The sequence below is a fragment of the Streptomyces sp. MUSC 14 genome (genome assembly GCF_001866675.1).
Classification (GTDB): Bacteria; Actinomycetota; Actinomycetes; order Streptomycetales; family Streptomycetaceae; genus Streptomyces.
This window is the reverse complement of the sequence record NZ_MLYN01000090.1, coordinates 1-56,302: the sequence shown is the minus strand read 5'-3', so window position 1 is coordinate 56,302 and position 56,302 is coordinate 1. Positions and strand designations below refer to the sequence as shown.

The following is a 56,302-nucleotide window of genomic DNA, read 5'->3' as shown; positions in this document are numbered from 1 at the left end:
TCCGAGAACGTGGGCGACACCCGCCTCGTCATCGTCGTGAGGCAGGGGCACCCCCTCACCCGCGTCAGGACCGTCACCGCAAAGCGGTACGCCGCCGCTGAGCACGTCACCGTCTCGCGACGCGGGAGCCTCAGCAATGCCCTCGACGACGCCCTCGCGCGACTCGGCCTCACCCGCCGCGTGGTGGCGACCGCGCCCATGGAAGCGGCCGCGCTGGAGTTCGCGCGCGGCTCCGATCTCCTGATCAGCGTCCCCGAAGCCACCACGCGCTCAGCGGTCGCCGACCTCGGCCTGGTCGTGCTCCCCCTCCCACTCGAAATGCCGTCGGCACCGATATACCTGTCATGGCATCAGCGCTACGACACCGACCACGCCCACGCCTGGCTGCGCGGGCTGGCGCGAACCGCGCTGGCCATGGGAGCAGCGACGTCGTAGTCGGCGCCGTCCGCCCGCTTCACCCATACGCGCAGGCGACCACCTCGGTGCCGCGCGGCTGGCCGCTGTGCGGAACCGCATCGGATCACCAACCCCCGGCGGTAGGCGTACACGACCAACCTGAACGGGGTCGCGAAGCCCGAGCTTGCCGAGAAGGCAGGACACGAACGTCTTGACGGTCCCCTGGCTTGCCGGTCTTGCGGTCCATTCGGCGACGCTTCAGCTGGACGGCCTCGCCGGCGCCGGGAAAGAACAGGCTGTTCACCGTGCACACCTTGATGCGGCGGGCCTCGCCGCGGCCGTGGCCGGTGTCGCGGGTGCGGTCCTGCAGCGGGATCTGCTTCCAGGGAAGGGATTTGAGCTGCTTGTGGAGCCTGTTCTGGTTCCCTTTCGCGATCACGAAGTAGTGCGCGCCTCGGCCGAGCAGGTAGCAGGCGTGCTCGCGCTGGGTGAGCATCGCGTCGCTGGTCACGACCACGCCCGCCAGGTCGGCGAGGATCTCCAGCAGAAGCCGGCAGCAGATGATCTCGCTGGTCTTCTCGCCAACGTCGAGTTGGGCCAGGACCAGGCCGGAGAGGTGGTCGCAGGCGGCGAGTAGATGAATCTTCCGGCCCGTGGCCCTGGCCGCCTTGCGCAGGGTCTTGCCGTCGACCGCCACCGCATGCAACTGACCGTCGGCCCCAGCGCGCCGGTCGGCCGGCCAGCGGCCCACCGCCCGGTCCAACGCGCCGCCGTCGACACGGCCCAGCAGCCGCCGCACCGTCGCCTCCGCCGGCACGCACCGCTTTCGGGACAGCGGATCGGGCCGTACGCCAAGGCGCTCCAGGACGGACGGTGGGGCCTCGGTGATCCACTCACCCACCGCCAGCGGGGCGGTCGCTCCGGCCAGAACCGCACACGCGGTCAGCGCAGGCACCGCGACCAGAGCGTGCCGTACGCCGCGCGGATCGCGAGGGTCGGGCACCTCGGCCAGTCGCTCCAGCAGGCCCGGGATCTCCTCAGGTACAGCCCCGGGATGCTCGCGGAGTTGGCCAAAGGCAAGCGGGATCGGCGATGATCGCGGAGAAGGCGGGGCCGGCCGCGTACGACGCGAATCCCACTCGCCGGGCCGATCAGCGCCGAGTTGGGCGCCCCGGTGCCGGCCGGCTTCCAGTACGACGGCGACCGAATGGAGTTGGAGGCCTGGCGGGACGGAGTGCGCGCCCACCGCTACGGCTCCTGGCCGGGCCGGGAAGTTGAGAGCGCCGACGACGCGCCCCTGGGCGCTGCCCCCCCCGCTGCGTTCCTGGACTTCGCCGTCGGGCCCCTGGACAGTCACCGCTTGGCCTCCGTGCTCGCGGACCCGATCGACGCGCAGGACATGGAGTCGACAGTGAGCCAGGCTACGTCTGGGCCCAGGCCCTGCACTGGGACGTGCTGCGCGCGCTCAGCCCCCGGACCAGGTGATCCGCCGCGCCCAGTGGGACTACTTCCACGTGCGCGAAGCGCCGCAGGCGCTCGCGGAGCTGCTGGACGGCACCGAACTCGTCGTCCTGGGCACGGCCGACCGCCCGTTCTGAAGCCCCGCCAACCCGTACACGGCAAGAGTTCATCCTCACCCAGCCGTGATCGGGGACAACAAAGACTCAGGGGACCAGACGCCGATCTTGCGGATCGAAGCAGACCAGGCCGGAGGACGGGGCCAGATCGGCAGCGAACACGGCGGCCTCCTGACACTTGCTGAAGACCATGCCGAAATAGAAGTCGGACCACTCGCGTTGTTGATCAAGGGCCGTCCGACCAAGGACTCGCGTGCTCGTCCTCATCGTCGTCACCCAGGTCCAGGCCACCGGTTCACCAGCCCTTCGACGTACTGCCTGATACGTGCGGTCGGCGACTGACCCGCGCCTCTCATGAATCTGCCGTGCAGGTCCTCGAAGACCTCAAGCGCCGCAGCATCGTCAGCGAGGATCGGACCCCGTCCCAACCAGCCAAGTCATAGCTCATGGCGGCGCGAACTTCAGCAGGGTGTTCGTTGCTTTGCGAGCCTTGCGATCGGCATGCTTGGCTCCGCTCTTGCTGCGAACGGCACGCCGAACGGTCCGTTCACGCGCGTGGTGCGCCCACGGCCTCCGAGGAGAGCGCAAGGCCTGCATCCACCGCCGATCGCAGCACTCCTCGGCCGCCGCCAGCAAGCCTTGGTGCGCGGCGCCTCATCCCCGATCCCGCTGTGCGTCTGGGCCGTCGCGCCGGCCGTCGGCTCATCACCCAGAGGAATTCGTCTGATAGTTCGTTCTCTGGGCGGCAGTGCCGTACTCTCTGCTGGTCCTATCGCCTGCGTGGCGGAGAGTCACGCCAAGTGGGGGGAATTCAGTCCAAAAGTGAGTAGAACTGCTGGGCACCGCGCGAGTCGACGCGGTGCCCTTCTCGTGGCCGCCGTCGGCGCGGTCACCACGCTGGCCGGAACTCTCGTCGTCTCGGTCGATACCGCAGGCGCCACGAACGCCCCTCCGGCGTACACGTCCGCGATACCGGACACTGCCCCGCGTCTCCCAGCCGCCGCGCCGCACTGGACAGCCCTTGCGGCCAAGCGGTTCTGGACCGCGCAGCGCATGGCAGAAGCGAAGCCGCTTCCGGACGCCAAACCGCGGACCGCCGGCAAGGCCGCCCACACCACGCTTCAGGGGCTCGTCAAGCCGTCGGTGACCGGTCGTCTGAACGCCCAGGACCTGCGCGAGGTCCCGATGGACGCAACGCCGACCGACACCGTCGGCCCGACGGACTCACCCACCGACACCTCGACTCCGGATCCCTCCGCCACGGCTACGGACACCCCGACCGCCGCGCCGACGGACACCTCGTCCGCCTCCCCGAGTACTTCCCCCAGCGCGTCGGACTCGGCGAGCCCCACCGCCTCGCCCGGCCCGTCCTCCACGAGCACGGGCGGGACAGGTCCTGGCAGCTCCTACTTCGGCGGCCTGCCGATGGTCGGCCGGCTGTACATGCAGACCAGCAGCGGCTCCTACTTCTGCACCGCGAGCGTCATCAACAGCCCGCACCACAACATCGTGCTCACCGCCGGGCACTGCCTGGACGGGCGGGCAGGCAGCGGCTCGCTCGCGTTCGTCCCCCAGTGGACCGCGGCCAGTCCCCAGCCGTACGGCATCTTCCCCGTCGCCACCGACTCCGAAGGCCGCAGCCGGGTCTGGATCGATCCCCGCTACTACGACCGCGGACACGTCCAGGGCGCCCCGTGGGACGTGGCGTTCGCCCAGGTCGGCGTGCGTAGCGACGGCAAGCAGGTGCAGGACGTGGTGGGCGGCAACAACCTGGCCACCGGCCGCGGCTACGCCTTCCCCAGCATTCGCCTGGTTGGCTATCCTGGCACCGCCACACAGCCCCTGACCTGCGACAACAACACCACGCAGTACACCCCGACCGACGGCACCCCCGGATCGTACCTCCGGATCGCCTGCAACGGCTTCGCATCCGGTACCAGCGGCAGCCCGTTCCTGGAGAACTTCGACCTGACCACCGGCACCGGAGACGTGGTCGGCAGCATCGGAGGCTGGGACACCGGCGGACTGACCGACGATGTCTCCTACAGCTCCTCCTACGGCTCTGACGTCCAGAACCTGTACAAGGCGGCGGTCGCCGGCACCGCTCCCGCCCGTCCCAATGTGCTGCCCGGCGCCTCCACACTCACCCATGCCGCTCTTTTCACCTCCGGCTCCTTCACGCCCTCGCCTTCGCCCGATCCGGACAAGAGCGACCTGATCGTGCGCTGGTCGGACGGCGAGCTGACGCTGTACCGGGGCGGTGGCAACGGACGGTTCGACAAGGAAATACGGCTCGTCGCGGCCAACACCACCTGGACGAAGGCTGTCTCCATCACGGCCGGCGACTTCACGGGCGCCAACACCTACGACCTGCTGGTGCGCTGGAGCGACGGCAGTCTCACCCTCTTCCCCGACGTCGACGCGCGCGGCCTGCACAGCCAGATCACACTCGTCAAGCCGGGGACGCTGTGGCAGCACGAGCTTGCCATGACCGCCGGCCGCTACACCACCGACGACCACTGGCCCGACGACCTGATCGTGCGCTGGTCCGACGGCGAGACCACTCTCTACAAGAACCTCAACTCCACCGGCATCCACAGCGAGGTCCGGCTCAACCCGCCAAACTCCACCTGGACCCACGCCACATCCCTCACGTCTGCCGACTTCACCGGGGCCACCGAGTCAGACCTCGTGGTCCGTTGGTCCGACGGCGAACTGACCCTGTACCCGGACATCAACCAGTACGGATTCCACGGAGAGGTGCGACTGCGGGCCCCTAGCACGCTGTGGACCCACGCCATACTCACCACGGCGGGCGACTTCACCAGCACCGACAGCCGGATCAACGACTACCTCGTGCGCTGGTCCGACGGCCAACTGTCCATGTATCAGGACAGCGGCAACAGCCTCGGCACGGAAGTCGTACTCGCGGCAGCGTCCGGCTCGTCGCTGCCGTACTACCGGCGCTGACCACGAAGTCCTCCGGGCCTCGTCCCAGAGGACTCCTGGCGGCTACGCCGTGACGGTGGACGTCAGCCAGGCAACGATCCACGGCGGTTGTCCTGGGCCGGTCGGAGCAGGGACGGATCGGCGGTCGAGGCACAGCGGCTCGCATGCAGCGACTACATCGCCACCCTCGCCGCGGTCGGGGAGGAGACGGTTGCGGCCGTCAGCACCGCCGTGAGGGGGTGGTCGATGAGTGCGCTCCCGACCGCTCCTTCGAAGGGGGCGTGGTGGCCCAGGTCGGGGCGGTGTCTCGGCTGGTGGATGAGCCTAGAGCAGATGGCTCGTGATCTGTTTGTATGACCTTGGAAGACGGTTCAGGAGGTGGCAGACGCATGGTGTCCACGGAGAGCATTCTCGCGTTCGCGGCGATGGCACTACTGGTGATCGTGATTCCAGGGCCGAGCGTACTGTTTGTGATCGGCAGAGCCCTCGCGCACGGCCGCCGCACGGCGCTCGCGACCGTTCTGGGCAACCTGATCGGTTCGTACCTCCTGGTGACCGCTGTGGCGTGGGGTCTCGGCACGCTTGTGGAAACTTCCGCGGCGGTTTTCACGGGTGTGAAGCTGGCCGGCGCGGCGTATCTCGTTTATCTCGGAGTGCAGGCATTCCGGCATCGCAAGGAGATGCGTGCGGCGGACATGGAGGCCCCGGCGGGTAAGCGGCGCGGTGATCTGCGCACGGTCCTGGACGGTATTTTCGTGGGCTTCACCAACCCGAAAGGCCTCATCTTCTTCGCTGCGGTGCTGCCGCAGTTCGTGAACCACGAGGCGGGCCGTATCCCGCTCCAAATGATGGTGTTGGGGCTGGTCCCGGTCGCCATCGGCATGGTCACGGACACCTTGTGGGGACTGGGCGCGTCGGCGGCCCGTTCCTGGTTCGCCCGCTCGGATCGCCGCCTGTCGATGGTCGGCGGGGCGGGCGGCTTCGCGATGATCGGGCTTGGCGTAACCGTGGCAGCGACGGGCCGAGCCGACTAACTGGCAGGCCCGGACACATGTGAGGCGCTGTACCGCTGCAGGCCCGGAACGTGCGCCAGGCAGTACGTTGCGCCGGGGCGCCGCAGGGGTGCTTCCTGATCGGTTCGTCGAAATTCTGGCCTGTGAACGCCGGGTGCGATGCACGATAGGTGGGCGCCGTGAAGACGCCGAGGCCCCCACCGAGTACTGGCTGTCCAACCTGCCGGCCGACACCCCGATCGTCGACCTGGTGCAGCTGGCCAAGGTCCGCTGGCGCATCGAGCACGATTACCGCGAGCTCAAGCACGGTCTCGGCCTGGATCACTTCGAAGGCCGTTCCTGGCCCGGCTGGCACCACCATGTCACGCTCGTGACCGCCGCCCACGCGTTCCTCACCGAACAGCGCCTGGTCCCAAAAGTCCCCGCACCGGTCTCAGCCTCTACCAAGTGCTCGACACCCTCCAAGACGTCCTGAGGTGCTGGACCGGTATCTGCACCACTTGCCAACAACCACTGCCCAGCAGAACCCTCGGGACCTCGAGATCAAGACAGACCTAACGGAGTCCTACTAGTGTCCTGCGCCAGAGATTCGCTGGCAGAAGCGGGCGAGGGAGTCGAGGATTTCCTCGGCCGTCTTGGTCCAGATGAAGGGTGTGGGGTTGCTGTTCCATTCCTTGACCCAGGTGCGGATGTCGGCTTCGAGGGTTTGCACGTTGTGGTGTGTGCCGCGGCGGATCTTCTGATCGGTGAGGAAGCGGAACCACCGCTCCACCTGGTTGATCCAGGACGAGTAGGTCGGGGTGAAGTGCAGGTGGAACCTGGGGTGTTTGGCCAGCCACGCTCTGACTGCGGGAGTCTTGTGAGTGCCGTAGTTGTCGACGATGAGATGGACAGCCAGAGGGGCGGGGACCTGCTTGTCGATCCGGATCAGGAACTTCTTGAACTCAACGGCCCGGTGACGGCGGTGCAGGGCGGTGATGACTTCGCCGGTCGCGATGTCGAACGCGGCGAACAAGGTGGTCAGCCCGTTGCGCACATAGTCGTGAGTGCGGCGCTCGGGCATGCCCGGCATCATCGGCAGCACGGGCTGGGACCGGCCCAGGGCCTGGATCTGGGACTTCTCGTCCACACAGAGGACCACCGCGCCCTCGGGCGGGTTGAAGTAAAGGCCGACGACATCATGGACCTTCTCCACGAACAGCGGATCCGTCGACAGTTTGCATGTGTCCGCCAGGTGGGGCTTGAGATGGAACTTCCGCCAGATCCGGCCGACCGTCGACTTCGACAGCCCACTGCGCTCAGCCATGGAGGAACGCGACCAGTGGGTCGCGTTCCTCGGAATCTCCTCCAGCGTGGCGATCACGACAGCTTCCACCTCGTCGATGCCGATGGTGGGAGGACGGCCGGGCCGGGGCTCGTCCACCAGCCCGTCCAGCCGCTCCGCCAGGAACCGGCGTCGCCACTTGCGGACCGTGTCCGCGGCCACCCCTAAGTTCCGGGCCACCTCCACGATCGGCGGCACATGCGGGCCGGCGCACGCCAAGACGATCCGCGCCCGCAGAGCGAGCGCCTGGGCCGTCTTCGCCCGGCGTGTCCACCGCACCAGCACCACACGCTCGTCCTCGGCCAAAAGCAACGGCTCCAGCTTCGGACCCCGACGAGGGACTGACGCACCAGCAGCAGAAGTCACACAACATCTAACGAACCACTACTGGCGCAGGACACTAGAGGGTCTTCCTCGTCTGTTCCACGACCTCGGTGAGGAGGTCGGTGACGATGTCCGGAGCGGTCACGAGCGGCGTGTGGTCCACGTCGTGGACCCGCACCGTGGAGCCCATGCGCTCAGCCATGAAGCGCTGGTTCTCGGCGGGGATCATGCGGTCCTGTTGGGCGAGCAGGTACCAGCTCGGGAGGACCTTCCACAGCGGACGACCCACCGGGGTGCTGATCGCGGCTGCCGCGATCGGCCGCTGGACCGCGCGCAGCAGGGCCTGCTCCTCGGCGGTGGCCAGGTGCGCGAACGCGTTGGGGAATGCCTCGTCGGGCAGCCAGACGAGGCCGTGCTCGTTCGGCGTCACGGCCGGCGCGTCGGGGTGCGGGGTGCCGCGCATGAAGACCTCGCCGACGGTCTCGCCCTCGTCCGGCGCGAGCGCCGCGACGTAGACCAGCGCACGGACACTGTCCGCCGTGGTCGATCCGATCACCCCGCCGGCATAGGCGTGTCCGGCGAGGACGACCGGCCCGCCCACGTGCTGAAGGGTGTCCTCCAGGGCCGCCACATCATCCTGAAGGGACGTCAGGGGCAGCGGCGCAGCGACGGCGCGGATGCCCTGAGCGTGGAGCCGGGCGATGACCTTGCTCCAGCTGGAACCGTCCACCCATGCGCCGTGGGCGAGTACGACCGTGATGTCCGCTGACATGCTGAGACTCCTTGGTTACGAGAGCTGGTGGTGCACGCGTTCCCGCGCGGTGACTGGACTGTGGAGAGCTGCCGGACCCGGGAGATCGTGCGAGACGCACCCTTCAGGGGTCCTGTGGCGGTGCGGTGCTAGGCCTCGACCTTCGCGAGGAAGGTGCGGATCGCCTCGGCGATCTCAGCGGCGTGGGTCTCCAGCGCGAAGTGGCCGGCGTCGAGGAGTCGGACCTCGGCGTTGGGGTTGTCGCGCGTGAACGCCTCGGCACCTTCGGGGAGGAAGAAGGGGTCGTTGCGGCCCCAGACCGCCAGCAGTGGGGGCGTGTGGGTACGGAAGTACGCCTGGAAGTCCGGGTACAGCTCGACGTTCGACTTGTAGTCGCCGAACAGGTCGAGCTGGATTTCGTCCGCGCCGGGCCGGGCCAGGTAGTAGTTGTCCAGGGTGTAGCCGTCGGGGGACACCGACGCTTCGTCGGCCGTGCCGTGGGTGTACTGCCAGACGGTGGTCTGCGGGGACAGGAAGGTCCGCAGGGCCTCGCGGTTGGCGTCGGAGCGGTCCTCCCAGTAGGCCCGGATCGGCGCCCAGCCGTCACTGAGTCCTTCCTCGTAGGCGTTTCCGTTCTGGGAGATGATCGCGGCGATCCGCTCGGGGTGGGCCGCTGCGAGCCGGAACCCGGTCGGGGCGCCGTAGTCGAAGACGTAGACGGCGAACCGGCGCAGCTCTACGGCTTCGGTGAAGCGGTCGATCACCCGGGCGATGTTGTCGAAGGTGTAGTCGAACTCGTCGCGGCTGGGCATGTCGGACTGGCCGAAGCCGGTCAGGTCCGGGGCGATGACCCGGTAGCGGTCCGCCAGCAGCGGGATCAGGTCGCGGAACATGTGGCCGGCGCTCGGGAACCCGTGCAGCAGCAGCACCGCGGGGGCGTCGACGGGCCCGGCCTCCCGGTAGAAGACCTTCAGCCCGTCGACCTCGACCGATCGGTAGGTAACAGCGTTGCCCATGTGACTCGCCTCTTTGCTTCGCACCGTTCGTGGACAAGGCCGAGCCAAGCACCACCGACCTAACCTGTCAAGTGCACTTTAATGGTTAGTCTGACCTGAAGGTGGCGGGTCGAGGAGTGGGGGTGCTTGGCGGCGCGAAGCCCCAGCTCGGACAAGCCCCTGACCTGGCGGCTTGCGTAGCCACATCGCCATGTGCTAACCATCAATTTTGGCTTTCGTGGTTAGTCTCGACGTGAAATGCAACCTGGCTGGTGGGTCACCGTGGTGAGGAGGGGCGATGAGCGACCGCGAGCGGCAGGACGACCTGCTGGAGCTGCTGAACACGACGCCGCTGGACAGCAGCGGCCGCCCGACGGACCTGCTGGCCGAACCTCACGCGGCCAAGGAGTGGCAGTGTGCCCACGGCGGCACCGGTGCGGCGTCGGAAAGGCGGCACTTGCTGGAGGCTCGGGACGCGCTTCAGGCCGTGGTACGGGGCACTGCACCCGCGACCGCCCTGTCGCCGCTGCTGGAGGGCGTCGCATCCCGCCCGAAGGTCTCCCCGGAGGGGATCGCCTGGGAGATGGACGTGCCCCGGGGGCGTGAGCTGGCCGTGCGCGCGCTGGTCACCTGGAGTTGCGTGCAGGAGACGATGCCGGGGAGGCTGCGGCCGTGCGCCAACCCGGAGTGCCGGCTGTTCCTCCTGGACCGCAGCAAGCCCAACAAGGCCCGCTGGTGCTCGATGGCCGTGTGCGGCAACCGGATGAAGGTGCGCCGCCACTACGAGCGGTCACGCGAGGGGGAAGCCGTATAGCGGTCGGCGCGGGTGAAGGGGCTGGCAGGGCCGGTTGGACGGGCTGCGCCATCGGTCACATCTGCCGGGCGGTGTTCACCCGGGGCAGGCCCCGGCGCTCGAGGTCGGCGACGAATCGGTGCACGAGCGCGTCGGACGGGGTCAAGGTGATGGCCAAGATGTCGCGGTGCACCCTGGGTTCCATCCGGCGCACCGCGGCTGAGAAGCGCCCGGCCGGCGCGGAGACGGGAACGATGGTCACGCCCATTCCCGCCCCGGGAGTTGAGCGGCGGTCCGTGGGCTGCGGGTCCTCAGCACCACGTCAAGGCGGGTGCCGAAGCCGGCGACGAAGTCGTCGGCCCAGAGGCCCATGCCGTTGTTCGTGTCGTAGTGTACGAAGGGTTCACCCGCGAGGTCGGGCACCTTGACCGCGTCCCGATCGGCGAAGGCGTGGTTCGGCGAGCTAACGATGACCACCTCCTCCTGGCCCAGGACCTCGACATGAGCGGTTGTCGAGGTCGGCTCGGGTCCGACCACCAGGTCGGTGCCGTCGGCCATCAGGTGCGCAACCATGTGGTCGGCGCTGCTGAACTCCTTGAGATCGAGCGACACCTCGGGTCACCGTGCGCGCCACTGGCGCAGCGCCGGGACCAGTAGCCAAGCCGTCATCGTCTCGGCGCACGCGATGCGCAGTCGTCCTCCGAGCCCTTCCCCGACCCGGCGTCCGACCTGGACCGCCCGCGCCGCGGAGTCGAGCGCCACCACCGCCTCCGCAGCGGCCGCCCGCCCCGCGGCCGTGACCCGGATCCTCCGGGTCATCCGCTCGACCACCGGCGTCTCCCGGCTCCCGCTCCAGCGCGGCGATCTGGTGGGACAGGGCCGGCTGCGACATGTGCAACGCTGCCCCCGCTTTGGTCACCGAGCCCTCGTTGACCAAAGCCACCAAGCACTCCAGCGCCCTCAAAGTCGCCATCCACGCATCCACTTGGTCGTCACCGACGCACAGCACCATGGTGCCGGGCCCCGTGCTTGCGGCCTCGGCCTGAAGCTCATGTTGCCCCGGATGCCGGACAGCCCAGCCCACGACAGAGGGGATCCGGCTGTGCGCAGGTCCTCGGCCACGGGCGGGACCCGCGTCCCCGTGGAGCGCGGCCGGGCAGCGCCACGGCGGCCCTCCCAACGGGACGGCACTGAGTTCCTGGCCCGGATTCCCGGCGCGGGGCATGCGAATTCCGGAGGACGATTCAAGGTATAGCGAATACCACGAGCACGGCAGCATTGACCCTGCCGGCTGGATTCACGGCCCTCTCTGTAAACGATCGGCTCTGAAGTACAGTCGCAAACGTCTGAACCGAGTCATCGAAGTGCGCTGTTCAAACCGGGAGTTGACCGTGGGAGCCGCCTCGCGACTTCTGGCGTCGGGAGCGTCGGCAAAGACTTCAGTCCCGACGGCCTACTCCAGATGTAAGGGACGCGTATCCCGCCCTGCGCGAATGGGGCGCGCCGCATTCGACTGATCTGCGACGAGTTGGGGGGTGGCTGCATATCGTCAGATGCGGGACCTCGCAGCGGTGAGCAGCGAACGCGCCTCGGCCTTCGCCGCGTTCGTGCAGGCCGCCCGGCGAGCCTTGCCGTTGCCTGGCTTTCCTCCAGTGGTCGTCACTCCCTTGGAGGCATCACCATGCATGGCCGTGCTCGGCGTCTCGGCTCACCCCTCGTCACCGTCCTGGCCACCACGACGGCGCTCGTCGCCGCCTCCCTGGCCGCACCGGCGGCCACCGCGGCGACCCGGGTCGCGGGATTCCATGCCGTCTTCGTCCAGGACAACAGTACGTCGGGCAACCACACCGTCGCCTACCACCGCGACGATTCCGGGCAGCTCATGCAGACCGGGAGCTTCGCGACCGGAGGCAACGGAGGCCAGCTGGCCGGCTCGGTCGCGGACCACCTGGCCTCCCAGGGGTCACTGACCTACGACACCGACCACGGCCTGCTCGACGCCGTCAACGCCGGGTCCGACACCATCTCGGTCTTCTCCGTCCGCGACGACCAGCTGAAGCTGCGCCAGGTCATCAGCTCCGGCGGTGACTTCCCCGTCAGCGTCACCGTCCACGACGACGTGGTCTACGTCCTCAACGCGCTGGACGGCGGATGCATCCAGGGGTACACGGTCGAGGGCGACCACCTGCGCAAGCACGACGACTGGCACCGCTGCCTGGGCCTGGACCCGACCGCCACCCCGCAGTTCACCCACACCCCCGGACAGGTCGGCTTCACCGGCGACGGCTCCCACCTGATCGTCTCCACCAAGGCAGGCGGCAACAGCCTCGACGTCTTCGGCATCGACCCCTCCGGCGCCCCGTCCGACACCCCCGAGGCCACCAGCCTTCCCGGCACGGTCCCCTTCGGCTTCGTCCCCAGCGGGGGGCATGGCATCTTCCTCACCGAGGCCGGCACCAACGCGCTGACCACCGTCGACATCCGCCGCGACGGATCCGCCTCGCAGGTTGCCTTCGCGGCCACCGGCCAGCAGGCCACCTGCTGGGTCGTCGCCGTCGGCGACCTGCTCTACACCTCGAACGCGGGCAGCAACTCGGTCAGCGGATTTCGTGCGACCGACGACGGACCACAGCTCACGGCCCTGGGCTACGCGAGCACCGACCCGGGCGCGATCGACGCCGCCGCCTCCGAGGGCGGGCGCTTCCTCTACGTCCTCACCGGAGTCAACGGCATCGTGGACGAGTTCGCCGTCGACCACGACGGAACCCTGACCCAGATCGGCGCCGCCACGATCCCGGACGGTCCGGGCAGCGAGGGCATCGTCGCCTTCTGAGCCTTCACGGTTGCCACCGACCAGGGCGCCGATGCCCGGTCAGTCGCAGCTCACGGCCGGTCGGACGAGGGCGCGGCCGCCCTGGTGTGGGCCTGGACGTGGTCGATCATGGCGTCGAGGGTGACCCGCAGGGGGCGGACGTCGCGGTGGATCTGGGTGAGGAGCAGGCCGCCCTGGAGGGCGGCCAGGACGGTGAGCGCCAGGTCGTCGGGGTCGGCGGTCAGCTCGCCGCGTTCGTGCATGGCGCGCAGGCCGTCGAGGATGCCGGACTCCCAGCGCAGGAAGGAGCCCGAGACGGCGGCGCGGGCGGCGGGGTCGACCTCGGCGAGTTCGCTGCCGAGCGAGCCGATCGGGCAGCCGCCGCGGCATTCGAGGTCGAGTTGGTGCTGGACGATGAAGTCGCACCAGGCGCGCAGCCCGTCGACGGTGTCCAGGCCGGCGAGCATCGGCTCCTGGTCGCCGACGACGCGCGCGTCCTGGTAGGCGATCACGTCCATGATCAGGGCCTGCTTGTCGGCGAAGTAGTGGTAGAGCTGCGAGCTGCTGGCACCGGAGGCGGCTTTGACGTCCTCCATCGTGGTCCCGGCGACACCGCGGTCGAGCATCAGCTGCGCCGCGGCGGCGACGATCCGCAGGCGGGTCTGCTCGCCCTTGGGGGTCAGCTTCCTGGGCTTGGTGGCGGTGCGCGTCGTCATGGCTGCAGTCTACCCAAGTTTTTGGATTGGACATTCCATTTTTTCGGGCGAATAGTGGATCGCACAGGCCAATCCGGGGTTCCGACCGGAGTCCCGCAGGTACATCTCGTGGAGGTTCGTCATGGAGTTCTCCGGCAAGGTCGCCCTGGTGACCGGCTCGACCAGCGGCATCGGCCGGGCCATCGCCCAGACCCTCGCCGCCCGCGGCGCCCACGTGCTGGTCTCCGGACGCAACGAGGAACGCGGCGCGCAGACCGTGGCCGCGATCCGCGGGGAGGGCGGCAAGGCCGACTTCCTGGCCGCCGACCTGCGCGACGCCGACTCCGCCCGGGAGCTGGCCCGCCGCGCCACCGAGGCCGCCGGCCACGTGGACATCCTGGTCAACAACGCCGGCCTGAGCGGGTTCGGGCCCACCGCGGCCACCACCGAGGCCGACTTCGACGCCATGTACGCCGTCAACGTCAAGGCCCCCTACTTCCTGACCGCAGCCCTGGCCCCGGCCATGGCCGAGCGCGGCGGCGGCGCGGTGGTGAGCGTGTCCACCATGGTCGCGGGCTTCGGCATGCCCGGCATGGCGCTCTACGGCTCGACCAAAGCGGCGGTGAGCCTGCTGACGAAGTCGTGGGCGGCCGAGTTCGGCCCGCAGGGCGTGCGCGTGAACGCTGTCGCCCCCGGCCCGGTCCGCACCGAAGGCACCGCGCCCATGGGCGAGGGCCTGGACCAGCTCGCCTCCCAGGCCCCGGCCGGACGCCCCGCCGACCCGTCCGAGGTCGCCCACGCCGTCGCTTACCTCGCCAGCGACGAAGCCTCCTTCGTCCAGGGCGTCGTTCTTCCGGTCGACGGCGGCCGGGCCGCCGTCTGAACCCGCCCGTACCAGCCGCACTCCTGCGGGCGGGGCGACCACGCACCACAACGACCCACCCGGACGCCCCGCCGCAGCGGACCGATTTCCCGCAGGAGATGAGGACGGATGAGCACCCCACAGCACGACGAACCGAACGGCACCTACGACGTGATCGTGCTGGGGGCAGGGACCGGTCGGACATTATGTGGAATCGAATTCGTCAAGGTCTCGGCCCCAGGACAATCACGAGATTGCGCCGTCGGCTGAGCGAGCCGGCGTGGCACTCGTGGGTGGGGGAGGCACCAGTCCCTCACATCGAGGGCCGCCGCCGTCACCGACCACGGCGGCGGCCACCCTCAACTCTCTTCCCGAATTACGAGGACTCCGTCCCTCCGCAGGCGTCGATCAGGCCATTGCAAGCAACGCCAGCGCGGCCAATACGATGATCACCGCTACGGGGATTATGACGAGCCTCGCCCCCTCGATCCACGCTTGCACGCCCTTGGACCTGCGGGCGGAGCGCTCGTCGTGGTCCTCGGGCGGTGTGCGGGCGGGAAAGGCTGCGTTGGTGGAGACGGAGGCGAGGAGGGTGCGGGACCAATTGCAGTCACTCTTGTCGCTCGGCATCGCGGACGGCGCGAGCGGCGTTGATGAGCCCGATGTGGCTGAAGGCTTGGGGGAAGTTGCCGAGGGCCTCTGCTGTGGTGGAGTCGGTCTCCTCGGCCAGCAGGCCGAGGTCGTTGGCGTGTGCGAGGGCGGTTTGGAAGGCGTGTCGTGCACGGGCGGTGTGGCCGGTGAGGGCAAGGGCTTGGGCAAGCCAGAAGGTGCACAGCAGGAAGGTGCCTTCTTCTTCCTGTAGTTCGTCGGTGAGGTAGCGGCGGACCAGGCCGTTGTGGTCGGTCAGCTGGGTGGCGATGGCCAGAACGGTGGACTGGATGCGGGGGTCGTGTGGTGGCAGGAAGCCGACGATGGGCAGCATCAGGGCGGAGGCGTCGAGGTCGGTGGTGTCGAATGCCTGGGTGAAGGCGCCCAGGCCGGCGTTCCAACCGTGTTGTTCGATGGCTTGGCGGATCTGGCCGCGCTCGTGCCGCCAGTGGGGCAGGTGTTCGTCGGCCTGGAGGGCAGGGGCCATGCTGATGGCGCGGTCCAGGGCGACCCAGCACATCAGTTTCGAGTGGAGGAAGTGTCTGCTGGGTCCGCGTCTTTCCCAGATTCCTTGATCCGGTTGGGTCCACCGCTGGGCGGCTGTCTCGGCTGCCTGGAGCAGGAAGGTGCGGGTGGCTGGGTCGAGAGGCTCATCGGGCGGAAGGGTCTGGGCGGCGGCGTCGAGGAGTTCGCCGTAGACGTCGAGCTGGCGTTGGTGCCAGGCGTCGTTGCCGATCCGAACGGGGCTGCTGTTGCGCCAGCCGGTCAGGTGAGGCAGGGGCCGCTCGCTCAGATCACGTTCTCCGCCAATGCCGTACATGATCTGCAGGTCGGCGCCGCGGTCGAGTTGGGTTGCCGCGGCCCGGGCGAGGAAGTCGAAGAAGCGGTTCTTCTCCTTCTCGCACGCGGCAGTGGCCAGTGCCTGAATGGTAAAGCTGGCGTCACGGACCCATGTGTAGCGGTAGTCCCAGTTGCGCGTTCCGCCCGTCTTCTCGGGCAGAGAGGTGGTGGCCGCGGCGACGATGGCCCCGGTGGGAGCGAAGGTCAGGGCCCGTAGCACGCGTCCGCTGTGGCTCACTTCGCCCTGCCAGGGGCCGACGTAGCCACGGTGGAGCTTCGACCAGGAGCGCCAGCCTTCGACGGTGTCGGACATGCGACGCCGGATCCGTCCCGTCCGCCAGGCCGCCGGCTCCCTTTCCCACGCCGTCCCGACGTGCAGGGCGAATCCGAGGCGTTGCCCCGCCGAGAGCGGGATTCTGCCGTGAGCCGTGGAGCCGCTCACCTGCAGGTCGACGGGGCTCGACAGCAGCAGAACATGGGCGCCCCCGTACGCCGCAAGCCCACCTGCCACGGCTGAGAGAAGTGGGTGGACGAGTCCGAACTCCGGGCGCGGCGCGTAGGCGACCTCGATGTCCACCCGTCCTTCGGTGCAGGTGATCTGCCGCAGCAGCATTCCGGGGGACGCGGTGCCGAGCGCGTGCCCGCGTTCGCGCCGTCCCAGGGCAAGGGCATCCCGCAGGACCGCGGTGCCCCCGGTCGTGCGGAAGACCGTCTCCAGAACGAGGGTGTCCTCGACGTAACGGCGGGTGATGTCGACCGGGTCGGTGACAGGGCGGATGGACCAGTGGCCGGCGTCCTCGTCGAGGAGCCGGGCGAAGATCGCCGGGCTGTCGAACCGGGGCACGCACAGCCAGTCCACCGAGCCGTCGGAGGTCACCAGCGCCGCCGAGCGGCAGTCGGACAGCAGCGCGTGGTCACCGATCGGTCGTGCACTCATGCGTCGCAGCCCGTCCACCCTGGGCCGAGCGCCGCCCGGCCGGGACGACGTGAGCAGTCGCCCGCGCCGCAGGTCTCTCCAGGTGCCTGACGGGTGACATGGATCCCAGCCTCCCTGGACAGCGGATTCCCCTCCAGCCAATCAGCAGGATCGGTGAATCGCACGTGCCGGTTGCCAACGGTTGCTCCGACCGAGTGGCACGAGCTGGTGCCGCGCTCGGCGTACGGTCGGTGTACGTCGTGTCTCTCCGCCGCCGCGCTGCGCGCTGCCGCTGATGGCCCTGTCAGTGTTCGAGGTTTTCGTGGTCGCGTCGGCAACCGGCGTCCCGGGCGGTGCACTGGTTCCCGTGGCCGGGGATGCCACCAGGATCCTCAGCACCCGGGCCACATGCAGCAGGTTCCAGGTCATGAAGGTGGTGTTGCGGTTGGTGAAGTCGTTCTCCGGGCCTCCCGAGCCGGGGTCGAGGTAGGAGGGGCCGGGGCCGGCCTCGCCGATCCAGCCGGCGTCCGCCTGGGGAGGGATGGTGTGGCCCAGGTGCTGGAGGCTGTAGAGGACGTTCATGGCGCAGTGCTTGACGCCGTCCTCGTTGCCGGTGATCAGGCAGCCGTCGACGCGGCCGTAACAGGAGTACTGGCCATGCTCGTTGAGCAGGCTGGAGCAGGCGTAGCGGCGTTCGATCACGCGCTTCATCACGGAGCTGTTGTCGCCCAGCCAGATCGGGCCGGCCGGGACGAGGATGTCGGCCTCCATGACCTGCTGGTACAGGTCCGGCCAGGCGTCCGTCTCCCAGCCGTGTTCCGCCATGTCGGGCCACACCCCGGTGGCGATGTCGTGGTCCACGGCCCGGACGACATCAACATGCACGCCCTGCGCGTCCAGGATCGCCGTGCTCCGATCGATCAGCCCCTGAGTGTTGCTGGTCTCCGGCGAGCGCTTGAGGGTGCAGTTGATCACCAGGGCACACAGGTCGTCCCACCGGGCCGGCGGTGCTTCGGTGGCGGGCGACGAAGCAGTCACACGGTCCTCCAGAACCCTCTGCGCAGCTCGATGCTCGGCGGCGCACGTCCATATCCGGCTCCAGCGTGCGGGGCGCCCGTGGCAACCACCACCCCGACGCCGCCGAACGGCCCCGGGGTGCGTGCTCCATGGCCACCACCCACAGTTGCACACTCAGTGTCGAGGCCCCACCAGCTCCCACGGCGGTTCTCGCCTCTTCCCGCACCTGCCCGATGAGCCCCCGAACGGCCACTACACGGTGCGAGAGTTGAGGGCGGCAGGGCTCGTGGCCCGGCGGACACGGCCCGTCCAGGCGATGCCGGCGACGCACTCGGCGCCAGCGCACATAACGTGTGCGCGGAATTACTCAGAGCCGACCGACAAGGCGGACGCGGATCACGTCCGGATGCAGCAGTCCGGCCAGTGACTGCCAGTGGGCGACTTCGACGGCTCCACGTAGGCGGGCGGTCACGGTGCTCGGACTGGCGGGCATCGGGACCTTTCCGTGACGCGTGGCCGGCGACACCCCGAACGTGTTCACGGTCTGCCTGGTCTTGCTCCCTCCTGGACGGCGCCGGAGCCACGGTTCTCGGTCACCCACGACGGAATCGAGGCGAGCCGACGCAGGGGCGGCCCCTGCCTCCCCGTGAGGGAGATTCCGGCGAGGCGTTGCGCACCCGGCAGGTTGGAGAGCCGTAGGGCGGTCCGGCGGATCCGCAGGTGTCGTGGTGATTCGGGTACGAACCAGCGGGCGACTCGCCGGGCAGCGCGCTGCTTGTGCGTGATGACGGGCCGCCAGAGCCGTTCGTAGCCGTGCAGTGCGTCCTCGATGCGGGAGGTGCGGGCGAGTTGGTCGGCCAGGACGTATGCGGCGCCCATCGCCAGGGAGGCGCCTTGTGCGGCGAGGAGGGAGACTGCCTGGCAGGCGTCACCGACCAGGACGACCCGGCCGCGGCTCCAGGCCGGGAGGATCGTCTGTGCGACATGGTCGTAGTAAATCCCCGAAGACGGCGGGCAGTTCGCCAGGACGCGAGGTACGAGCCAGCCGAGCGTGCCGTACTCATGGCGCAACGCCGCCCGCACGTCCCTGGGGCGAGGGGCGTCGGTGGCGCGGTGTACGGCGAACACGGCGACCGTGCCGTCGCGCAGCGCGTACAGCCCCATCTGCCGGCCGACGGTGTCGGTGAGGCAGAACCGGTCGCCGACTTCCGCGTGCGTCTCGGGGTCGTCGCACGTGAACGCGGCGGTGTGGTAGCCGAGATGGTGGACGTACCGCGCCTCCTCGCCGAAGACCAGGGCGCGCACGGTGGAGTGGATGCCGTCGGCGCCGACGAGCAGGTCGGCGTCGATGCTGTCGCCGTCGGTGAGGGTGACGCGCACTCCGTCCGGCCGGACATCGACGCGGGCCGGCCCCACGCCGAAGCGCAGGCGCACCGCGAGGGACAGCCGCTCCCGCAGGGCGAGTTCGAGGTCGGGCCGCATGATGCTCAGCAGGCGCCCGTTCAGGAAGCGGGCGAAGCGGTCGTAGCGGAGCCCGACCCGGCACTCGCCGTGCTCGTCCACGAGGGCCGCCTCGGAAACCTGATAGCTCAGCTCCTCCAGGTAGGGCAGCATGCCCATGGCCTCGGCCGCGTCGAATCCGGTCCCGAAGAAGTCGATCATGTAACCGTCAGTGCGGGGCCGCTGCTCCTTCTCCAGGACGACGACGTCCCAGCCGAGCACGTTGTGCAGCCGGCCGGCCAGCGCGAGTCCCGCGATTCCGGCCCCACAGATGACGACCCTCATCGGCGTGCACCGCCTCTCCTCCGTCACCCAATTTTTGCACCATGCAAAGCTTGTGCGTCAAGAAGGCCCGCGGGCAATGAATACGCACCGGAGTGGACCGGTGACCAGGTGAAGGTCAGCTGCCGTCGCCACGGATGCGAGGGCCGGGCAGGCGGCATGCCGCACGCAGTGCCGACCGACCGAACTGAGGAAATGCAGGCGGAAGCAATGCTGGCGCGGACGGGAGCGGTCACCGAAGGTCGTTCAGGCCCAAGGGGCGGACAGGTGGTGCACACCCTTGACATCTTTTGCATAATGCAAAAGTAAGGAAGGGGAATCGATGAGCGGCATACGGGCAGCAACGGGCAGGGAGCGAGGGGCCGACACGACGGCAAAGAGCCTTGCACCGGCTCCGGCGATCGCGAGCCTGCGGAACGCCCCTTGGGGTGTGATGGCGCTGGCCGTGGTGGTCGGCGCCGGAGCGGGCGTCGGTTCGGTCGTCTTCCGCTGGTGCATCAAGACCTTCACCGGTCTGCTGTCCGGTCACTCCGACTACTCCGCTTCCCCCGGCGCGAGCAATCCGCACGTGCCGTGGCTGGGCCCGTGCTTCGTGCTGCTCACCCCCATGATCGGCGGCCTGCTCTACGGCCCGCTCGTGAACCGGTTCGCCAAGGAGGCCCGTGGGCACGGTGTGCCCGAGGTGATGCTGGCCGTGGCCCAGCGCGGTGGGCGGATCAGCCCGAAGGTCGCTGTCGTCAAGACGCTGGCCTCCGCGCTGACCATCGGTTCCGGCGGCTCGGTGGGCCGCGAGGGGCCGATCGTGCAGATCGGCTCGGCGCTCGGCTCCACCCTCGGCCGTGTGACGAGGGCGGCGGAGGGCCGCACGAAGCTCCTGGTCGCCTGCGGTGCGGCGGGCGGCATCGCGGCCACCTTCAACGCTCCCCTGGCCGGTGTCTTCTTCGCCATGGAGCTGGTCCTCGGCGCTTTCAGCGCGGAAGCCTTCGGCGCGACCGTGCTGGCCAGCGTCACCGCGAGCATCATCGGACGCGCGTCCTTCGGCGACGTCGCCTTCCTGAACCTGCCCGCGTTCCACGTCGACCACCTTGCCCAGTACGGCCTGTTCGCCCTCCTCGGCGTGGTCGCCGCTGTGGTCGGGATGGGCTTCGCGCGATTCCTGTACCTGGTCGAGGACGCCTGTGACTGGCTGTGGCGCGGCCCGGAGTGGCTGCGCCCCGCGGTCGGCGGACTGGCGCTCGGCCTGGTGCTGTGGGCCCTGCCGCAGATGTACGGCGTCGGCTACCCCGTGCTGGAGAAGGCCACGGAGGGCGGCTACGCGGTCGGCTTCCTGCTGCTCCTCCTGGTCGGCAAGATGCTGGCGACCAGCCTGACCATCGGCATCGGCGGCTCCGGCGGTGTCTTCGCGCCCAGTCTGTTCATCGGCGCGATGCTCGGCTCGGCGTACGGCATCGGCGTCCATGGCCTGATACCCGGCACGGCCGGCGCGGTGGGCGCGTACGCCCTGATCGGCATGGGTGCGGTGTTCGCCGGCGCGGCCCGGGCGCCGATCACTGCCGTGGTCATCCTGTTCGAGCTGACCGGCGAGTACTCGATCATCCTTCCCCTGATGCTGGCCATCGTCCTGGCCACCGCCACCAGCCGCCTGCTCTCCCGCGACACCATCTACACCCTCAAGCTGCGCCGCCGCGGTATCGACCTCGAAAGCCCCGCCCCCGGGGCGGCGATCGGCGCCCAGCACGTCGGCACCGTCATGGAACCACTCCCTTCCGCTCTGCCCGCGACCACGTCCCTGACCGACGCCGCCGACCTGCTCAGCCTCTCGGGCCACGGCGCCCTCCCGGTCATGGACGACGCCGGCCGGTACGTAGGCGTCGTCACGGCGCAGGCGGTGGCCGAGGCGCTCGCGGAACAGCCGGAAGGAGCCCCCTCGCTGGTCGGACAGCTCGCCGCGCCGCCCGCACCGGTCACCGCCGACCAGCCCCTCGCGCAGGCGCTGCACACCCTGCTGTCGGCCGCCGGGACCGGGGTGCCCGTGCTCGACGCCGAGCAGGGCAAGCCGGTGGGCTGGCTCAGCCACCAGAGCGCGTTGCGCGCGGTGCACGCGAGCACTTGAGCGCCCACCGGCGCTCTTCGCGGCCTGGCGGTCAATGGCCGGCTGGTCTGATCCGGCTGGAAGGAGCGGATGTGACAGCCACGGACAGGCCAATACGGACTTTCTTTGCATACTGGAAACGTCGCCATGTGAGAGGGGGTGACTGCCATGTCGTATCCACGTCACTCGGCCGGATTTCGCGTGTCCGCATCGACCGGGACGAGGGCTGGCCGCGAGGTGGCGACCACAAGCAGCCCGGCAAGCGTCGTCGACGGGCTCATGCTGCTGGCCGGCATCTATACGGCGGTCTCGCCCTGGGTGATCCACTTCTACAGGACGAACCCGTATCTCACGGAGAACAACCTGATCATGGGGCTGGGCGTCGCCCTGGTCGCTCTCGGAACCTCCCTCGCGCCCCAGCGGATGCACCGATTCGCATGGACTTTGGTGCCGCTCGGCTTCTGGCTGATCCTCTCCCCGGCGGTCGTGACGGCATCCCATGGCGTGTCGGCCGGGATCGTGTGGAGCAACACCTGTACGGGCGGCGCCGTGTGCCTGCTTGGTGTGATCGCCGCGATTCGGGTTGCCGACGCATCGGGGTAGGCGCCACGGGCCCCGGCCATGCCGTGAACGGCTGCCGTGCCGGGTCAGGCGTCGTGTGCCATGGCTCCGTCCACGATCCAGCCGAGCGGGTGCGGCTCGGGGTCGTCCGCCGCCGGGGCCAAAGGCTCGCCTCCCGCCTCGTTGAAGGCGTTGAGGGCCTCGACGAGCGCGAGGCGCTCGGTCGGGCGGAGTCGTTCGACGATGCCGGCGATCTCGGCGCGACGCCGGGCGGTGACTTCCTCGACGGTGTGCCGGCCTTCCTCGGTCAGCCGCAGCTGAGTCTCGCGGCGGTTGGCGGGATTGGCCTTGCGGTCGGCGAGTCCGGCGGCGATGAGCCGGTCGACCATGCGCATGGCGGTGGAGGGCGCTACCTGGAGCAGCTCGGCGAGCGCGACCAGCTTGGTCTCCCCTCGGGTGGCCAGCACCACCAGCATCCGGAACTGCGGGAGGGTCACGCGCTCCTCGACCTCGGCGAGGGAGCGGGCGGAGACCGCTACCAGCAGCCGGGACGCGGTCAGGACCGCCCGGGTGACCGCATCAACGTCGTCCATGGTTCCCGCAGGGGGCTCGCGCTCCGGCATGTGTCCTTTCTACCTTGCCGCAGCCGCCGCCTTCTCACTCGATGCGAACAGACTTTCCTCCCGCATGACTGTGGTGGCAGTGCAGCAGCATGGCGGCGTCATCGTGGACCAGCCCGGTCGTCCGACTCGGGGCGGCCAGTGTCCGTCGCTGCGGGGCCCGTGTCAGGACGGTCGCAGGATGATCCCTGGCGAGCGAGGGTGGCAAAGCAGCGGTGCCCGCTCGTCCACTGGTCGGTGACGCTGAGGGCAAGGTTGGCGGCGATCCTGCGGAGCGGTCGTCGCCCGAGCCGTGCCCAGGGAAAGAACGGACCGCTCGCGCCCTGGAGGTTCTCGAACCGGGCATTGCACAGCTCTTCGACGTCGTCGGGGTCGACCTCGACGACGAGGCGCCCGGTGGGGGCGACGAGCGCGGCGCAGCGGCGCAGCAGGCCATGCGGGTCGCCTCCGATGCCGATGTTGCCGTCGATGAGCAGCACCGTCTGCCAGCCTCTCTCGGCCGGCAGCCGGTTGAAGACCGATCGGCACAGTGCGAGGCCGCCCAGAGAGGTGGTCAGGGCGACCGCGCGAGGTGCGATGTCGACGCCGAGGGCGAAGACTCCCCGGCTCAGGAGTGCCCTGCACATGCGGCCCGGGCCGCAGCCGACGTCGAGGACGGGGCCGATGCAGCGTTCCAGCACGGTCGTGTCGGCCGCCGTGGGCTGCTCGTGCCAGCGGTGCACCGGCATCCGGATCCGGCGCCCGTCGGCCAGCCGTAGGTACACCGGTTCCCGGCCGGGGCGCAGGGCGAGCGCGTAGGGCTCCCCGTCGGCGTCGTACTGCTCGTCCTCGTCCGTTGTCACCGTGCTGCGCCGTGCCCTGCGGCCGGTCGGTCCTCGTCGCCGCGACCGGCCCGTCTCAGGCGGCGCAGTTTCATCGCGTAGGCCACGGCGGAGGCGGCGAAGAGTACGCCGGTGATCGCCAGCCATCGGCCGAGGTAGACGCTGTCGGACAGGGCGGTGTCGCCGGGGTAGGGGACCGCCAGACGGAGAACGAGGGGGAACCAGACCAGCAGGAGCAGACCTGACAGGAAGGCAGGGACGCGCAGGTGGTTGATCCACGGCAGCCTCGGTCCGTCGGCGGCTCGGTGCCGCAGTACGGAGAGGGCCGACAGGTCGGCCAGCGAGTACAGGGGCAGCAGGATGAGGTCGTGGAGGATCGCCGCACCGACGAACCAGATCGCCACCTCCCAGGGCCGGACGGCGAACAGGCGCACCATCGCGTAGCCGGTCAGGGCGAACGAGGCGACCAGGACGAGCAGATGCAGGGGGCCGGAGCCGTACCAGCGGACGATTCGTGCCATGGTCACGCCCTGAAGGTGAGCCGGTGGACCCACTTGGTGTTGTTCACGCCGGGGTTGGCCGGGACGATGATGCGGGCCGGGTAGCCGTGGTCGAGTGAGAGATGAGCGCCGTTGACGCGGAGGGCGAGCAGCGCTCGGGGGTCGTGGATCTGGTTGCCGCGCAGCACCACCCGGGTGAAGGGGCCGGGGGGTTGGATGGACTGGACCAGGACGCTTGCGGCGTCGGGCACTCCGGCCAGAGCGGCGAGGTCGGCCAGCCGCAGGCCGCTCCACTGCTGGTCTTCGGTGGACCAGCCCTCCACGCAGGCGATCGGCAGGGCGGCGGCGTGCTGGGGCAGCGCCAGGAGCTGATCGCGGGTGAAGACCCGCGGCGCTCCGCGTCCGTGCACCTCCAGCCGCCAGGTGGGTCCGACCAGCGCGGGGGTGATGCCCACTTTCGCCGCTGTCTTGTTGATCTGGAAGCTGTTCGGGCCGCTGCCCGGGTCGCGGTTGTGCGGTGCGAGCAGCGCGGTGGCGCGCAGCCGGCCGCCGATGCTCTGTCCGGCGGTCACGACGAACAGGAGCAGCGACCCGGCTCCCACCATGCCCACCGCGCCGCGGCGGGTCATCGTGGGCGAGGCGGGAGAGGCTGCCACCAGGCCGTCGGGATCGGGTGGTTCGGGCACGGTGCGGGCGAGGTCGGTGCGCAGTTCGGCGCCGAGGCTGCGCGAGCGCAGTGCCCGCGTCATCCGGCCGATTTTGAGGCACACGTGGACGACGAAGGCGGCGATGAACACCCAGGCGCCGTAGAAATGCAGACGGTAGAACGAGCCCGGGAAGACGTAGTAGAGCTGGATGTTGACGATGCCGGTGACGAACTCGAAGATGACGCCGCCGACCAGCATCAGCAGCGAAAGCCGCTCCAGGCCGTGGGCGATGGAGCGCACCGGCAGCCATTCGAACAGCTTCGGGATCACCGACCACAACTTGGCCAGCAGCACCGGCACCAGCACCACACCCAGCGTCACGTGCACGCCCTGGAGCAGCCGGTACAGCCAGTACGGGTGCGTGGGCCAGCTGAAGAGGTAGAAGCCCAGGACACCCTTGTCGGGAGTCTCGTCGTTGAAAGGGCTCAGGTCGGGGTTGTAGGAGGCGTAGGAGAGCAGTCCGGTGACGAACAGCAGCGGAATGCCGATCAGAAGGACCAGACCGAACACCGAGGTCAGCCAGGGCCCGCGGATCGGACTGCGCCAGAATCCAGGACGGAACGGACCCGGAGGCGGAGGCGTCTGCTCGACCCGGCGCACGAGGGCCCTGGCACGAGCGGCCCCCTTGGCGGCCCGCGCCGCCGCGGCAGCGCGCACGCGCTCGAGGAGCCCCGGCGCGTGTCCCTCGTCCGATCCCCGCCGCCGAGGCCCGCCGGAGCCCGCAGCCGGTGGCCGTCCGCCACTGTCCAACGAGTGCCTCCCCAATCCTCAGACCGTCTCTCAACGTAGGGATCGAACCCCAGCGCTCCGGCACTGCCTGTCACATCGTCAGCCACGAACCGGCGCAGATCGGGTCGGCTCTCCGCGCCTGTCGTGCATGCGGGTGTCCGTCGTCAGGCGAACGGTGGAACCGGCGCTCCGCATGACTCGACCGGTCACACGGCGGCCTCATGATGGTGGGGTGCGACGCCTCAGCGCACGGCGCGGCGCCGCCACCTGGCTCGGCCGCACCGAACTGACCAGCGAAGTGTTCTGGTTCGTGGTGATCGGCGTGGCCTCCACGGCGGCTCAGGCCATGCTGTACTGGGTTCCGCGCCAGTGGTCGCCGCCCATCCTGGCCAATTTCACCTCCCTCCTTGTCGTCACCGTCCTCAACACGGAGGCCAACCGCCGGCTGACCTTTCACGGGTCGCCGGTCCGGGTCCTCCAGGCGCATCTGGCCGCGGGCGGCCTGTTCGTCCTGGCGTACCTGGTCACCTCAGGCGCCCTCCTGCTCCTCCGCCACTACCGGCTCACCAGCACCAGAAACCCTGGTACTTGGTCCTGGAGTCCTAGCCCGGACAGCCGCAGAGTAGCCAAGTGATCGCGTTCTCACAGCCGTGGCGGCCTCTCCGGCCTCGGGGAACATCGGTACAGCGGCTATGGGTGCGAACGATCATGGTTCGGTGACGTGAGCGTGCCGACCCGGTTCTCGTACTCGCGACGGGCCTTGCGCTGGGCTGGGACCGCGGGTACGCCCTGGCCGTCATCGAGCGGCTGACAGTGGGCAAGGAGTCGGCGGTGGACTGCTGGTACGGCAGTGACGCGCAGGGTGTAGCCCTGACCGCGCCGCACGGTCACGCCTTGGTCGAGCGTGGCGCGCTCGGCGGGCTCCAGCTCGGTGGTGCGGAGGAAGTCGGCGATCTTGCCGGGCATGTCGAGGGTGGCCGGCACCTCCGGGGCGGGGGTGTCCTCCTCGATGGCGGTGTGGTCGGGCATGAGGTCGGCGACGGCTGGGCGGATGGCGCCGCGGCTGACGCCGTGGTCGCGGGCGAGGGCGGCGACGGAGCGGCCTTCCAGGCACGCGGTGCGTACGGCGTCGGTCTTGTCGGCGGGGACGGCGGGGTGGCGCCCGCCCTTGTTGCCCTTCGCCTCGGCGGCGCGCCCGTCGTATGTCAGCTCCCGCTGAAGGTCGCGCTGGAGTTCGCCGGCGGCGGCAAGGGTCTGCACCATGAACTTCACCGTGGGCAACAGCTTGCCGGTGCGCGGGTGGCGTGTGGTGAGGTCCATTGCAGAGAACGCGCCGTCATGGATGCGCAGGGCGAGGCGGTCGCGGTGCAGCACGTCGACGACCTCGAGAACGTGCCCGGTGCCACGCACCAGGCGGAACATCTCGGAGATGTGCACGGTGTCGCCCGGCCGCACGTACGCGAGCAGCTTGCCGAACTTCGGCCACTCCAGCGGGTGCAGGCGGCGGGAGGTGCCGGCCTGCTCCTCGAAGACGACCGGGTCCTCGATGCCGGCCTTGTGAAGGGCGAGGTTCTGACGGGGTCGGTCGACACCCGCTTGTAGACCAGGTTGGCCGTGCCGCTCCCCGTGTCGGTGGTCGCATTCGACCCTATCTGTCAGCAAACCCTGTCGTCGGCCTCATCGGATCTGATCGGATCGACGGCGCCGTCGTGCCCCCGAAAGTCCGGGTTCATTGGACGGCTGCCATGCCTGTCTTCATTCGATGACACCCTCAAGCGATCAACGCACCACCCACGGATGATCACGTGATCGTGGAGGTAGCAGGTGCGTGACTACGGGTTTTCGCCGGCTCAGCAGGATGAGATCTGGAGACGCTGGTGCGAGGGGCAATCGTTCGGCTTGATCGGGCGGGCGCTCGGGGGCACCGGTGCAGAGCGAGCGTCGGGTTTCCGCAACACAGCGGCGGCGTCCGCCTCACCGCGCAGCAGCGATCAGAGCGGCATCTGAGCGCCAGCGAGCGCGACGAGATATCCCGCGGCATCGCCGCCGGGGAATCTGGCCGGCAGTTGGCCAGGCGGCTGGGCCGATCGCCTTCGACCGTCTCCCGCGAGATCGCCCGCAACAGAGGCCGGGACCGCTACCGTGCCGCATCCGCCGATGAGGCCGCCTACGCGCGCGGGCGCCGGCCCAAGCAGGCCAAGCTCGCCCAACGACCGGCTCTGCGCGTCCTGGTGGAGGCGAAGCTGGCTCTGTGCTGGTCTCCCGACCGGATCGCAGGGTGGCTGCGACGCCAGTTCCCTGGTGACACCGCCATGCAGATCTCGCACGAAGCGATCTACCTCTCGCTCTACGACCCTCGTCGCCGCCAGGCAATCGACCGCAGCCTCACTCAACGCCTGCGGTCAGTCCGGCCCATGCTCCGCCCGAAGATCGCCCGTCTGCCTACCGGGTGGGGCATCATCCGCGGCATGGTGTCCATCACCGCCCGTCCGGCCGAGGTCGAGGACCGCAAGCTCCCCGGTCATGGGGAGGGCGACCTGGTGATGGGCACCACGCCCTCGGCGGTCGCCACGCTCGTCGAGCGCACCAGTCGCTACACGACCATCGTCGCGCTGCCGGACGGCATCAAGGCAGAGTAGGTCACGCCATCACCTCACAGCGCGCGCCACGGGATTTACCGCGCCCCCGGCGCGCACCGAAGGTGCACTGGATCGCTGACCTGTGGAAACGTCTCTGCGAGGGGTCGGATTCAGGACTCTGACCCAACGGACTGAATCCGCTGCTCACGAGTTCACTGGCGCTCCGCAGGCAGCAGTTGGCGCTTCGATGACCTGCACTGATGAGTCGGACCATGGCCCGGGGAGGCCCCCAGGCAGGCTCAGCCAGGGGCTGGAGAGAAGAGTTGGGACGCTGTTGGGACGCGGGGTAAGGAAGAGCTGGCGAGACCGCCGTCACGGCGGGCCTCGCCGCGAGTGCCGACGCGCAGAGAAGGGGCCGGCGGTGGCGCCGACGACCAACTCGCACGGGAACCGGTCGTGCGGCCGCTTCATGTGGTCAGTTGATCGCCGCGCCACTGGGACCTCCCGGGCGCCTGCCGTCAGCACCTACCACCTGCCCTTGGGCAGCCACAGCAGAAAACTTGATCGTCGACTCAAAAGCTCGGCGGCCGATGTCCGCCAGCACGTCGCCACCGGTACCCCGCACGCTTGGATCATGTCCTACCGCTTCGTCGACGTCATCGACCGCTATCTCCTCTCCAGTTCCGAGTTCAGCCGCAAGCTGCGCGCGGTACGGCCCGATCATTGGACGGCAGCCACCCCCTGCGCCGAGTGGGATGTCCGGCACCTCGTCAACCACATGACCCGGGGCAACCTCAACTACATCGCTCTGCTGGATGGCGGCTCGGCCGCCGACTTCCTCCGGCTCCGGGGCGAGGACGCCCTGGGCGGCGATCCGGTGGGCGCGTACACCCGCTCCGTGCGCAAATGTGCCGCGGCGTTCCGAAGCCCGGGCGCCCTCCAACAGGTCCTGGACTACCCCCTCGGACCGGTGACCGGTGAACAGGCCCTCGCCATCCGGACCACGGACGCGACCATTCACACCTGGGACCTCGCCCGGGCCGTCAACGCTCCAGAGGAACTCAACCCGGGGCTCGTGGCCTGGATCGAAGACCATCTCGCCGAAATCTACGCTGGTTTGGCGGAGTCGCCTGTCTCCGCCGACACCACCCGCCGTTTCTTCGCAGCCCCAGCAACACCGCCCCTGACCGGGGAAACCCAGCAGGCCCGGTTGTTACGAGTGATGGGCCGCGGAGGTGCTGCCCCTCGGTGAGTGAGCGGTTCATGAGTTGATGTCCGTTTTGAAGTGAGGCTTGGGGCAGGAGTGCTGGCCGCGGTGCCGACTACTGCTGCGGGGCAGACCACACGGTGTCGGCTTCGGTGAGGATGCCAGGCCCACTGGGCGCTGCGCCGGATGACCCTCTACGGCACGGGCCAGGGACAGGCGGGCTTGTACTGCACCCCCCCCTGCACGAGGAGCGCCTCGTGATCAGCGCCCCGGCCGGCCATGACCTCGCCGCTCGCCGACGCCTGGACATCGACGAGAGCCGCAGTCAGGCACGGATCGACTTCGCCCCCGGCACGGACCTGGCCGCCACTGTCGAGGCCTTTGACCGGCGGTACCGTCTGCGTCGCGAGGTGACCGCCCAGGTCAACCCGCTCGACGTGCTCGTCGACCTGGTCCGGGACGGTCCGGTATGGCGATTGTCCCTGCCGTCCTGTCGGGAGCCGTTGGCACCATCGCGCTCGAACGGACCGGTCAGCCACTGCGGCGGACGTCCAGGCCGCCGCAACGACAGCCCCTATCCTCCCGGGCTGACCCTTCGTGCCCAGGCCTCCTTCACCGAACTTGTGGCGAGGGAGGTTTGGACGTGTTGGTGTCCTTCTAATACTCCAGTGTGACTTCGCGATCACGTCGGCTTCACGGTCTACTCTGGCTGGCTATGGGCTACGACGTGCACATCACGCGGCGTGAGAACTGGTGGGATGAAGAGGGCCAGGACATCAGCACGACGGAATGGGAGCGGTGGTCGCTGCCGATCCCGGCCTCGTGGTGGTTCCGATGTGGTGGAGCGCCGGGCGGCTCGTGTACAAGAACCCGAGCGATGCGGCGATCGTGAAGATGTGCGAGGTTGCGAAGGTCCTGGAGGCGAGGGTTCAGGGCGACGACGGCGAGTACTACGACGCCTGACGGGTGCGGCCACCGCGAGATGATCAAGGGTTGTGTGGACTCTCGAAGATCGTGCGCTGGCCGCGGGCCATTGATGGCGGGCCGTGGGTGGGGCTGGGGCAGTTGCTATAATTCACGAGTTGGCCTTCGGCGCCCCGGGTTGGGTGCGCGCGAAGGCTTTTTTATGCCTTCTGACACATCTGCCTCCGGCACACCTCCCACCACCTTCCGTGACCTGCTCCGCAACCGTGAATTCGTCGGCTTGTACGCCAGCTTCACACTGACGGTCGCCGCGAGCACCTTGTCGGGCTTCGCGCTCGGCACGCTGGTCAACCAGCAGACCAAGTCCCCGTTCCTGACCGCTGTGAGCATGTACGGCGCCACCTTCGCGACGGTACTCGGTGCGCTGACGCTGATGTCGGTCGCGGACGGAAGCCGTCCTCGCCGGACCCTCGTCGCGCTCCAGTGCGTCTTGCTCGTAGGTGTTGCCGCACAGGCGGTTCCAGGGCTGCCGCTCGCCGCCCGGTTCGGTCTGCTCCTTGTACTGGGGTTCTTCCAGTCCCTGGGAACCGGCACACGGATGGGGCTGCTCGCCGAGGTAGTGCCGAACTCCTCATATGCACTGGCACGTTCGCTGATGAACATCACCTCGGGAGGCATGGCCATCCTCGGCTACGCCATCGGCGCCGTACTGCTGCGGTACCTGAGCCCGCAGGAGGTCTTCGCCGTCGCGACAGCCCTGACTGGCGGTGGATTGATCATTGTGGCGGTGACGGTCCGGGAACGCTCGATCCGTCTGACCCGTCGCCCTGGACTGCGCCAGACCTGGACGACGAACATCGAGCTCTTCTCCCACTCCGGCCAACGCGCGCTGCTGCTGAACCTGTGGGTCCCCAACGGTCTGATCGTTGGCTGCGAGGCCCTGTTCATCTCCTACGCCCCCCATCACGCCGGCGTGTTCCTGGCCGCCGGATCGGCAGGCATGCTCCTCGGTGACCTTGCGGTCGGACGACTGCTGACCGCCGAGCAGCGGCGCCGCTATGCATTCGCCCTGCGACTGCTGCTCGCCGCCCCCTACCTGCTGTTCGCCGTCCACCCGCCCGTGCTGGTGGCGACAGCCGCCGTGTTCATCGCCAGTGCCGGCTTCGCTGCCACCCTGCCGCTCCAGGAACAGCTTCTGGAGTTGACCCCTGATCCGGTCCGCGGCCAGGTCCAGGGAGTTGAGTCCGCCGGCCGGATGACGTGGCAAGGTATCGGAGCCGCGATCGCTGGCGGCATTGCCCAGCACTTCGCTTCCAGCACGGCCATCACCTTTTTGGCCGCCGTCTCCATCGCCATCACCGTCTTCTCCCGGCCCTTCGTGGTCCGCGCCCGAGCCGTCCGCGCCCAGGTGGCCAACGCATAGTCAGCCCGAGGTGATAGCCGATCCCACGAGTTCCCCATACGGCGCGAGCGGCGGGCGCGGCCGGCCGGGCCCGCCGCACTGCGGGCCCGGCTGGGAACGGGTACGGCCACCGCGTGATCATCGGTTGATGTGTGGACAAACGAAGATCGTGCGGTGGCCGCGGACCAGAGCGTAGACCCAGCCCGCTGGCGGGAGATGTTCGACCAGGCCATGGCCCGGATCGCGGGCCGCTTCAGCCGAGTTGAACCCCGGGCAACAGCCCGCGCCTATCTGCTCGGGCTGTTGTCGAAAGCGGAGCGGAAGAACTGCTGGCAGATGGCCGAGCAGGCTGGTCTGGCCCGGCCGGGGGCGATGCAGAGGCTGCTGCGCTGCGCACGCTGGGACGCCGACGCCGTCCGCGACGATGTCCGCGCCTACGCCGTCGAAAACCTCGGCGCCGACGGTGCAGTGCTGATCGTGGACGAAACCGGCTTTGTGAAGAAGGGCCGGGCCTCGGCCGGCGTGCAGCGGCAGTACACCGGCACCGCCGGGCGCATCGAGAACTCCCAGGTCGGAGTCTTTCTCGCCTAGGCAACCGGCCGGGGACGGGCACTGGTCGACCGCCGGCTCTACCTGCCCGAGCAGTCCTGGTACTCCGATCCCGAACGCCGCCAGGCGGCCGGTATACCCGACGAAGTGCAGTTCGCGACCAAGCCCCGCCTGGCCTGGGAGATGATCGCCGCCGCGCTGGACGCCGGAGTGAAGGCGCCATGGGTGACCGGCGACGAAGCCTACGGCCAAGACCCGCAGCTCCGTACCGCCCTGGAGGCATGCGGGACCGGCTACGTGATGGCCGTCGCCTGCTCGACGCGGGTACGGATCAACCAGGGCCGCACCCCCGTCCGCGCCGACACCGTCGCCGGACGCCTGCCCACCACCGCCTGGCAGCGGCAGAGCGCCGGCCGTGGCGCGAAGGGCCCGTGCTACTACGACTGGGCCTGGATCCACATCGGCACGGACGGACACCGCCACCTGCTCATCCGCCGCAACCGCACCACAGGCGAACTCGCCTTCTACCTGTGCTGGTCACCCACCGTGGTCACACTCGCGGAGCTGGTACGCGTCGCCGGTGTCCGCTGGAGTGTCGAGGAATGCTTCCAGGCCGCCAAGGGCCAGGTCGGACTCGACCATTACCAAGTCCGCAACTGGACCTCGTGGCACCGGCACATCACGCTCGCCATGCTCACCCTGGCCTTCCTGACCGCCGTCGCCGCCGACGCGGCACCGAAGCAGTCCACCGGTCCGCACCACCCAGCTCGCAACAGCGGACTGATCTCCTTGACCGTCCCGGAGATCCGCCACCTGTTCACCGCCGTCTTCGGCCCGTCGGCCGTGACCGCTGCCAGGCTGCTGCACTGGTCAATCTGGCGCAGACGCCACCAGGCCACAGCCCGGCACAGCCACTACCAACGACGATCCGACGACGAATCCGCTGGATAGATCACGAAACCGCACTGGAGTACTAACCGGCGCCGACCCATCGGGACGTCACGTGACCGTCCCTCCGATACGGTCGCGACATGACCGACGCTGCACGTTCCCCTCGAACCACCTGGGAATATCACGGCGCGGACATCGAGATCAAAGGCCGGTCCTGGGAGGCCTGAAAGGAACGGGCCGACGGACACTGCTCGCCGCCCGGGTCCGCGACGCCCACGCCGCCAGGGTGTGGCTCCCGCTCGGCTACACCTCGTGGGCCCGGGCTGCGATTTCCCGGCTCGCTGTGCATTTCGACACCGGAACCGTCTCTTCACCGTGCAACTGTGCACTCCACACGATGCGTTGGCGGACCTAGCTTGGTGAACACCTGAAGTGATCATCGATGGCTGGCCCGCTGGGGTCGACTGCCGTCGGCTACGGTGATGGGGGATCGTCATGGCGAAGAGGCTTCGTCGGATACTGATGGTGGCCAGTGCTGCCGTTGCGACATGTGTGGTACAGGCTGTGCCGGCGCAGGCATCAATTCCCATTGGAATAAACAGAAACCTTCGGGTTGTGGCCAGTGGCGCGCCGTGTTTTGCTCCTCAGTCAGGTTCTTTGGGGGCGATAGTTCGGGCAGTCCCGTGCAACGGCAGCTCCTCCAATTGGCAGGCCATACCTACCAGCGGTACCGACTCCCGCGGCGGGGCGTGGTACGTCTTCGAATGGCTGCCCAACAGTGGGTGCCTGGTCCCCAACTGGACGACTGCCGGGTCTCCGGTCGTCGTGTCCGGACCGTGCAAGACCAGTGGCGACTACACGTGGTACGCGTGGCCGGAAGGCAGTGACTACGAGCTCGTCAACGGCGGTAACACCAACCTGGTCCTGGATATGAACGTCAGCACCGGCCGTCTCCAGGTGTGGACCGCGAACTACGGAGACAATCAGAAGTGGTTCGTGTCGTAAGAACCCAACTCTGAACTTCGGCTGGCACAGGGGAACGCTGCCCACCGGCCGGGTCGAGCCAATCGAGCTGGGCGCCGAAGATGCTGAAGGGCCAGATCGGGTTCGGATAGCCACTGGTGACAACGCCCCGACCCCGGCATTGCAGCTGCCGGGGTCGGCGCGCTTCGCACCGTAGTCAAAGCCGTGTCCACTGGTAGACAGCCGGGCGGTACCGCGGATCTGTCGGCGACGGCTGAAAAGTGGTTCTGGATCACTTTCAGTGCCAGGGCCACGGAGGGTCACCGAACTGCGATCATGAACGGCCGTGGGTGATGTACTCCTCCAGGATCTGTGGTTCCACCAGGTCGAGGGTGTTGTGATCGAAAATGTCGTGTCCGAAGGCGGGTTGGGCGCCGTGCGGGCCCGGACCGCCGTGGAACGGGCCGCGTGTCCGGCCTGCGGGACGCTGACGGCTCGGGTGCACAGCCGGTACGTACGTCGGCTCGCCGACAGTGCGGTCGGTGGGCATCCGGTGCTGATCGAGTTACAGGTGAGGCGGTTCCGCTGCGGCGAACGTGCCTGCGAGCAGGCCACGTTCGCCGAGCAGGTCGACGGGCTGACCTTCCGGCATGGGCGGCGAAGCGCTGGCCTGCAGGCAGTACTTGAGTGCGTCGCGGTGATGCTGGCCGGCCGGGCCGGCGCCCGCTTGTCCCGGACCCTGAGCGCCGCGGTGAGCAGGTCGACGCTCCTGCGGCTGATCCGCCGCCTGCCGGAGCCCGCGACGACGACACCGCGAGTCCTCGGGGTGGACGGGTTCGCCCTGCGCAAGGGACACCACTACGGCACGATCCTCATCGACATCGAGACACGCCGGCCCATCGACCTGTTGCCGGACCGGACGACAACGACGGTGGCTGGCTGGCTTGCCGATCATCCCGGGGTCGAAGTGATCTGCCGGGACCGATCCACCGCCTACGCCGAGGCCGGGCGGATCGGTGTTCCAGATGCGGTCCATGTCGCGGATCGATGGCACATCTGGTCGAACCTCGCCGAGGCCGTCGAGAAGAGTCGCCCAGCATCGTGCCCTGCTACGCGAACCGCACGACTCCTCCGCGCCGGAAGCCGCCGCGGCCATGGAGGAGCAGGAGGTCGAACCGCTCTCGCCACCGCCACTGCGGACAACGGGGCGGCTGTCCGACCGGGTCCGGGAACAGCACGCCGCCGTCCACACCCTGCTCAACAAGGGGGTCGGGCTGCGAGCGATCGGCCGTGAGCTCGGACTGGCTCGCAACACCGTCCGCCGCCTCGCCCACGCGGCGAGCGCGGACGAACTCCTGGTCGGGCGGTGGACCGGCCGCACCAGTATCCTCGACCCCCACAAGCCCCACCTCCACCAGCGATGGGCCGAGGGCTGCACCATCGCCCGCCGCCTGTTGGAGGAAGTACGCGAGCGTGGCTACACCGGCGGCGAGCGCGTGGTGAAGAAATACGTGGCCCGGCTCCGCAAAGCCTTCCCCCTCGATCCGCCTCGCAAGGCAGCGTCGGTACGGGGCGGGACCAGCTGGCTCACCCGCCACCCCGACCGTCTCACCGACGACCAGGCACAGCGCCTCAAGGAGATCCTGGCCCGCTGCCCCTCACTCGGCCGCACCGCCGGCCACGTCCGCGCGTTCGCCGAGCTCATGAACAACCGCAAGGGCCGGGACCTGGACCAGTGGATCACCAGTGTCCAGGCCGACGACCTGCCTGCCCTGCACACCTTCGTGACCGGCCTCGGCCAGGACCACGACGCCGCCGTCGCCGGCCTCAGCCTGCGCTGCGGCTCCGGTGCCGTCGAAGGCCACAACAACAAGATCAAGATGCTGAAGCGCCAGATGTTCGGCCGCGCCAACTTCGACCTGCTCCGCAAACGGGTCCTCCTCGCCGCGCGAGGCCGTTCATGATCGCAGTTCGGTGACCCTCCGTGGCCCTGGCACTGACAGTGATCCAGAACCACTTTTGAGGCGTCGCTGACAGTCGGGCCGGTGACCTGCTGCTTCGGCGGGCGAAATGGTGGGCACAGATGCGCCCGCCAGTCACTGTCGTTGACCGCTGCTGACCCCGGTATCTGGCCACGGCTATGGCACGGCGACCTCTTCGACCCCAAGCTGCTGAGAGACCTCAGTCCGGCAGGCAGGAGCGGAATCAGTGGAGCCGTTCAAGGGCGGCAGGGCTCTCCGCGTCGAAGGTCTGGCCTTGTTGTTCGACAAGAAGACCCGGCCCCCAGATACGGGCACCGCGACAGCGGAAGCAGAAGGCGATCTCGGAGAGCTGATCGGTGGAGCTGTGCGCCCGGATTCCCCAGCCTGGGAGGAAGCAGCGGTACAGCTCACTTCCTGGTAGGTCGGCGATCAGGGACAGGGCCTGCTGGGCTTGGTTTCCCTCCCAGATCGCGGCAGTGTCGTCGGCCAGGTCCTCAGAACTGAGGTGTCTGACGGGTCGGTGATGCGGACGACCTCGATGAGCTCGGTCTTCCCATGGGTGAGTGCCCCCAGAGCCTCCGATCGTGACTTCGCTGACCAGGGACGGCCGCGGCGGGTACGGCGCTGGCGGCGCTGGCGTTGGATGTCAGCGGAACAGCACGGGCATCGGGCAGGCCTCCAACGGCTCCTCCTGCCGGCCGGCCCAGCGCCACCAAACATGCCGACCGGTACACCTGCACAGCGCCCGGCAGGTCCGCCAGCCATCGCCCTCCCTTTTGACGAGGACGAAGCCGCCGAACTTCATGGGCTGGCTGCACTCGGGACGGGCCGGGGCGCCGGTCATGTGGCGCACGCTAATGGAGCGACCTCTGCGTTCCGAATCAACTTGCGTGGGGGCTGTTCCTTTGGCTGGTGTGCTGATCACCTGCGCTGCTGGTCCGCTGGCGCCCGTGCTCGTCCGCCGGTGTGTGCCGGCGCCGTCACGTAGTTGGACACTCACCCCGTGTGCTGCTCAGCCGGGCTGCACGACGGTGGTGACCTTTCCGGTCCCGAGGTCGTACGCGTAGCCGCCGATCTTGATGTTGCCGATGGCTGGCGTGAGCTCGGGTGCCGCGCGGAGCTTGGCGACGTCCTTCTGGACTGTCTTAGACGGCTCCAGGACGGCCATCTCCAAGGAGGTCTGTTCGTCCCAGCCGCCGCGGGCGGCGTAGCCGGCGCGCAGATCGTCGTCGGCGAGCAATCCAGAACCGCAGTCGGTGTGGTGGATGACGGCGATCTCGAACCAGTCCGCGCCGGGAGTCTTGTTCTCGTGCAGGTGCACGATCCAGGCAAGGTCCTTGATGACCGCCGGCGTCACGCGGCCGCCGACGTTACGTGCGACGATCGCTTCTCCGAGCCGGACGCCCAGCACAGCCGCGGGCTCCACACGCGGATCGATGCAGATGATCAGGTACAGCTGCTTGAAGGGGATGAACGGGACCCGGGGGACGTCGGCCTGGGCACCGGAGGCCGCGAAAGTCTGGTTGCGCTCCAGGCATGGGGTGAAGTTCGACATGGCTGATCCCTTCAGGAGGCGGTGGCAGCCTGGGGCTGTGGGACCAGCACCGCATGCGTGCCATGGAACTCCGCGCTGCGCGAGCTGGCCCGCTCGGCCATGAACCGCACGACAGCAAGCCTCCCTACCACCATCACCCACGAGGGGAACGTGCGCCAGGCAGACTTGCCACCGGATTCCGCCCGCATCACTCGCCGCTCGGCATTGGATGGACGGCCGTTACGGCAGCGGTGATATTCGCTCTCGCGTTCGGCAAGGCTCGCATGGGGCCGCGGTGGACGACCCAGTGCTGCGGACCGAAGGCCGGGTCCCCCCTGATCGATGCTCTGTTGGCCGCCGCTGCCCTGCTCGGCCTCCTGCTCAATTTGGCGGTCGGTTGGTGTGAACAGACCCTGCGGCCGGGCGCGTTGGGCGAGGCGGGCGAAGACCGCGCAGTTCCTGGCCCTGCGGGCGAGGATCGTGCTGCGGTGCGCGGAGGGCGGGACGAACAAGCAGGTGGCGGCGGAGCTCGGGGCGCGCGGGCAGTCGGTGAGCCGCTGGCGGCCCCGGTTCGTCAAACAGCGACTGGGCAGGCTGGTCGACGAGCCGCGGCCGGGGCGGCCGCCGTCTATCCTGCTCGACCAGGTCGAGGACGTCATCGCCGCGACGCTGGAATCCACTCCGGGCCAGGACACGCACTGGTCGCGGGCTTCCATGGCGGCCCGGACCGGGCTGTCGAAGTCCACCATCGGCAGGATCTGGAAGCGGTTCGACCTCAAGCCGCACCTGCCAGATGCCTTCGAGCTCTCCACCGACCCGCAGTTCGTCGCGATGGTCGTCGAGGTCGTCGGCCTGTACCACAACCCGCCCGAGTCGCAGATCCAGGCCCTGGATGGTTTCGGAGCCTGCGCCCGTGACGCTAGGGACGCACGGTGATCGGGACTCCCATCACGGGCTGCAGGATTTTGAGCCGAGCGACCTGCTCGCCTTCGTCAGCGGCACCTTTCCGTACAGCTGCCGCAGCCCGGTGTCCGCTGTCCTCGCATGCGGCAGATACGTGCGGCGCACCGGCGAATTCACCCCGTCCGCGGCCACGAGCACATCCCCGCATGCCGCGCTTCCGTCAGTGAAGCAGGCCGTGACCTGCCCGTTTGCCTTCAGCCGGTAGTGGGTGAACCTTGCCCGTACCTGACGGCGTCCTCCACACCAGTCAGCAGGATCCGCCGCAGGGCCAGCCGGTCGACCGCGAGATGAGTGCCACCATCCCCGGCAAGTACGGTCAACTGCCGTAGCTGGTCGTCGAATACGGGGGTGCGCTGCTGCGGTACCCCGGACGTGACCCGGAACAACCGGTACAGCTCCGGCGGCAGTACGTCTACCAGGGCACTATCCCCGTGGGTATCAATGTGGATGCGACAGCCCTGCTGACGCGACTTCAGTGAAATGTCTTGTTCGTGCACCGAGAAACTGATGCCCCTTTGATGCAGGCCCTGCGCCAGGCAGAGCCCACCCAGCCCCGCGCCGATGATGACCACATGTGGATACGGCATGCCAGCCGCCCCCTCCTCACGCAATGACAGAGAAAGGGACCCACAGGTCACAACCGGCATTCGCAGTCGCACGCTTGAGACTGCCTGCGAAGTGAGGTGTTCGGCGCCCTGCGGCGCTGTCCGGACCAACCCGTATCGGACCGTGTCTTCGCGCGTCCTCGGCTCTCGGCCTAACGAGCTCAGGGCCTGGCTTCCAGGCATACGGGGACACCAGTCGCCATGGCCACATCTCACACACGTCCCATCAGCGACTCATGGCGGCGCTGCGGAACTCTGGAACCCGACGTCGGCTACGGACCACGCGGCTTGAACGGCTGCCACCGGCCGGGGTGCAGCAGCGGTGGGGTGGATGGTTTGCCGGGTGAGCCGACAGGTCATCAGGGTGGTGGTCGCGAGGGTGTGTCGGCGACGGCTGAAAGTGGGCCAGTAGCGACGATCACGCGAATTCCCCGGTGGCCAGGCTCAAACCGTCGTCGCGACAGCGACGGCCCAACCGACGTAGGCAAAGTTGAGCAGCACCTTGACGGTTGCGCTCACCAACCCGCGAGCACGGTGTGGCCGCTCAGCCACTACCCGGGCCAGCCCATCGACATGCGCGACGACGAAGACCGAGATCATCGCCGCGGCGATCCACCCGCCCGCCGCTCGGCTCCGCGGCGCGAGGAGGAGAACACTGTCGGTGATCAGCGCAACCCCGCTTGCAGCGACGAGCAGTCGTGCGCGACCCAGCCAGCAAGGGACCAACCGGCGGACGTAGTCAGGGCGCACGAAGTGCGCGATACCGTTGACAATCAGGAAGGCCGCCAAGGCGACTGCCATTATAGAGTTCATGGCATGACAGTGCCGCCGACCCGGGCGTGGACGCTTGAACGAAACGATCGCCGCCTCCACTTCGCGTCCGGCCCGGCGGCGACGATGTTCGCCGAGTCCGGCGCCTTTCGGGTACGCCCCCACTCGCACCCAGCGTGGAAGATCGTGCTCGCGCTCGGCGGCGGTGTCGAGGTCGGCTACGGCGGCAACCGCACCGTCGCCGCGGTCGGCGTGATCGTGCCGCCGCATCTGGCACACACCTGCGCCGTATCGTCGGCCTACGTCGCCCTCTTCCTGGACCCGTGGGAGCTGGCGCTCAGCACCGGCCCGACCGTCCTGAACGAGACGGCGACCCACCGCGTACTCGCGGCCCTCGGCCATCCCGGCCCCGGCGCCGACCTGCAGGCGGCCCGTGCCGAGCTCGCGACCCTCGCCGGAGCGGGCGCCCCGCTCGATTCCAGGGTCGCCCACGCGGTGCGGGAGATCACACGCCCCGGGACCACCGCCACGATCGGCGCGGCCGCCGCCCAGGTCGGGCTCTCCCAGCCGCGGTTGCGCACCCTCGTCCGAGACTGGGTGGGTATCCCGCTCCCGCGGCTACGCCTGTGGGCCATGCTGCGCACCGCCATGACCGAACTACCGGCTGGGTCCGCGGCCGCCGCGGCTGCTTTCGCGGGCTTCGCCGACCAGGCACACCTCACCCGCACGGCGCGAACCCTCGCTGGCCGTACTCCGTCGGAGATCCTCCGCCCGGGAGCGTCCGGCGCCCCGGCGTAGACCCGCGGCGGGCCTGCTTGCGGGCTTGTGCGGTGGGGCTTTCTTCGCTGGCGTTGGGCTGTTGGCGGCTTTCGTGGGGCTGCTGCTCGCGGCGGGGTGTACGGGCGTGGCCTTGGGCCTGTCCGACGGGCCGCAGGCGGTGACGCTGCCGAGCAGGACGAGAGCGATGGCGGTGTGGGTTCGTTGCATGGCCGTTCTCAGCTCAGTGAGTCGACGGCCGACTGGTAGGCGGTGGCCTGCGCCGGGGTCAGGTAGTGGGAGACGCGTACGAGCACGGTGCCCTGCAGGTAGTCGTACTCGGCGAGCGCCGGCAGGCTCTTCGTGACGGCCTGGATGTACTTCTCGCGATTCTGCGCGTCCCCGGCGGTTGCGAAGACTTCGACGGCGCCTCCGCGGTCGACGTCGCCGGCCTGCGTGGCTGCGACGTCGGCCGCTTTGATCCGACTGTCACTGAAGGTGATCTTGCTTGTGTACTGGTTGGGCCTGCCGAGCAGATGGTTCGGGTCGCTGTCTGCGGTTACCTCGCCGGACACCTTCGCAGAGGTCACCTTGCTGGAGATCTGCGTGAACGCGCTGCTTGCGGTGACCTTGCTCGCGCCGGCCGCGATGTCGGCCTTGTCGCCGGAGTCCGAGCTGCCGGACGAACTGCTGCCGCACGCGGTGAGCGTGGCAAGGAGGATGACGGCACCGGCGGCGGTGAGGGTTCGGGTCATGCGGTGATAGTGGACTGTGCGGGGATTGTATGGAGCCTGTGTGTCCATGTTGTGATGAGGTGTTCGATCGCGGGCAGGGGCACGCCCGTCGTCCCTGCGGGGACTTCGTGGACCGTCGCTATCCTGAACGTGCCGAGTGCCCGGCGGGCAGCGCGGAAGGCGGTGCGCTGGACGTGAGCCGTCAGTCGCAGGTTTTGGGCATCTTTTCGAGCTTTGTCTTCTCAGGTTCTGTGATGCTCAGTCCGTACCCGTACTTCACGTCGGTCCAGGCCCGCGCGTACGTGCACCAGTAGTCCTTGTTAGGCGGTGCCCACTGGTCGGGGGACTGGTCGCCCTTGGACCGGTTGGATCCGTGCACGGGCGAGGTTGTGACCCGGCTCCGAATTCACCTGACCGGGCGAGGCGGTGACGTCTACCGTCCTGGCATGACCAGTTCGCCGAACTCCGGTCTCAACGCATGGGTGTTGGAGGCCGCCATCCGGACCGCACCGGCCGCCGATCCTCAATGGCACGAGCAACTCGACAGGCTACGCCCGATCGCCTGCTACGACCCGGCAACCCAGACGTGGCACGCCCGCCTCGGCGCGCTGGGCCTGGCGGGCGTGCAGATGCTGCAGACCCTTTTCGACGCCGCGCGCGCCCATGGCACCGAGGTGCGCCTCATGCCCGTGTCCGTCCCGGCCTACTGGGACGGACACGTCTTCACGAGGGATCCGGATGTGGCCGCTCTGCTGGAGGAGCACACCGGCCACGGTCGCCGTCTCGGCCAGTTGCCACTGGCCTGACTGCCTGACGCCGTCGGGAATCTTGAAGAACGGGAGCGCTGGCGGAGTTACTGGTCGCGCCATCGTCTGCCCATTTCCTCGATCATGGTGCGGCGGTCGGGGTTCTGCTCGCGTGGCGACGATCGACACCGAGACCGTCGGCGCTGGCTGGGGTGTGCCGGTGGTGCCGGTCACGGTGTCGGTTCAGGCGGGTGGCCTTCAGGGCGTGGCTGGATGCCTCAGAGGGCCTGTTGCCGCTGCTTGCCGGGCCTTGGCGCGGATGGTGATGGCCCGGGGCTGGTCGGTGGTGTCGAACCAGTGGGCGGCTTTGTTCCAGGCGGCTTGGGCTTCCTTGTGGCGGTGGGCGGTGGCGAGGGTGTCGGCGTAGTGGTCCAGTGCGTCGGCGCCCAGGAACCGGCTGTCGGCCTTGACGTAGGCGTCAACGGCCGCGTGGAGGGTGTCGAGTGCCTCGTCGAGGCGGCCGAGCTCGAGGTAGGCGATGCCGAGGGTGTCGAGTGTCCGTCCGAGGGCCAGGTGGTTCCCGGTGGTGCGGATCAGTTCGAGGGATTCGATGGCCAGGGGGAGGGCGGCCTCGTACCGGCCGGCCTCGACGAAGGCCCATGCCGTGTTGTTCAGCGCCCGGCCGAGCTCACGGGAGGCGCCGGCGGCGCGGTAGCGCTCGATTCCCCGGTGGTACCAGGGTTCGGCCTCATCGAAGCGGCCGTTGTGTCCCAGCGCGTCGGCGAGCAGGAGCGCGCTGTAGCCGGCGTCCCGGGTCAGCTCGAGCTGTTCGGCGGTCTCGAAGGCTTCGCGGCACACTTGGACGGCCTCATCCAGCAGGCCGAGTTTGGCGTACGGCATGCTGATGCCCGCCAGCGCCCTGGGCAGGACCTCCGTGGCACCGTGCGCGCGGGCGGCAGCCACCGCCAACTGTGACATCTCCACCGCGTCCCGCCACAGCGCGCGTAGGAGGTAGTAGTTGAGGACGTGGCGGGACAGCAGCCAGGTGGTCGGGCCGAGGCCCAGGTCGGCGGCGAGACGCGTGACGGCAAGGAGGGTGGGCTGCTCGGCGTCCAACCAGGCCAGCGCGGTGTCGCGATCGGCAAAGGCGATGGCCGGCTCCGGGCGCGCGACCGTGCTGATGTCGAGGGCCACATATTCCTGGCCTGTGTCTCGCTGCGTCTGCTGGCAGGCGTACAGGTACCAGGCGGTCACCCGTTCGCGGGCCGCGCGCCGCTGGGTGCCGGTCTCGGCCTGGTGGGTGAGTTCGGCCGCGTAGGTCCGCAGCAGGTCGTGCAGTCGGTAGCGGTCGTGGCTGTCGGCTTCGAGGAGGTGGGCCTCGACGAGGGTGTCGAGCACGTCCTCCGCACGCCGGAGGGAGACGTCCAGGAGAGCGGCGGCGGCATGGGCGGTGAAGCGGCTACCGGGGAACAGGCCCAGGAGGCGGAAGGCCTGCGCCGCGGACACCTCCGTCGGTTTGTCGTCCTGCTCGGCGGTGCGCGGGCCGGAGCCGGGCAGGGCGCTGTAGCTGGCCTGGAAGGCCGCACGGATGGCCAGATCGCCGACGGCGAGTTCGTCGAGGCGGTGACGTTCGTCATCGAGGCGGTCGGCCAGGGTGGCGATCTTCCAGGCGGTGCGATTGGCCAGGCGGGCGGCGGCGATCCGCAGGGCGAGCGGCAACCGGCGCAGCCGGCCAGCACCCGCTGGAGCGCCTCGGGTTCGGCGGTCGTGCGTCGCTCTCCGATGACGGTGGTGAGCAGCCGGCGTAATTCGCCCTCGTCCAGGGCGGTGAGCGGCAGGTGGTGGGCGCCGAGCAGGTCGCTGAGGCGGGTACGGGCGGTCACCAGGACGGCGCAGCCGTTGGTGCCGGGGATCAGCGGGCGTATCTGCGCGGCGAAGGCGGCGTTGTCCAGTACCACCAACACCCTGCGCCCGGCCAGCAGGGTACGGAAACGCGCCGCCAGCTCCTCCGGCCGGGATGGCATGCTGCCCGCCGCTTCGCCCAGTGCCCGCAGCCATCCGCCCAGCACGTCCGCCGCCGACTGCGGTGTCGGGTCGGCTCCGCCCAGGTCGGTGTAGAGCTGGCCGTCGGGGAAGTGGTGGGCCACCAGGTGGCCGGTTTGCACGGCCAGTGCGGTCTTGCCCAGGCCGCCGGGCCCGGTGACGGCGGCGATCGGCACCTCGCCCGGGAAGCCGGCGTTGCCGGTCAGCAGCTCGGCCAGCTCGCGCAGTTGCTCGCTCCGGCCGGTGAAGTCGGTGACCACCGCGGGCAACTGTGCCGGGCTGACCGCCGGCGCGGGTGCCGGTGCCGGCGCCCGGGAGGCTGCGCTGTCCGCGTCGGCCGGTTGCCGATCGTCGTGAGCGGCCGACAGGTCGAGGTCCCCTAGCAGCTGCAGCTGCCGGGTGGCGTCGGCTCCGAGCGCGGCGATCAGACTCTCCAGCGCCTCCCGGTCACCGGGCGCTTGCCGTTCAGCCAGCGTTCCCACGAGGCGCGGCTGAAGTGGGTCAGGCGTCCCAGCTCCTGGAACGACAGCCGGTGAGCGTCCTTCTGCGCGCGCAGCTCGCCGATCAACTGCTTCAGGGTCGAGCTCAGCGCCTCGGGCAGCGCGGTACGGCAAGGTCATCCCCCGAAACCCCTGTGCGTCTCCAGATTCCGGAGTCGGCATCCCAAAGCGCAGTTCACGAACCCTGCGCGGAGACAGATTGTCACACGCTGCTGGCAGGCCCTGGTGGGCGGCCAGCAGTACCTGAATGATCCATCTCGGGGCAATCAAGGTCACTCGCAGAGCCGCCCTGGCAGCGCCAGGACGGTCGCAGAAGCACATGGCCCAAGTCCCGACAGCGGGGCGCAGTTTTCCTTGCAGCCCCGGTGCAGCCCTGGCCGCACTCGACGATCAACTCTGAACCGGAGACAACGATGAACTTCTCGAGCAGCAAGAAGCTCGCCCGCATCGGGACCGCCCTGGGCGCCGCGGCCCTGCTCACCGTCGCGGCGGCCGCTTCATCCACGGCAGCCCAGGCTGCCTCGGGGTACGACAGCTACCCGGCCAGCACAAACGGTTGCTCCGGATACCTCGTGATCCAGCACAACTACAACGGCACCCAGCACGACTACGCCGCCGGCGTCAGCTTCGTGGACGACACGCTCGACGTAAGCCCGGGCTGGACCTGCCGGTTCGTGCTGGAGCGTTCGACTGACGGCGGCCACTCCTGGTACGCCATCTCCGGATACCACAGCGGACTGCCCGGCGACAACGGCACGGGCTACTATTACGACGGCCCGAACACGTCGGGCGGGCCGAACTACATGGCCCGCGTGACGATCGACGCCACGAACAATCTCGGCAACTGGACCAACATCGTCCACACCGCGGCCGTCTGACCGACCGACTGTGGCAGACAACCGGACGCATCGGCCCGTCGGGCCGATGCACCCCCGTCCAGCCCCGTTACAGTAGTCGCATAGTCACCGAACTGACGCGGCCAGTACCTCTGGCCGATTTCGAGGCTCTGTCCGCAGTTGCGTGAAACCCGAGGTCATGGGCGGGATCGTTCGGCAGTGTGTTTCCTGCCGTGGTGAGCAAGACGGTCGGCGCGCTCTTCCTCGTCTCCGGCAGCCTCTGGGCATGCGAGATACCCAGCCCCGGCCAGCTACATCGACGCCCTCCACGCCCATCGGCACCGCCGCCGCGTAGGGCTGACGGCACAGCCGCGGTCGTCAGGAGCCGGGCTGCGTGTGGCGGTGCTTGAACGTGTCACGGCCCGGGCGGCGCCCACGCGTCCGGCCCGGCGCCCCGCCACTTCACCCAGTCCGCGCTCGCCACGTCCTCCGGCTCGACGTCTTCGGCACCGGATCGGTTCAGGAACTCGACGACGTCGTACAGCGTGTACGCCATGCCGACGAACCGGCTGCCGACGCGGACGCGTCTGCCGCCGTCGTCGGCCGGCGGGTAGACGACGACCTTGGGCATCTCGGTCATGCTGCCAGGGTGCGGCGCGCGGCGGCAGCGCGCATGCGGGACACCGGAGCCGTCCGTAGTCTGATGGTGTAGGGGCTCGCCGCGTCCGACATGTCGATATTTTGCGACCTGGGCTTTCTTGGTTGTCTCGCGGCCGTGTCACCATGATCAGTCTCAAGTCCGTGGCATTTCCTCGTCCGACACCAGGCAGGTCAGCGGTTGTCCAGCCCACCACCGCTGTTGGCCCATTCCAGGGCGCTCAGTGGCGCACGCGAATGACGGTCTTGCCCTTGCGCCGCTCGGTCGGGTTGAGCGCAGGGACGGCGTCGTCGAGGGTCGCGACGGTTCCGATGTGCGTGCGAAGGCGCCCGTCCCGCACCCGGTCGACGATCTCCACCAGCTGACTCGGAACGGACTCGACGACGAAGTCGACCGCCAAGCCGTCGACAGGGCGAGCCTCAACAGGCCCGACCACCGACACCAGCGTCCCGCCAGGCCGGATGATTCTCGCCGAGCGCCTTTGGATGTCAGCGCCGATGACATCGAAGACCACGTCGACCCCGCCGATGTCGTCGAGATCCTCGGTGGCGACGTCGAGGAACTCGTTCGCGCCGAAGTCGAGCGCCGCCTGGCGGTCCGCCGCCCGCCCGGTACCGATGACGTAGGCGCCGAACTCCCGGGCGAGCTGCGTAACCACAGACCCGACTGCGCCGGCGGCGCCGTGTGCGAGGACGCTCTGCCCCGCCTGAAGACGACCGTGCTGGAACAGACCCTGCCACGCGGTCAGGCCGGAGATCGGCAGGCTCGCACCCACCGTGAAGTCGACGTTCCCCGGCAGTGGTGCCAGGTTGCGTGCCTCCACGGCCGCGTACTCGGCCAGGGTTCCATCGCGGTGCCAGTCCGTGATCCCGAACACTCGCTGTCCCAGCGAGAGCCCCGTCGTGCCGTAGCCGAGGGAGGTGACCACTCCGGCGAACTCGTGGCCGATGATCGCCTGGGCTCGATCGCGACCGGCGCGATCGACCCACGTCGAGGGCCACTCCCACTCCGCGGGGACGAAGCCCGACGCATGGACTTCAACGACGACGTCGTTGATCGCCGGCGTCGGCTCAGGCCGCTCCGCGAGTGTGATCCCGGCTGCTTCCGCGGCCGGATCCGTCGCGACGATTGCCTTCACTGATACCTCCGTATATCTCGTGCTCGCCGGCTCTGTGCGCCACCCAAGCCATGGAGTGGGCTGATCAGCCCACAGAGGAACGGCAACAAGATCCGTCACCACAGACGGATGGACCGCTGAAACGCGTCGAGTCCAACCGGAGCTCGTCGAGCACCACACACCCAGGGCAGCAACACCCACCCACGCGCTAGTCTCACGGCGATGTCGTATGCGGCATCGGTACGACACGGCTCGTGCGATTGCGGCATCAGCCGTAAGACCCAACACTTCTGTAGGGTCTCGCTGTTCGTGACACGTCGATCTTGCGTGACCTGGGCGTTCTTGGCTGTCTCACAGCCTTGTCACCCATGATCAGTGTCGGCCGGGTACACCACCGCTAGTACTCCAGTTGCAGTTCGCTATTCCTGCTGGTCAGGGACGTGTTCGTGAGTGTACTTGGCTGATGTGCCGTCAGGTGGCGGGAGTTCGTGACTTCGGGTGCGGCGGGCCGTTGTTTTTGTCGTGCAAGATGATGTGCGGCCCGATGTCTGGTCGGCGGAACTGGAAGAGCTGCTGGTGCGGATCGGTCACCGCTTCGGGCGGGTGGATCTTCGGCGGCGTATGCGGGCCTATGTGCACGGCCTGCTCGGACCGGTGGGCCGGAAGAACAGCTGGCAGCTGGCCGAGCATGCCGGTCACCACACCCCCGCAGGGTTGCAGCATCTGCTGAGCCGGGCTTGTTGGAACCCCGACGAGGTCCGCGATGACCTGCAGGAATACGTTGCCGAGAAAGTCGGGGACACGGCCGGGGTGCTGATCATCGACGACACCGGGTTCATCAAGAAGGGCACCGTCTCAGCCGGGGTGCAGCGGCAGTACTCCGGCACTGCGGGCCGCACGGAGAACTGCCAGATTGGCGTGTTCGCCGCCTACGCCTCCTGCAGGGGCCGCGCACTGGTGGACCGGGAGCTGTATCTGCCGAAGTCCTGGACCTCCGATCCGGACCGCTGCGCAGAGGCGAAGATTCCCGACGAGCGTGAGTTCACCACCAAGGGCGATCTCGCGAAGGCCGTCATCATGCGGGCCCTGGCCTCGCCGCTGCCGATCGCCTGGGTGACCACAGACTCGGCCTACGGCCAGGAGTGGCGGCTGCGCCGCATGCTGGAGGAGGCCGGCGTCGGCTACGTCCTGGCCGTGCCGAAGTCCCAGCACGTGCACGCCATCGGCCGCATCGACTTCGCCATCACCCAGGCACCCGAGGATGCCTGGGAACGCCACTCCTGCGGAGCCGGCGCGAAAGGGCCGCGCGTCTACGACTGGGCGGCAGCGAGGCTACCCGCGATCGACGACTTCGACGGCGATGCGCCCGCCCACGACCGGTGGGTGCTGGCCCGCCGCAGCCTGGCCCGCCCGGACGAGATCGCCTACTACCTCGCCTATGCACCGGCAGGCACCGGCATCGCCGAGCTGGTACGGATCGCCGGGACGCGCTGGGCGATCGAGGAGGCTTTCCAGGCCGCGAAGAACGAGTGCGGCCTGGATCAGTACGAAGTCCGCCGGTATCCGGGCTGGTACCGGCACATCACCCTGGCCATGCTCGCCCATGCCTTCCTCGCCGCCATGGCCGCCACCGCGGGGGCGGAAGCGGAAAGGGGGGCCGCAGAATCGGTTCCGGCGATCTCGCCCCGCTCACGGTGGCGGAAATCCGGCGACTCCTGGCAACTGGCCGCCCCACGCTGACACACATCCGGCGCACACGCCACGCACTGAACTGGTCTCGCTGGCGCCGCCGTCACCAGGCCACCGCGCGCCGCTGTCACTACCGCCGCCGCACCCGAAGTCACGAACTCCCGCCACCTGACGGCACATCAGCCAAGTACACTCACGAACACGTCCCTGACCAGCAGGAATAGCGAACTGCAACTGGAGTACTAGGGCCTGTCCGGCGGATCATTGCCCGCGGCAGGTGAGCCCGGGCAGTGATCCACCGGACGCGACCGGGAAGGGGGCGTCAGGCCATGGAGAACTGGGCGACGTACTCGCCGAAGGGCTCGATGCCGACTTCCGCACGAAGTTCGTCCATGCGCTCGGGCTCTTCACAGGGCCACGGAACCGGCGCGCCGTCCTTCACGCCGGCGATCTGAGTTCCGTAGACCTGCTCGCGACCCTCATTGACCAGCGTGCGGTCGCGCAGGAAGGCCAGCTCGCGCGGGCTGGCCGAGCCTGCCGACACCGCCTGCTGCATCAGCTGGAGGGCGCGACGCTGAACGTCGAGCTGCCGGTCGGCGTGCTGAGCGATGAGCCATGCCGCGCGTGCGGCCTCCTCGCCGACCAGTTCCGCCGTCGGCCAGCCGTACTCGTCCATGATCTCGTTGAGCCGGTCACCGTGCCGGGCGGTCAGCCGCCGCCAGGCCAGCTGCTCGGCGGGCTCGTCGCTGTTCGCGCGGACTGCCAACTGGTGATCGGCCGCAGCCATATCCGTGAGTTCCGCTGTCAGCGCGGCAACGTCGTGCACCACTCTCAACTCCCAGGTCAGATCCGTGCTTTGTGTCCGCCCGCAAGCCTAGAGGTGCAAATCGGATGTAAAGATCATTCCGGAGAACGGTGACAGGCGCCTCACCGCACCGGGATAATGGATCTACCCCCGGAGCCAGAGCCGGATCGCTGCGACGGTCACGGTGCCCTGGAAGACGTAGACACGCTTGTCGAACCTCGTGGCAACGGCCCGGAAGTTCTTGAGGGCGTTGATCGTGCGCTCGACTTCGTTTCTGCGCTTGTAGATCGTTTTGTCGAAGCCGGTGGGCCGTCCGCCCTTGCTGCCGCGGCGTTGGCGATTGGCCCGCTGGTTCTTCGGCTCGGGGATGGTGTGCTTGATCTGCCGTCTGCGCAGGTATTGGCGGTTACGCCGGGAGGAATAGGCCTTGTCGCCGCCGAGGTGGTCAGGTCGCGTGCGGGGGCGTCCGCCGCTGAGCCGGCCGACGCGGATGCGTTCCATGACGGGGATGAGTTGAGGGGCGTCGCCCCACTGGCCTGGGGTGATCAGCAAGGCCAGGGGACGGCGTCCGCCTTCTCCGGCGAGGTGAATCTTGCAGGTGAGGCCGCCCCGGGAGCGTCCGAGTCCCTCGTCGAGGCGGTGCTGCCGGGGCGTGCGTCTTTTCCCGGCACCCGCGGTGGTTTCTTGCGTGCTCCGGCGGCGTGCTGGTGGGCCCGGCAGGTGGTGGAGTCCACGCTCACCATGGACCAGTCGATGCGGCCCTGGGCATCCGCGTCAGCCAGGACGGCCGCATAGATCTTGTCCCACGTGCCGTCCGCCGACCAGCGTCTGTGCCTCTCGTACACGGTCTTCCACTTGCCGAACCGCGCAGGCAGATCCCGCCACGGCACCCCAGTCCGGTTCCGGTACAGGATCCCGTTGATGATCCTGCGGTGACTGGCCCAACGCCCACCGCGCAGCCCGGACTTGGGCAGATGTGGCTTGAGCCGGACCCATTCCTCGTTCGTGAGATCCCCTCGCCCCATGGACATGCCAACGCGCCGAAGCGCGAGAAGTCACGTGATCCGCCGGACAGGCCCTAACGTCACTGGTGAAGGGGACGCCGTAGGCTCCTTCAACGGTACGGCGGGCAACCACATCGGTTACGTAGAAGGCAGTGCCAATGGCGCTATACCGGCGGAAACATCGCAATTCGACGCAGAACTAGTGGATGCTGGGTCCGGCAACGGCTGGGTCAGCTAAGACGAAGCGGATACACCCTCGGGAAAGTGGTACCCGGTCACGTCGTCTGCCTACTCCTACAACGGGCAAGCGGTCTGCCAGGACGGAGCCCGGTCCTACTACGACGGGCATGGCGTCCCATGCGGTATCAAGGTCACCAACCAGGATGTCACCTACAACCTCGCATGGGACGACGGCTCCGTGCACTCGGTCCGTGGGGTCGAGGGCGTCGCGTCATCGGGCTGGGCGTTGGAACAAGGAGACTCCGGCGGGTTGGTGTTCTCGGTGGCAAGCTCCACCGCACGGCAAGCCCGCGGGCTCGTATCCGCGTCTAACAGTGACACAGACCATTCGACCATCTACTGGACTGAGGCTCCCGACATCCTCAGCACCTTGGGTGTGTCGATGCAGAACGTCACCTGACGCGACAGACGCAGGGGTGGCCGCCGTGAACCCTTGCGGCCACTCCTGCGTCTAAGGAGTGTTTTCCTGAAAGGGATGCCATGACTGATCAAAGCGTTCGCGGGCTGTTGTGCGTGGCAGTGGCCGTAGCTGCCGCCTTTGGACTGGCCGGATGCGCATCACACGGCACGAAACCGGCTGCCGCCACACCGCCGCAACAGCAGACCACATCAGCTCCGCAAGTCTTCCAGCACCGCTCCTACGCCTGCGGAAGCGGCATCGCCCCGCCCGTTGCCGCCTCTACCTTGGGTGATCCGGTACGGCTCGCCATCACCAAGACCGAGTTCTCGGACAACCGTATTACCGCCACCTTCAAGATCGACTCGGCGAACCCCACGGAAGTGCTTACATACCCGGTGTCGCCCACTCCACCGACCATCCTCCTGACGGAGGCGGGCCACGTCGTCGGGCGCCAGAAGCCCCTGAAATCCGGCGCTGTTGACGGAAGCCCTGCTGAGATGCGGCCCATCGGTCGGCATCCCTACACCTCATCCCTGACGGTCGACGAGTTGTGCCCCGGAGCAGACTGGTCTCACATGCGCTCGCATCCCGATCAGTACCGGGTTGAGATCCTCATGTCCCGACAGCCGACGAGTGGTCCGCAGACGGGTCCACCCGCCACATACCTGGCAGATCCGTTGACGACTGCGTCAGCCCAGCTCGCCCGGTGACGCCTCACCATTCACGCCAATTAACGATGCTGCCGACGAAGTCCCAGTCTGTCAGAGGGCGACGGTCCAGCTCCCGCGGGCCAGTGAGCCTTTGCCAACCTCAGTTTGAGCAGGTCAGGTGGAGGGTGAGGACGGCTTGGACGTGACTGGTGATCCGGGTGGTGCTGCAGCGGGACTTCCGTAGCAGGCGCCAGGTCGTCAGGGTCGCCATGGCCTGCTCGCCGAGGGCCCGGATGCGGGTGTGTGCGGCGTTGACCGCGCGTTGGCCTGCCGAGAGCCGGTCCCACCGGCCGCGGAAGGGCACCCGCACGGTGCCGCCCGCGCCCTGGTAGCCCTTGTCCGCCCAGCAGGTCAGGCCCGCCTCGGTGAGGGCGTCGATGATGCCGTGGGTTCGGGCGGCCTTGATGTCGTGCACGGCGCCGGGCAGGGCGGGCGAGGCCCACAGCAGCTTCCCGTGTGGATCGGCGATGACCTGCACGTTCATGCCGTGTTTCTTGTGTTTAACGGAATAGAAGGGCCGGTCGGCGGCGATCCGGTCGATCGGCAGCAGCGTCCCGTCCAGGATCACGAACGCCTTTGCCGAGGCTGCCGTCACCGCTGTGGCGAGGTCGGGCGCCCGCACCGCGAGCAGTGCGACGGCTTCCGTGATGTACCGGTATGCCGTGCTCACGCCCACCTCGAACCCGGCCGTGAGCTGCGCGTAGGTATGCCCCAGGCGTAGGTGCGCCAGTACCAGCAGGGCCTGGCGGCCGGCGGACAGCCGGCGCCACCGAGTCCCGCACGCCGCCCGATGCGCGGCCAACTGGTCGCTCAGAAACCGCAGGTGCCGGGTGGACAGGTCGAGGGCAGACGGGCAGACAAGCACATGAAGCTCCTGGCGGCACGGGCGATCTCGGTCGTGAACCCGTCTACCAGGAGCTTCATCGCGTGCGCAGTCCAACCGGTTATTCATCAGCCGAGTTGGCCGTCGGCCCTCATTGCTGCCGGCTCTGTATAGGCTGGTGCGCGTGGATGTAACGGGGTGTCTTGGGTGTGACCTTCTGACCGGGCGCCGGGAGTTGCCCGGGGGCGTCCTGCGCGAGACCGCTGCCTGGGTGGTGAACCACGTCGTCGGCGCGATGAATCTCGGCACCTTGATCGTCGGCCCGCGGGACCACGTCGTGGCCATCGCCGAACTCGACGACACGGCAGCGGCGGAACTCGGCCCGCTGCTGCGCGATACCGCTCGCGTCGTGGAGACGCTGTGCCAGCCCGAGCAGACCTACGTCTGCATGTGGTCGCACGGCCGCGACGCGCGCAAGCACCTGCACATCGCGGTCCAGCCGGTGACCGCTGAGGTGAGGGCCCGCTACGGCGGGCTGCGCTCCGAGCAGCTCCAGGCCCGGATGCTGGCTGACGGTGACAAGCCGGACATCACGGAGGTCGAGCAGTTCTGCGAGCAGGCTCGCGAGCTGTTCCGGGCGATCACCGACAGCAGCGCCGAACACCGCAGCTGATCACGCCCTCAACGTGAGGTTGGAAAAGGCTCAGTGAGTGGTTGCACCATTGGGCGGGACGGTCACCCGGGGCGCATCGGCTGTCCCGTTCACGCCGGACAGTGCCAGCCGGGCGCAGTGTCGCGGGCCGCCGTGCGGGCGGCGACCATCGGAACTTCTGCTCTCCGCAAGGCGCTGTACGGCGAGCTGGAGCCGGTGGAGTGGCGCCAGTACACGGGACTGGACGACAAGACCCTGGATCTGCTGGAGAAGGTCGACGTCGCCAGCCTCGGCGAGGCCAACCTCGACTTCGCCAGCGTGCAGCTGATGTTCCTGCCCGATGAGCTGGAGCGAGCGGAGGCCGCCTTCGATGCTGCGCGGTCGACGGCTTCGGGGGATCAACGGTGGGTGGCCGGGCTGGAGCAGTACGAGCCGGTTCTCGATGCGCTGGAGACCTCACGGGCCGCGTACAAGATCGGCAACCGTGCGACGGCGCTCGGCGTGATCCTGGAGGTGCTCGAGCGGCACCTGGGCGAGCTGGCCGAGGGCTGGTTCGACGCCGCTACAGGCGAGCCGAGTAGGAAGGGGGCCGCGCCACTGGAGACGGTGTTCAGCGTGCGGGAGCTGCCGGTGGAGATGGCGGCCGTTGTGCGGGCGGCTATCGGCCGGATGGTGCAGGACGGCGCTGTGCCGGCCGACGAGCCGTGGAGGGCGCTGGAAGTCCTGGCCAAGATAACGATGTAGCTGACGGCTTGCGGCCGTGAGCTCGACTCGCAGGGCGGCTGGGTTTTTGATTCGTAGATTCCGCCGAGATGACGGTCTGATCGAAGCAAGCGGCATAGCAGGGCACGGAATTAGCGTGCTGAGTGGAGAAGATTCGGCGAAGGGAAACGGGCTCGCGTTCTCTCTGTCAGCAGGCCCAACGGCCGAGAGGGTGAATTTTCCGTTTCCTTGGAAGGAGTGGATATCCATTCACCGGTCACGTAAACGCCCAGCTCACGGCCTGTAGTCCCCGCGCACGCGGGGCTGGTCCCGACCACCACGAGAACGTTTTGATCAGGGCAAAGTGCTCCCCGCGCACGCGAGCTTGGTCCCCGGGAGTGACACTCGGAGCACCGCCCACCAGTGGTCCCTGAGGCTGCAAAAGTGGTGCCCGAGTCCCGCCGCGCAGCGGATGCGTCCGCCGTGGTCCTGTGCACGCGGGATTGGTCCCGGGCGGCTGCCTATGCACACTGCGGTCTGCTTGGGATTCGGAGCCAGGCATTCAAAGTTCATGTGGGCCGACCGTCGTGCTGTCCGGTGATATCCCCGTCTCGCCAATCCTGGGCTTGACATAGCACCACCGTGTACGGCGTAGGCCCGGACCATGTGTGGTCCGGGCCTACGGTATGGAGCCATGGCGGGAGAGCGAGGGTTCGCCCCTGGGGTGACTGCCTTGGGTGGACGCTCCTCAGGACAGGCAGGACTGCACGTCGACTCGACGTCGCGCAGGCAACGCGGACCAGGTGCCAGCCTGTCGTGGGGCCGTCCTCAGGCCGCGTCCCCAGCCAAGTACTCACTCAGGAGGCTGAACAAGAGGTTGCACAGATCCTCGTTTGCCAACCGGGCATCGCTCGGGACATTGGCTTCGGCAGCGTATATCTCCTGCACAAGCGCCCACCAGACGAGGTTCGTACCGTGTCCGAGCCTCTCCGCGAGCCATGGGCGGAAACCTCGGAGCAGTTCGCCATCTGTTGCCGCGTCACCTCCGTTGATGAAGGCTACATAGTTCAGGTACGAGCCGTCGAGCCCGTAAGCGCCAGGCCTTCTGTGAGCGTCTCGGAGTCGGGTGGGAAATTCCACGCCATTCCTTTCTAGTCGAGCGGGGTGAATACCAGGTCGTCGCCGTATTAAAATTTCCCTCGATATTCGTCCAGCGGCTCACCTTCCGGCCCCGTCCAGGCATCGTATACGCGGCCGTCCTTGACGACGACATCGTGGTGGCCCCAGAAAGAATCCTGCTCACGGTACTTGCCGAGGGTTGGCGCTCCGTAGCGGTCCGTAACACGCATGCGGTTTCCGCCGATGCTCTGCTGAATGGATTCCGCCACTTGTTCGCAACCGGTGCTGCGCTCGATTCCGCAGACGTCGGACGCCTTGCCGTTGGGCCAGTACTTGTCGGAACCGAGCGAACCGCCGCGGCCATTCGAATCGGCCTCGCGTAGTGCCTGGCCGAGGCCGTTGCTGAACCGGCTGATGCCGTCGGTGATTCCGTAGATCTCCGCGCCCGCTATCCCGGTACCGGCGACGAGCGCCGGAGCTCCCTCAAGACAGCCGATGATGGTCAGACACAGGCCCCCGCCTGCGACATCGAGCGAGGCGCCTCCCCCGACGCCGAAGATACCGGCACCTGTCTCGAACAGACCTGACCAGATGTCCGAGTTGCCGAGGATTGCCTGGCCGTAGTCACCGATAGTGTTGACTGAGAGCTTGTCTCACGTGGCGTGAGATGGATG

52 protein-coding genes and 7 pseudogenes (1 of these 59 cut by a window edge) are annotated in these 56,302 nt (G+C 68.5%); 27 read left to right on the top strand and 32 right to left on the bottom strand.

Features of this window, described 5'->3' with window-relative positions; translation table 11 throughout:
- On the top strand, positions 1-435 hold the 3' end of the coding sequence (locus tag BIV25_RS43185; protein WP_071378062.1) for a LysR family transcriptional regulator. Its footprint begins 474 nt before the window's first position; 435 of the gene's 909 nt are visible here — the last part of the coding sequence; its start codon lies off the left edge, out of view; its stop codon occupies positions 433-435.
- A gap of 85 nt (positions 436-520) precedes the next feature.
- Here the strand turns inward: BIV25_RS43185 and BIV25_RS43180 are convergent, their stop codons facing one another.
- Entirely contained in the window at positions 521-1,642 is a 1,122-nt protein-coding gene (locus tag BIV25_RS43180; protein ID WP_256257164.1) for an ISAs1 family transposase, read from the bottom strand.
- Between the two features lie 1,384 nt (positions 1,643-3,026).
- Here BIV25_RS43180 and BIV25_RS43170 point away from each other — a divergent pair.
- The 3 genes and pseudogenes from BIV25_RS43170 to BIV25_RS54840 form a co-directional block, all read left to right on the top strand.
- On the top strand, positions 3,027-4,943 hold the full coding sequence (locus tag BIV25_RS43170) for a serine protease (protein ID WP_256257152.1): 1,917 nt from the start codon (positions 3,027-3,029) through the stop codon (positions 4,941-4,943).
- A 368-nt stretch (positions 4,944-5,311) separates the two neighbouring features.
- Positions 5,312-5,956 (top strand): LysE family translocator, encoded by a 645-nt coding sequence (locus tag BIV25_RS43160; protein ID WP_071378058.1) that lies wholly within the window; start codon positions 5,312-5,314, stop codon positions 5,954-5,956.
- A 4-nt stretch (positions 5,957-5,960) separates the two neighbouring features.
- Positions 5,961-6,410: pseudogene (locus BIV25_RS54840) on the top strand (transposase); the annotation flags it as partial.
- 93 nt (positions 6,411-6,503) lie between these two features.
- On the opposite strand, the gene BIV25_RS43150 reads toward BIV25_RS54840, so the two are convergent.
- The 3 genes from BIV25_RS43150 to BIV25_RS43140 form a co-directional block, all read right to left on the bottom strand.
- The gene (locus BIV25_RS43150) at positions 6,504-7,625 is read right to left on the bottom strand and encodes an IS630 family transposase (RefSeq protein ID WP_371273140.1); all 1,122 of its coding nucleotides are present in this window, start codon (positions 7,623-7,625) and stop codon (positions 6,504-6,506) included.
- A gap of 34 nt (positions 7,626-7,659) precedes the next feature.
- Positions 7,660-8,355 (bottom strand): alpha/beta fold hydrolase, encoded by a 696-nt coding sequence (locus BIV25_RS43145; protein ID WP_071378056.1) that lies wholly within the window; start codon positions 8,353-8,355, stop codon positions 7,660-7,662.
- Between the two features lie 128 nt (positions 8,356-8,483).
- On the bottom strand, positions 8,484-9,350 hold the full coding sequence (locus BIV25_RS43140) for an alpha/beta fold hydrolase (protein WP_071378055.1): 867 nt from the start codon (positions 9,348-9,350) through the stop codon (positions 8,484-8,486).
- A 277-nt stretch (positions 9,351-9,627) separates the two neighbouring features.
- Between BIV25_RS43140 and BIV25_RS43135 the strand changes: the two genes are divergently transcribed.
- Positions 9,628-10,143: a CGNR zinc finger domain-containing protein gene (locus tag BIV25_RS43135; RefSeq protein WP_071378054.1), complete on the top strand. Its 516-nt coding sequence runs from the start codon at positions 9,628-9,630 to the stop codon at positions 10,141-10,143.
- A 55-nt stretch (positions 10,144-10,198) separates the two neighbouring features.
- Here BIV25_RS43135 and BIV25_RS52175 read toward each other — a convergent pair whose 3' ends face one another.
- From BIV25_RS52175 to BIV25_RS53830, 4 genes and pseudogenes are all read right to left on the bottom strand, one after another.
- Complete coding sequence (locus BIV25_RS52175) at positions 10,199-10,390, bottom strand: hypothetical protein (RefSeq protein WP_071378053.1); 192 nt, start codon at positions 10,388-10,390, stop codon at positions 10,199-10,201.
- The gene (locus tag BIV25_RS52170; RefSeq protein ID WP_071378052.1) at positions 10,381-10,734 is read right to left on the bottom strand and encodes a LysR family transcriptional regulator substrate-binding protein; all 354 of its coding nucleotides are present in this window, start codon (positions 10,732-10,734) and stop codon (positions 10,381-10,383) included. The genes BIV25_RS52175 and BIV25_RS52170 overlap by 10 nt, the downstream gene beginning before the upstream one ends.
- Positions 10,735-10,740: 6 nt before the next feature.
- Entirely contained in the window at positions 10,741-10,941 is a 201-nt protein-coding gene (locus BIV25_RS53835; RefSeq protein WP_256257171.1) for a hypothetical protein, read from the bottom strand.
- 79 nt (positions 10,942-11,020) lie between these two features.
- A pseudogene (locus tag BIV25_RS53830) lies at positions 11,021-11,095 on the bottom strand (hypothetical protein); the annotation flags it as partial.
- A 708-nt stretch (positions 11,096-11,803) separates the two neighbouring features.
- Between BIV25_RS53830 and BIV25_RS43115 the strand changes: the two are divergent.
- Positions 11,804-12,955, top strand: coding sequence for a hypothetical protein (locus BIV25_RS43115; protein ID WP_107486695.1), 1,152 nt, complete (start codon positions 11,804-11,806; stop codon positions 12,953-12,955).
- A 50-nt stretch (positions 12,956-13,005) separates the two neighbouring features.
- Here BIV25_RS43115 and BIV25_RS43110 read toward each other — a convergent pair whose 3' ends face one another.
- Positions 13,006-13,650 (bottom strand): TetR/AcrR family transcriptional regulator, encoded by a 645-nt coding sequence (locus BIV25_RS43110; RefSeq protein WP_071378050.1) that lies wholly within the window; start codon positions 13,648-13,650, stop codon positions 13,006-13,008.
- A 121-nt stretch (positions 13,651-13,771) separates the two neighbouring features.
- Here BIV25_RS43110 and BIV25_RS43105 point away from each other — a divergent pair, with 121 nt between their 5' ends.
- Positions 13,772-14,512, top strand: coding sequence for an SDR family NAD(P)-dependent oxidoreductase (locus BIV25_RS43105; RefSeq protein WP_079177252.1), 741 nt, complete (start codon positions 13,772-13,774; stop codon positions 14,510-14,512).
- Between the two features lie 589 nt (positions 14,513-15,101).
- On the opposite strand, the gene BIV25_RS43100 is transcribed toward BIV25_RS43105, so the two are convergent.
- The 3 genes and pseudogenes from BIV25_RS43100 to BIV25_RS43090 form a co-directional block, all read right to left on the bottom strand.
- On the bottom strand, positions 15,102-16,916 hold the full coding sequence (locus BIV25_RS43100; RefSeq protein ID WP_071378049.1) for a glycoside hydrolase family 15 protein: 1,815 nt from the start codon (positions 16,914-16,916) through the stop codon (positions 15,102-15,104).
- A gap of 283 nt (positions 16,917-17,199) precedes the next feature.
- Positions 17,200-17,933, bottom strand: a pseudogene (locus BIV25_RS43095) (flavodoxin family protein).
- 516 nt (positions 17,934-18,449) lie between these two features.
- Positions 18,450-19,697: an FAD-dependent monooxygenase gene (locus tag BIV25_RS43090; RefSeq protein ID WP_071378048.1), complete on the bottom strand. Its 1,248-nt coding sequence runs from the start codon at positions 19,695-19,697 to the stop codon at positions 18,450-18,452.
- A gap of 430 nt (positions 19,698-20,127) precedes the next feature.
- On the opposite strand from BIV25_RS43090, the gene BIV25_RS43085 reads away from it, so the two are divergent.
- Entirely contained in the window at positions 20,128-21,807 is a 1,680-nt protein-coding gene (locus BIV25_RS43085; protein WP_071378047.1) for a chloride channel protein, read from the top strand.
- A 180-nt stretch (positions 21,808-21,987) separates the two neighbouring features.
- Positions 21,988-22,389 (top strand): SPW repeat protein, encoded by a 402-nt coding sequence (locus tag BIV25_RS43080; protein ID WP_177235635.1) that lies wholly within the window; start codon positions 21,988-21,990, stop codon positions 22,387-22,389.
- A 44-nt stretch (positions 22,390-22,433) separates the two neighbouring features.
- On the opposite strand, the gene BIV25_RS43075 is transcribed toward BIV25_RS43080, so the two are convergent.
- From BIV25_RS43075 to BIV25_RS43060, 4 genes are all read right to left on the bottom strand, one after another.
- Positions 22,434-22,970, bottom strand: coding sequence for a MarR family winged helix-turn-helix transcriptional regulator (locus tag BIV25_RS43075; protein ID WP_071378045.1), 537 nt, complete (start codon positions 22,968-22,970; stop codon positions 22,434-22,436).
- Positions 22,971-23,068: 98 nt separating this feature from the next.
- The gene (locus tag BIV25_RS43070; protein WP_107486693.1) at positions 23,069-23,809 is read right to left on the bottom strand and encodes a bifunctional 2-polyprenyl-6-hydroxyphenol methylase/3-demethylubiquinol 3-O-methyltransferase UbiG; all 741 of its coding nucleotides are present in this window, start codon (positions 23,807-23,809) and stop codon (positions 23,069-23,071) included.
- Complete coding sequence (locus BIV25_RS43065) at positions 23,806-24,309, bottom strand: hypothetical protein (RefSeq protein WP_071378044.1); 504 nt, start codon at positions 24,307-24,309, stop codon at positions 23,806-23,808. The genes BIV25_RS43070 and BIV25_RS43065 overlap by 4 nt, the downstream gene beginning before the upstream one ends.
- Positions 24,310-24,311: 2 nt before the next feature.
- A complete protein-coding gene (locus BIV25_RS43060) occupies positions 24,312-25,595 on the bottom strand; it encodes a molybdopterin-dependent oxidoreductase (protein ID WP_079177265.1) in 1,284 nt (427 codons plus the stop codon).
- Positions 25,596-25,956: 361 nt separating this feature from the next.
- Here BIV25_RS43060 and BIV25_RS51815 point away from each other — a divergent pair, with 361 nt between their 5' ends.
- Entirely contained in the window at positions 25,957-26,358 is a 402-nt protein-coding gene (locus BIV25_RS51815; protein ID WP_177235633.1) for a GtrA family protein, read from the top strand.
- 56 nt (positions 26,359-26,414) lie between these two features.
- On the opposite strand, the gene BIV25_RS43050 is transcribed toward BIV25_RS51815, so the two are convergent.
- Complete coding sequence (locus BIV25_RS43050) at positions 26,415-27,386, bottom strand: recombinase family protein (RefSeq protein WP_256257151.1); 972 nt, start codon at positions 27,384-27,386, stop codon at positions 26,415-26,417.
- A gap of 215 nt (positions 27,387-27,601) precedes the next feature.
- Between BIV25_RS43050 and BIV25_RS53825 the strand changes: the two are divergent.
- From BIV25_RS53825 to BIV25_RS43025, 7 genes and pseudogenes are all read left to right on the top strand, one after another.
- Positions 27,602-27,787, top strand: a pseudogene (locus tag BIV25_RS53825) (hypothetical protein); the annotation flags it as partial.
- Between the two features lie 3 nt (positions 27,788-27,790).
- Complete coding sequence (locus BIV25_RS43045; protein ID WP_256257161.1) at positions 27,791-28,363, top strand: IS30 family transposase; 573 nt, start codon at positions 27,791-27,793, stop codon at positions 28,361-28,363.
- 574 nt (positions 28,364-28,937) lie between these two features.
- Positions 28,938-29,555: a TIGR03086 family metal-binding protein gene (locus tag BIV25_RS43040; protein ID WP_071378042.1), complete on the top strand. Its 618-nt coding sequence runs from the start codon at positions 28,938-28,940 to the stop codon at positions 29,553-29,555.
- 113 nt (positions 29,556-29,668) lie between these two features.
- Complete coding sequence (locus BIV25_RS48650) at positions 29,669-30,184, top strand: LysR substrate-binding domain-containing protein (protein ID WP_079177250.1); 516 nt, start codon at positions 29,669-29,671, stop codon at positions 30,182-30,184.
- A gap of 124 nt (positions 30,185-30,308) precedes the next feature.
- Positions 30,309-30,473 (top strand): hypothetical protein, encoded by a 165-nt coding sequence (locus BIV25_RS49995; protein WP_218158525.1) that lies wholly within the window; start codon positions 30,309-30,311, stop codon positions 30,471-30,473.
- Between the two features lie 163 nt (positions 30,474-30,636).
- On the top strand, positions 30,637-31,857 hold the full coding sequence (locus BIV25_RS43030) for an MFS transporter (RefSeq protein WP_071378040.1): 1,221 nt from the start codon (positions 30,637-30,639) through the stop codon (positions 31,855-31,857).
- A gap of 210 nt (positions 31,858-32,067) precedes the next feature.
- Positions 32,068-33,336: pseudogene (locus tag BIV25_RS43025) on the top strand (IS701 family transposase).
- A gap of 1,237 nt (positions 33,337-34,573) precedes the next feature.
- Here the strand turns inward: BIV25_RS43025 and BIV25_RS53820 are convergent.
- Positions 34,574-34,789 carry a hypothetical protein gene (locus BIV25_RS53820; protein ID WP_256257170.1) on the bottom strand — a complete coding sequence of 72 codons (216 nt, stop codon included), beginning with the start codon at positions 34,787-34,789 and terminating at the stop codon, positions 34,574-34,576.
- Between BIV25_RS53820 and BIV25_RS53815 the strand changes: the two are divergent.
- A pseudogene (locus tag BIV25_RS53815) lies at positions 34,694-35,275 on the top strand (ISL3 family transposase); the annotation flags it as partial. The gene BIV25_RS53820 and the pseudogene BIV25_RS53815 overlap by 96 nt on opposite strands.
- A 118-nt stretch (positions 35,276-35,393) precedes the next feature.
- Positions 35,394-36,203, top strand: a complete 810-nt coding sequence (locus tag BIV25_RS53810; protein WP_256257150.1) for a transposase — start codon at positions 35,394-35,396, stop codon at positions 36,201-36,203.
- A gap of 664 nt (positions 36,204-36,867) precedes the next feature.
- Here BIV25_RS53810 and BIV25_RS43010 read toward each other — a convergent pair.
- Both BIV25_RS43010 and BIV25_RS43005 read right to left on the bottom strand, forming a co-directional pair.
- Positions 36,868-37,065, bottom strand: a complete 198-nt coding sequence (locus BIV25_RS43010) for a dehydrogenase (RefSeq protein ID WP_071378038.1) — start codon at positions 37,063-37,065, stop codon at positions 36,868-36,870.
- A gap of 168 nt (positions 37,066-37,233) precedes the next feature.
- Positions 37,234-37,776: a carbonic anhydrase gene (locus tag BIV25_RS43005; RefSeq protein WP_071378037.1), complete on the bottom strand. Its 543-nt coding sequence runs from the start codon at positions 37,774-37,776 to the stop codon at positions 37,234-37,236.
- A gap of 381 nt (positions 37,777-38,157) precedes the next feature.
- Between BIV25_RS43005 and BIV25_RS42995 the strand changes: the two genes are divergently transcribed.
- Positions 38,158-38,691 (top strand): helix-turn-helix domain-containing protein, encoded by a 534-nt coding sequence (locus BIV25_RS42995; RefSeq protein WP_256257149.1) that lies wholly within the window; start codon positions 38,158-38,160, stop codon positions 38,689-38,691.
- 221 nt (positions 38,692-38,912) lie between these two features.
- On the opposite strand, the gene BIV25_RS42990 is transcribed toward BIV25_RS42995, so the two are convergent.
- The gene (locus BIV25_RS42990) at positions 38,913-39,305 is read right to left on the bottom strand and encodes a hypothetical protein (protein ID WP_143076804.1); all 393 of its coding nucleotides are present in this window, start codon (positions 39,303-39,305) and stop codon (positions 38,913-38,915) included.
- 462 nt (positions 39,306-39,767) lie between these two features.
- On the bottom strand, positions 39,768-40,136 hold the full coding sequence (locus BIV25_RS42985; protein ID WP_071378034.1) for a hypothetical protein: 369 nt from the start codon (positions 40,134-40,136) through the stop codon (positions 39,768-39,770).
- 3 nt (positions 40,137-40,139) lie between these two features.
- Here BIV25_RS42985 and BIV25_RS42980 point away from each other — a divergent pair, with 3 nt between their 5' ends.
- Positions 40,140-40,892 (top strand): helix-turn-helix domain-containing protein, encoded by a 753-nt coding sequence (locus BIV25_RS42980; protein WP_256257148.1) that lies wholly within the window; start codon positions 40,140-40,142, stop codon positions 40,890-40,892.
- Between the two features lie 197 nt (positions 40,893-41,089).
- Here the strand turns inward: BIV25_RS42980 and BIV25_RS42975 are convergent, their stop codons facing one another.
- Entirely contained in the window at positions 41,090-41,605 is a 516-nt protein-coding gene (locus BIV25_RS42975; protein WP_071378033.1) for a hypothetical protein, read from the bottom strand.
- Between the two features lie 181 nt (positions 41,606-41,786).
- Positions 41,787-41,954: pseudogene (locus BIV25_RS53805) on the bottom strand (HNH endonuclease); the annotation flags it as partial.
- Between the two features lie 76 nt (positions 41,955-42,030).
- Between BIV25_RS53805 and BIV25_RS42965 the strand changes: the two are divergent.
- Complete coding sequence (locus BIV25_RS42965; protein WP_071378031.1) at positions 42,031-42,390, top strand: hypothetical protein; 360 nt, start codon at positions 42,031-42,033, stop codon at positions 42,388-42,390.
- Positions 42,391-42,588: 198 nt separating this feature from the next.
- Here BIV25_RS42965 and BIV25_RS49985 read toward each other — a convergent pair whose 3' ends face one another.
- Entirely contained in the window at positions 42,589-44,049 is a 1,461-nt protein-coding gene (locus BIV25_RS49985) for a tetratricopeptide repeat protein (RefSeq protein WP_071378030.1), read from the bottom strand.
- Between the two features lie 748 nt (positions 44,050-44,797).
- On the bottom strand, positions 44,798-44,941 hold the full coding sequence (locus tag BIV25_RS49975; protein ID WP_177235631.1) for a helix-turn-helix domain-containing protein: 144 nt from the start codon (positions 44,939-44,941) through the stop codon (positions 44,798-44,800).
- A gap of 345 nt (positions 44,942-45,286) precedes the next feature.
- Here BIV25_RS49975 and BIV25_RS42950 point away from each other — a divergent pair, with 345 nt between their 5' ends.
- On the top strand, positions 45,287-45,751 hold the full coding sequence (locus BIV25_RS42950; RefSeq protein WP_071378028.1) for a hypothetical protein: 465 nt from the start codon (positions 45,287-45,289) through the stop codon (positions 45,749-45,751).
- 373 nt (positions 45,752-46,124) lie between these two features.
- On the opposite strand, the gene BIV25_RS42945 is transcribed toward BIV25_RS42950, so the two are convergent.
- Entirely contained in the window at positions 46,125-46,349 is a 225-nt protein-coding gene (locus BIV25_RS42945) for a hypothetical protein (RefSeq protein WP_071378027.1), read from the bottom strand.
- A gap of 238 nt (positions 46,350-46,587) precedes the next feature.
- Positions 46,588-47,505, bottom strand: a complete 918-nt coding sequence (locus BIV25_RS42940) for an NADP-dependent oxidoreductase (RefSeq protein ID WP_071378026.1) — start codon at positions 47,503-47,505, stop codon at positions 46,588-46,590.
- Positions 47,506-48,018: 513 nt separating this feature from the next.
- Between BIV25_RS42940 and BIV25_RS42935 the strand changes: the two genes are divergently transcribed.
- The gene (locus BIV25_RS42935) at positions 48,019-49,224 is read left to right on the top strand and encodes an IS701 family transposase (protein WP_079177246.1); all 1,206 of its coding nucleotides are present in this window, start codon (positions 48,019-48,021) and stop codon (positions 49,222-49,224) included.
- A gap of 271 nt (positions 49,225-49,495) precedes the next feature.
- Here the strand turns inward: BIV25_RS42935 and BIV25_RS42930 are convergent, their stop codons facing one another.
- Both BIV25_RS42930 and BIV25_RS48630 read right to left on the bottom strand, forming a co-directional pair.
- Complete coding sequence (locus tag BIV25_RS42930; RefSeq protein WP_071378024.1) at positions 49,496-50,002, bottom strand: DUF6624 domain-containing protein; 507 nt, start codon at positions 50,000-50,002, stop codon at positions 49,496-49,498.
- Between the two features lie 120 nt (positions 50,003-50,122).
- Positions 50,123-51,003 (bottom strand): IS5 family transposase gene (locus tag BIV25_RS48630; protein WP_107486700.1). Its coding sequence is split into 2 segments (ribosomal slippage): positions 50,123-50,643 and positions 50,643-51,003, totalling 882 coding nucleotides; the frame shifts between segments, so codons are not numbered across the junction.
- Between the two features lie 699 nt (positions 51,004-51,702).
- Here BIV25_RS48630 and BIV25_RS50630 point away from each other — a divergent pair.
- Complete coding sequence (locus BIV25_RS50630; RefSeq protein WP_143076803.1) at positions 51,703-52,332, top strand: hypothetical protein; 630 nt, start codon at positions 51,703-51,705, stop codon at positions 52,330-52,332.
- 100 nt (positions 52,333-52,432) lie between these two features.
- On the opposite strand, the gene BIV25_RS42910 is transcribed toward BIV25_RS50630, so the two are convergent.
- Entirely contained in the window at positions 52,433-53,197 is a 765-nt protein-coding gene (locus BIV25_RS42910; RefSeq protein ID WP_071378021.1) for an IS5/IS1182 family transposase, read from the bottom strand.
- A 193-nt stretch (positions 53,198-53,390) separates the two neighbouring features.
- On the opposite strand from BIV25_RS42910, the gene BIV25_RS42905 reads away from it, so the two are divergent.
- Together BIV25_RS42905 and BIV25_RS42900 are read left to right on the top strand one after the other, a co-directional pair.
- Positions 53,391-53,828 carry a hypothetical protein gene (locus tag BIV25_RS42905; RefSeq protein WP_256257147.1) on the top strand — a complete coding sequence of 146 codons (438 nt, stop codon included), beginning with the start codon at positions 53,391-53,393 and terminating at the stop codon, positions 53,826-53,828.
- Between the two features lie 117 nt (positions 53,829-53,945).
- Entirely contained in the window at positions 53,946-54,551 is a 606-nt protein-coding gene (locus BIV25_RS42900) for a hypothetical protein (protein WP_071378020.1), read from the top strand.
- Positions 54,552-55,337: 786 nt separating this feature from the next.
- On the opposite strand, the gene BIV25_RS50625 is transcribed toward BIV25_RS42900, so the two are convergent.
- On the bottom strand, positions 55,338-55,649 hold the full coding sequence (locus BIV25_RS50625) for a hypothetical protein (protein WP_143076802.1): 312 nt from the start codon (positions 55,647-55,649) through the stop codon (positions 55,338-55,340).
- Positions 55,650-56,302 lie beyond the last annotated feature (653 nt).

Bases quoted from the DNA above. Each gene is read 5' to 3' on its own strand.
- BIV25_RS43105 (WP_079177252.1), top strand. From the start codon at position 13,772: ATGGAGTTCTCCGGCAAGGTCGCCCTGGTGACCGGCTCGACCAGCGGC.
- BIV25_RS43075 (WP_071378045.1), bottom strand. From the start codon at position 22,970: ATGCCGGAGCGCGAGCCCCCTGCGGGAACCATGGACGACGTTGATGCG.
- BIV25_RS42990 (WP_143076804.1), bottom strand. From the start codon at position 39,305: ATGCCGTATCCACATGTGGTCATCATCGGCGCGGGGCTGGGTGGGCTC.
- BIV25_RS43005 (WP_071378037.1), bottom strand. From the start codon at position 37,776: ATGTCGAACTTCACCCCATGCCTGGAGCGCAACCAGACTTTCGCGGCC.
- BIV25_RS42975 (WP_071378033.1), bottom strand. From the start codon at position 41,605: ATGACCCGAACCCTCACCGCCGCCGGTGCCGTCATCCTCCTTGCCACG.
- BIV25_RS43145 (WP_071378056.1), bottom strand. From the start codon at position 8,355: ATGTCAGCGGACATCACGGTCGTACTCGCCCACGGCGCATGGGTGGAC.
- BIV25_RS43160 (WP_071378058.1), top strand. From the start codon at position 5,312: ATGGTGTCCACGGAGAGCATTCTCGCGTTCGCGGCGATGGCACTACTG.
- BIV25_RS43135 (WP_071378054.1), top strand. From the start codon at position 9,628: ATGAGCGACCGCGAGCGGCAGGACGACCTGCTGGAGCTGCTGAACACG.
- BIV25_RS43100 (WP_071378049.1), bottom strand. From the start codon at position 16,916: ATGAGTGCACGACCGATCGGTGACCACGCGCTGCTGTCCGACTGCCGC.
- BIV25_RS43140 (WP_071378055.1), bottom strand. From the start codon at position 9,350: ATGGGCAACGCTGTTACCTACCGATCGGTCGAGGTCGACGGGCTGAAG.
- BIV25_RS42950 (WP_071378028.1), top strand. From the start codon at position 45,287: ATGAACTTCTCGAGCAGCAAGAAGCTCGCCCGCATCGGGACCGCCCTG.
- BIV25_RS43170 (WP_256257152.1), top strand. From the start codon at position 3,027: ATGGCAGAAGCGAAGCCGCTTCCGGACGCCAAACCGCGGACCGCCGGC.
- BIV25_RS42945 (WP_071378027.1), bottom strand. From the start codon at position 46,349: ATGACCGAGATGCCCAAGGTCGTCGTCTACCCGCCGGCCGACGACGGC.
- BIV25_RS43040 (WP_071378042.1), top strand. From the start codon at position 28,938: ATGTCCTACCGCTTCGTCGACGTCATCGACCGCTATCTCCTCTCCAGT.
- BIV25_RS43065 (WP_071378044.1), bottom strand. From the start codon at position 24,309: ATGGCACGAATCGTCCGCTGGTACGGCTCCGGCCCCCTGCATCTGCTC.
- BIV25_RS43010 (WP_071378038.1), bottom strand. From the start codon at position 37,065: ATGACCGGCGCCCCGGCCCGTCCCGAGTGCAGCCAGCCCATGAAGTTC.
- BIV25_RS53835 (WP_256257171.1), bottom strand. From the start codon at position 10,941: ATGACCCGGAGGATCCGGGTCACGGCCGCGGGGCGGGCGGCCGCTGCG.
- BIV25_RS42985 (WP_071378034.1), bottom strand. From the start codon at position 40,136: ATGAACTCTATAATGGCAGTCGCCTTGGCGGCCTTCCTGATTGTCAAC.
- BIV25_RS43030 (WP_071378040.1), top strand. From the start codon at position 30,637: ATGCCTTCTGACACATCTGCCTCCGGCACACCTCCCACCACCTTCCGT.
- BIV25_RS43090 (WP_071378048.1), bottom strand. From the start codon at position 19,697: ATGAGGGTCGTCATCTGTGGGGCCGGAATCGCGGGACTCGCGCTGGCC.
- BIV25_RS48650 (WP_079177250.1), top strand. From the start codon at position 29,669: ATGCCAGGCCCACTGGGCGCTGCGCCGGATGACCCTCTACGGCACGGG.
- BIV25_RS53820 (WP_256257170.1), bottom strand. From the start codon at position 34,789: ATGCCCACCGACCGCACTGTCGGCGAGCCGACGTACGTACCGGCTGTG.
- BIV25_RS52175 (WP_071378053.1), bottom strand. From the start codon at position 10,390: ATGGGCGTGACCATCGTTCCCGTCTCCGCGCCGGCCGGGCGCTTCTCA.
- BIV25_RS43110 (WP_071378050.1), bottom strand. From the start codon at position 13,650: ATGACGACGCGCACCGCCACCAAGCCCAGGAAGCTGACCCCCAAGGGC.
- BIV25_RS50630 (WP_143076803.1), top strand. From the start codon at position 51,703: ATGACTGATCAAAGCGTTCGCGGGCTGTTGTGCGTGGCAGTGGCCGTA.
- BIV25_RS53810 (WP_256257150.1), top strand. From the start codon at position 35,394: ATGGAGGAGCAGGAGGTCGAACCGCTCTCGCCACCGCCACTGCGGACA.
- BIV25_RS43085 (WP_071378047.1), top strand. From the start codon at position 20,128: ATGGCGCTGGCCGTGGTGGTCGGCGCCGGAGCGGGCGTCGGTTCGGTC.
- BIV25_RS43115 (WP_107486695.1), top strand. From the start codon at position 11,804: ATGCATGGCCGTGCTCGGCGTCTCGGCTCACCCCTCGTCACCGTCCTG.
- BIV25_RS42965 (WP_071378031.1), top strand. From the start codon at position 42,031: ATGACCAGTTCGCCGAACTCCGGTCTCAACGCATGGGTGTTGGAGGCC.
- BIV25_RS42980 (WP_256257148.1), top strand. From the start codon at position 40,140: ATGACAGTGCCGCCGACCCGGGCGTGGACGCTTGAACGAAACGATCGC.